This is a genomic window from Psychrobacter pasteurii (assembly GCF_900162815.1).
In the GTDB taxonomy this organism is placed as follows: domain Bacteria; phylum Pseudomonadota; class Gammaproteobacteria; order Pseudomonadales; family Moraxellaceae; genus Psychrobacter; species Psychrobacter pasteurii.
Genome location: NZ_FUGD01000116.1, coordinates 1 through 43,810 on the forward strand (window position 1 = coordinate 1; position 43,810 = coordinate 43,810).

Annotated in this window: 39 protein-coding genes and 3 tRNA genes; 24 read left to right on the plus strand and 18 right to left on the minus strand. The window is 42.4% G+C overall.

What is annotated here, in order from left to right:
* Positions 1 to 235: FAD-linked oxidase C-terminal domain-containing protein (locus A1232T_RS10395; RefSeq protein WP_279625895.1), on the plus strand; the 235-nt coding region annotated here is incomplete at its 5' end.
* A gap of 200 nt (positions 236 to 435) precedes the next feature.
* Here the strand turns inward: A1232T_RS10395 and A1232T_RS10400 are convergent.
* Entirely contained in the window at positions 436 to 1,161 is a 726-nt protein-coding gene (locus A1232T_RS10400; protein WP_077449348.1) for a GntR family transcriptional regulator, read from the minus strand.
* 124 nt (positions 1,162 to 1,285) lie between these two features.
* Between A1232T_RS10400 and A1232T_RS10405 the strand changes: the two genes are divergently transcribed.
* From A1232T_RS10405 to A1232T_RS10420, 4 genes are all read left to right on the plus strand, one after another.
* Positions 1,286 to 2,578, plus strand: a complete 1,293-nt coding sequence (locus A1232T_RS10405) for an SLC13 family permease (RefSeq protein WP_077449349.1) — start codon at positions 1,286 to 1,288, stop codon at positions 2,576 to 2,578.
* A 208-nt stretch (positions 2,579 to 2,786) separates the two neighbouring features.
* The gene (locus A1232T_RS10410; protein WP_077449350.1) at positions 2,787 to 3,806 is read left to right on the plus strand and encodes a Bug family tripartite tricarboxylate transporter substrate binding protein; all 1,020 of its coding nucleotides are present in this window, start codon (positions 2,787 to 2,789) and stop codon (positions 3,804 to 3,806) included.
* Positions 3,807 to 3,915: 109 nt separating this feature from the next.
* Positions 3,916 to 4,365: a tripartite tricarboxylate transporter TctB family protein gene (locus A1232T_RS10415; RefSeq protein WP_244152452.1), complete on the plus strand. Its 450-nt coding sequence runs from the start codon at positions 3,916 to 3,918 to the stop codon at positions 4,363 to 4,365.
* Between the two features lie 5 nt (positions 4,366 to 4,370).
* On the plus strand, positions 4,371 to 5,876 hold the full coding sequence (locus A1232T_RS10420; RefSeq protein WP_077449352.1) for a tripartite tricarboxylate transporter permease: 1,506 nt from the start codon (positions 4,371 to 4,373) through the stop codon (positions 5,874 to 5,876).
* Positions 5,877 to 6,030: 154 nt separating this feature from the next.
* On the opposite strand, the gene A1232T_RS10425 is transcribed toward A1232T_RS10420, so the two are convergent.
* The 3 genes from A1232T_RS10425 to A1232T_RS10435 are packed head-to-tail and all read right to left on the minus strand — an operon-like array spanning position 6,031 to position 8,721.
* Positions 6,031 to 6,717, minus strand: a complete 687-nt coding sequence (locus tag A1232T_RS10425) for a class I SAM-dependent methyltransferase (protein WP_244152453.1) — start codon at positions 6,715 to 6,717, stop codon at positions 6,031 to 6,033.
* Positions 6,677 to 7,750 (minus strand): HNH endonuclease family protein, encoded by a 1,074-nt coding sequence (locus tag A1232T_RS10430; RefSeq protein ID WP_077449354.1) that lies wholly within the window; start codon positions 7,748 to 7,750, stop codon positions 6,677 to 6,679. Before A1232T_RS10430 ends, A1232T_RS10425 begins: the two co-directional genes overlap by 41 nt.
* Entirely contained in the window at positions 7,750 to 8,721 is a 972-nt protein-coding gene (locus A1232T_RS10435; protein WP_077449355.1) for an arsenic resistance protein, read from the minus strand. Before A1232T_RS10435 ends, A1232T_RS10430 begins: the two co-directional genes overlap by 1 nt.
* A 162-nt stretch (positions 8,722 to 8,883) precedes the next feature.
* Here A1232T_RS10435 and A1232T_RS10440 point away from each other — a divergent pair.
* Positions 8,884 to 8,960, plus strand: a tRNA-Val gene (locus A1232T_RS10440).
* A 243-nt stretch (positions 8,961 to 9,203) separates the two neighbouring features.
* Here A1232T_RS10440 and A1232T_RS10445 read toward each other — a convergent pair.
* On the minus strand, positions 9,204 to 10,934 hold the full coding sequence (locus tag A1232T_RS10445) for a proline--tRNA ligase (RefSeq protein WP_077449356.1): 1,731 nt from the start codon (positions 10,932 to 10,934) through the stop codon (positions 9,204 to 9,206).
* 381 nt (positions 10,935 to 11,315) lie between these two features.
* Between A1232T_RS10445 and A1232T_RS10450 the strand changes: the two genes are divergently transcribed.
* A complete protein-coding gene (locus A1232T_RS10450) occupies positions 11,316 to 12,068 on the plus strand; it encodes a DUF4230 domain-containing protein (protein WP_077449357.1) in 753 nt (250 codons plus the stop codon).
* 31 nt (positions 12,069 to 12,099) lie between these two features.
* Here the strand turns inward: A1232T_RS10450 and A1232T_RS10455 are convergent, their stop codons facing one another.
* Positions 12,100 to 13,686, minus strand: a complete 1,587-nt coding sequence (locus A1232T_RS10455) for a cryptochrome/photolyase family protein (protein ID WP_077449358.1) — start codon at positions 13,684 to 13,686, stop codon at positions 12,100 to 12,102.
* A gap of 160 nt (positions 13,687 to 13,846) precedes the next feature.
* On the opposite strand from A1232T_RS10455, the gene A1232T_RS10460 reads away from it, so the two are divergent.
* The 11 genes from A1232T_RS10460 to A1232T_RS10510 all read left to right on the plus strand — a co-directional run bounded on the left by A1232T_RS10460 (position 13,847) and on the right by A1232T_RS10510 (position 27,136).
* Positions 13,847 to 14,497 carry a phosphoribosylanthranilate isomerase gene (locus tag A1232T_RS10460; protein ID WP_077449381.1) on the plus strand — a complete coding sequence of 217 codons (651 nt, stop codon included), beginning with the start codon at positions 13,847 to 13,849 and terminating at the stop codon, positions 14,495 to 14,497.
* 95 nt (positions 14,498 to 14,592) lie between these two features.
* Positions 14,593 to 15,840 carry a tryptophan synthase subunit beta gene (trpB, locus tag A1232T_RS10465; RefSeq protein WP_077449359.1) on the plus strand — a complete coding sequence of 416 codons (1,248 nt, stop codon included), beginning with the start codon at positions 14,593 to 14,595 and terminating at the stop codon, positions 15,838 to 15,840.
* 116 nt (positions 15,841 to 15,956) lie between these two features.
* Entirely contained in the window at positions 15,957 to 16,781 is an 825-nt protein-coding gene (gene trpA / locus A1232T_RS10470) for a tryptophan synthase subunit alpha (RefSeq protein WP_077449360.1), read from the plus strand.
* Between the two features lie 111 nt (positions 16,782 to 16,892).
* Complete coding sequence (accD, locus tag A1232T_RS10475) at positions 16,893 to 17,795, plus strand: acetyl-CoA carboxylase, carboxyltransferase subunit beta (RefSeq protein ID WP_077449382.1); 903 nt, start codon at positions 16,893 to 16,895, stop codon at positions 17,793 to 17,795.
* An 83-nt stretch (positions 17,796 to 17,878) separates the two neighbouring features.
* Positions 17,879 to 19,219: a bifunctional tetrahydrofolate synthase/dihydrofolate synthase gene (gene folC / locus A1232T_RS10480; protein WP_077449383.1), complete on the plus strand. Its 1,341-nt coding sequence runs from the start codon at positions 17,879 to 17,881 to the stop codon at positions 19,217 to 19,219.
* Between the two features lie 378 nt (positions 19,220 to 19,597).
* A complete protein-coding gene (locus A1232T_RS10485) occupies positions 19,598 to 21,148 on the plus strand; it encodes a TolC family protein (protein ID WP_077449361.1) in 1,551 nt (516 codons plus the stop codon).
* Positions 21,149 to 21,223: 75 nt separating this feature from the next.
* Complete coding sequence (locus A1232T_RS10490) at positions 21,224 to 23,851, plus strand: type I secretion system permease/ATPase (protein WP_077449362.1); 2,628 nt, start codon at positions 21,224 to 21,226, stop codon at positions 23,849 to 23,851.
* Positions 23,852 to 23,853: 2 nt separating this feature from the next.
* A complete protein-coding gene (locus A1232T_RS10495; RefSeq protein WP_077449363.1) occupies positions 23,854 to 25,023 on the plus strand; it encodes an HlyD family type I secretion periplasmic adaptor subunit in 1,170 nt (389 codons plus the stop codon).
* A gap of 185 nt (positions 25,024 to 25,208) precedes the next feature.
* A tRNA-Val gene (locus A1232T_RS10500) sits at positions 25,209 to 25,284 on the plus strand.
* Positions 25,285 to 25,324: 40 nt separating this feature from the next.
* Positions 25,325 to 25,401 (plus strand) — tRNA-Asp (locus tag A1232T_RS10505).
* 307 nt (positions 25,402 to 25,708) lie between these two features.
* Entirely contained in the window at positions 25,709 to 27,136 is a 1,428-nt protein-coding gene (locus A1232T_RS10510; protein WP_077449364.1) for an aldehyde dehydrogenase family protein, read from the plus strand.
* A gap of 125 nt (positions 27,137 to 27,261) precedes the next feature.
* Here A1232T_RS10510 and A1232T_RS10515 read toward each other — a convergent pair whose 3' ends face one another.
* A complete protein-coding gene (locus tag A1232T_RS10515) occupies positions 27,262 to 27,774 on the minus strand; it encodes an Rrf2 family transcriptional regulator (protein WP_077449365.1) in 513 nt (170 codons plus the stop codon).
* Positions 27,775 to 27,922: 148 nt separating this feature from the next.
* Here A1232T_RS10515 and A1232T_RS10520 point away from each other — a divergent pair, with 148 nt between their 5' ends.
* The gene (locus tag A1232T_RS10520; protein WP_077449366.1) at positions 27,923 to 28,363 is read left to right on the plus strand and encodes a CopD family protein; all 441 of its coding nucleotides are present in this window, start codon (positions 27,923 to 27,925) and stop codon (positions 28,361 to 28,363) included.
* A gap of 51 nt (positions 28,364 to 28,414) precedes the next feature.
* On the opposite strand, the gene A1232T_RS10525 is transcribed toward A1232T_RS10520, so the two are convergent.
* A complete protein-coding gene (locus A1232T_RS10525; protein ID WP_077449367.1) occupies positions 28,415 to 29,647 on the minus strand; it encodes an NnrS family protein in 1,233 nt (410 codons plus the stop codon).
* A 521-nt stretch (positions 29,648 to 30,168) separates the two neighbouring features.
* On the opposite strand from A1232T_RS10525, the gene A1232T_RS10530 reads away from it, so the two are divergent.
* A complete protein-coding gene (locus tag A1232T_RS10530; protein WP_208606947.1) occupies positions 30,169 to 30,936 on the plus strand; it encodes a HesA/MoeB/ThiF family protein in 768 nt (255 codons plus the stop codon).
* Positions 30,937 to 30,977: 41 nt separating this feature from the next.
* On the opposite strand, the gene A1232T_RS10535 is transcribed toward A1232T_RS10530, so the two are convergent.
* Both A1232T_RS10535 and aroQ read right to left on the minus strand, forming a co-directional pair.
* Positions 30,978 to 32,276 (minus strand): ABC1 kinase family protein, encoded by a 1,299-nt coding sequence (locus A1232T_RS10535; RefSeq protein WP_077449369.1) that lies wholly within the window; start codon positions 32,274 to 32,276, stop codon positions 30,978 to 30,980.
* A gap of 144 nt (positions 32,277 to 32,420) precedes the next feature.
* Positions 32,421 to 32,906, minus strand: a complete 486-nt coding sequence (aroQ, locus tag A1232T_RS10540; protein ID WP_077449370.1) for a type II 3-dehydroquinate dehydratase — start codon at positions 32,904 to 32,906, stop codon at positions 32,421 to 32,423.
* Positions 32,907 to 33,374: 468 nt separating this feature from the next.
* On the opposite strand from aroQ, the gene A1232T_RS10545 reads away from it, so the two are divergent.
* Positions 33,375 to 33,590, plus strand: a complete 216-nt coding sequence (locus A1232T_RS10545) for a cold-shock protein (protein WP_077449371.1) — start codon at positions 33,375 to 33,377, stop codon at positions 33,588 to 33,590.
* A gap of 336 nt (positions 33,591 to 33,926) precedes the next feature.
* Complete coding sequence (locus A1232T_RS10550; RefSeq protein ID WP_077449372.1) at positions 33,927 to 35,078, plus strand: DEAD/DEAH box helicase; 1,152 nt, start codon at positions 33,927 to 33,929, stop codon at positions 35,076 to 35,078.
* 89 nt (positions 35,079 to 35,167) lie between these two features.
* Here A1232T_RS10550 and A1232T_RS10555 read toward each other — a convergent pair whose 3' ends face one another.
* From A1232T_RS10555 to ilvA, 7 genes are all read right to left on the minus strand, one after another.
* Complete coding sequence (locus tag A1232T_RS10555) at positions 35,168 to 36,031, minus strand: sulfite exporter TauE/SafE family protein (RefSeq protein WP_077449373.1); 864 nt, start codon at positions 36,029 to 36,031, stop codon at positions 35,168 to 35,170.
* A 56-nt stretch (positions 36,032 to 36,087) separates the two neighbouring features.
* The gene (gene ccoS / locus A1232T_RS10560; RefSeq protein ID WP_077449374.1) at positions 36,088 to 36,363 is read right to left on the minus strand and encodes a cbb3-type cytochrome oxidase assembly protein CcoS; all 276 of its coding nucleotides are present in this window, start codon (positions 36,361 to 36,363) and stop codon (positions 36,088 to 36,090) included.
* 176 nt (positions 36,364 to 36,539) lie between these two features.
* A complete protein-coding gene (locus A1232T_RS10565) occupies positions 36,540 to 37,493 on the minus strand; it encodes a YdcF family protein (protein ID WP_244152454.1) in 954 nt (317 codons plus the stop codon).
* Positions 37,494 to 37,514: 21 nt separating this feature from the next.
* Complete coding sequence (gene murB, locus A1232T_RS10570; protein WP_077449376.1) at positions 37,515 to 38,666, minus strand: UDP-N-acetylmuramate dehydrogenase; 1,152 nt, start codon at positions 38,664 to 38,666, stop codon at positions 37,515 to 37,517.
* Between the two features lie 108 nt (positions 38,667 to 38,774).
* A complete protein-coding gene (locus tag A1232T_RS10575; RefSeq protein WP_077449377.1) occupies positions 38,775 to 39,278 on the minus strand; it encodes a low molecular weight protein-tyrosine-phosphatase in 504 nt (167 codons plus the stop codon).
* 286 nt (positions 39,279 to 39,564) lie between these two features.
* Positions 39,565 to 39,999, minus strand: coding sequence for an RNA-binding S4 domain-containing protein (locus tag A1232T_RS10580; protein WP_077449384.1), 435 nt, complete (start codon positions 39,997 to 39,999; stop codon positions 39,565 to 39,567).
* 91 nt (positions 40,000 to 40,090) lie between these two features.
* Positions 40,091 to 41,644, minus strand: coding sequence for a threonine ammonia-lyase, biosynthetic (gene ilvA / locus A1232T_RS10585; RefSeq protein ID WP_077449378.1), 1,554 nt, complete (start codon positions 41,642 to 41,644; stop codon positions 40,091 to 40,093).
* Positions 41,645 to 41,991: 347 nt separating this feature from the next.
* On the opposite strand from ilvA, the gene rpiA reads away from it, so the two are divergent.
* Both rpiA and A1232T_RS10595 read left to right on the plus strand, forming a co-directional pair.
* Positions 41,992 to 42,651, plus strand: coding sequence for a ribose-5-phosphate isomerase RpiA (rpiA, locus tag A1232T_RS10590; RefSeq protein WP_077449379.1), 660 nt, complete (start codon positions 41,992 to 41,994; stop codon positions 42,649 to 42,651).
* A gap of 105 nt (positions 42,652 to 42,756) precedes the next feature.
* A complete protein-coding gene (locus tag A1232T_RS10595; protein WP_077449380.1) occupies positions 42,757 to 43,599 on the plus strand; it encodes an alpha/beta fold hydrolase in 843 nt (280 codons plus the stop codon).
* A 145-nt stretch (positions 43,600 to 43,744) separates the two neighbouring features.
* Here the strand turns inward: A1232T_RS10595 and A1232T_RS14625 are convergent.
* Positions 43,745 to 43,810: IS3 family transposase (locus tag A1232T_RS14625; RefSeq protein WP_143513983.1), on the minus strand; the 66-nt coding region annotated here is incomplete at its 5' end.

The following is a 43,810-nucleotide window of genomic DNA, read 5'->3' on the forward strand; positions in this document are numbered from 1 at the left end:
TGAGAACTTAACGAAAGATGAGTTCTTTGAGAAATGCCAAAGTGTGAATGATTTGGTATTCCAAACGGTGCAAAAATACGGCGGCTCGGTATCAGCAGAGCACGGTGTGGGCATGACCAAAAAGCCTTATCTAAACTACAGCCGTAGTGAGACTGAGATTGAGTATCTGAAAGAACTTAAAAAGGTGTTTGATCCTAATGGGATTATGAACCGGGGTAAGATTTTTGATGTGTAATTCGCTCTTGATAGGCGTTTAAAACAAAAAAGCCAAGCAATGCTTGGCTTTTTTATCTGATAGTAGGTCTTTGATGCCTTACAGGAGTGATAGGATTGGTAGAGTATCGAGTCTCTGATAATCATTAATAGGGAGGCTATCGCAGAAAACTATCATAAAAGGGCTTAGTTTTTGAAAATTAAGCCCCTTCTTTTTGAGCTTTAGTTAATGTTAATTTCATAACTAAATTTATCTGCTAGTCCGTATGATTCCCTGTATTCAATAGGTTCGCCCTCTAAGTTTTTAGCAATGCGGCACACCTTAACTAAATTTTCATTTTTGGTATTACCTAAATAAGGATCTACATAGTCAGTTATGAAAAATAGAGTTTCTACTGCTGATGAAACAAATTGGCCACATTGTTTATAATAAAAAGGGTAAAGAAGATTTTCGAAGTCTTTGGGCTCTAATGTTGCAAATATCTCATAACGACTCTTGGGCAGCCATATTTTCTCACTAAGTAGAACCTTATCACCAACCATGCGTGTGCGTTCTATATGAATTAGTGCTTGGGCTCTTTCTAAATTCAGCTTTGAGTTGATATCATCGTTGCCGTCTACAATAGTAATACTTTTGACAATGCCTTCTGGAGTTACATAGCAGGCATCTTTATCACGGAACTTAAAAAATCTTAATAAAGAACTATCAAAGTTTGGTTGTTTTAAAAAAGTACCTCTACCTTGTTTTTTTATTAAAATACCTTCTTCCACTAGTTTTTCGACGGCTTTGCGCACAGTTCCTACGGATACTTGATATCTATCTGCAAACTCTTGTTCGGTAGGCAAGGGAGTTTTTTCATCCCAGTTGCTATTTGTCAGTAACTTTTGAATATGTAATCGTACCTGCTCATATCTAGGTATTTTAAGGTTGCTGAAGTTTTCTATCATTTTGTCACCATAATGGAAATATTTTTATAAACTTGCTTATGCATCTTGAGTATTATTATTTCTCGAAAAGTTAACATGTGTGGGTGTTCTTCTACAATTAAAGCCATTAAAGTAAGGAAGGTTTGTGACGCTTTATATCCTAGCTGCCATCGTTGTATGTATTATTTTGGGTTATGTCACTAAAATTAATATCGGCTTATTTGCTATTGCCTTTTCCTATCTCATTGGTTGTTTTGGTATGGGGATGCAGGCCAATGAGGTGATAGAGTTATGGCCGCTTAAAATTTTCTTTGTCATTTTTGCGGTAACACTTTTTTATAATTTCCCGCTAGCTAATGGCGCTCTAGAAAAGCTTACAAGTCATTTAATATACAAGTGCCGTCATTTTCCCAGCTTACTGCCTCTAGTTATCTATTTGGTATCCACTATTATTTCTGGACTAGGAGCTGGCTATTACACGGTCATAGCGACAATGGCTCCCATGGTTTTGTCATTGTGTAAAAGGACTCACCTAAGCATTGTTATAGCCACCTTATCGATTAATTACGGTGCTTTAGCAGGTGCTAATTTTGTTACCTCTCAAAGTGGTGTTATTTTTAGGGAACTCATGCGTGGATCAGGGGTGGCGAATGATAATACTTTTACTTATGCTTTAGGAGTCTTTGTAGTTACCTTTCTGATGCCTGTTGTCTTGCTAGGTATCTATAGTTTTGTTAATACTAATGAAATTAATACGCAAGATCAGGTTGTTACTAAGCCAGAGCCCTTAGATACACAGCAAAGACAGTCCATTACACTCATTTTTATCATGGTAGCTGTTATTTTAGTCTTTCCTATTTTAAATTTACTAATGCCAGAGACCCCCGCACTTCAGTTTCTAAATCATCGTATTGATATAGGTTTTATTGCTACTATCTTTGTTCTGATTAGCTTAGTCTTAAAGCTAGGTGATGAGAGAGCCGTCATTGCTTTAATACCTTGGAACACACTTATTATGATTTGTGGTATGGGTATGTTGATTAGTCTTGGTGTCGAAATAGGGGTGGTTTATCAGTTAACTGAGTGGTTAAGTACAAATGTCCCTATTTGGATAATACCCATTTTAATCTTTGTCATTAGTGCCATTATGTCGATATTTGCAAGTACACTTGGCGTTGTGGCACCTACTTTATTTCCGATAGTCCCCCCTCTAGCTATTGCTTCAGGCTGGAGTCCTTTATTGTTATTTATTTGTATTGTTCTGGGCGCCCAAAGCTCATCACTTTCTCCTTTCTCTTCCGGGGGGAGTTTAATATTGGGAGCCTCTCAAGTAGCTGTAGATACAAAAAAGCTGTTTAATACACTATTATTGCAAGCAGTTCCTATAGGAGTAGGGGCTGGGATAATAGCTGTTATTGCTATTCAGCTTATATTATAAGCATATAATATTGTATATTCATATATACATACATATGTTTCTTGTTATTTATAAAATATTCTGTTAATTTACAAATAACAGAACTGTTACTTCAATGTATATATGTAAGTCCTTAATATCTGAGCTTTACTATTCTGTAAGCCTCAGGTTTTTGAAATCGTAGTTATTCATTAATTTTTATTGTGTAAATACACACAAGGAGTGTCGTGTGACAAAACTATCTTATTTGGCTCTTGGTCTATCCGTTATTTCTTTAACTGCCTGTAATAATTCAAGTCAAACTGCTGCAAATGAGTCAGCTGAATATACATCACCTTCGCGTCCCGAGTGTATTGCACCAGCAAAACCGGGTGGTGGATTTGATTTAACCTGTAAGCTTGCACAAGCTGGCTTAAAAGAAACAGGTATTTTAGAAGAGCCTATGCGTGTGACGTATATGCCAGGTGGCGTCGGTGCAGTTGCTTATAACAAGATTGTGGCTAATGATCGTGCTAATGATGATGCCATCATCGCATTTTCAACGGGTTCTATCCTGAACTTATCACAAGGTAAATTTGGTAAGTTTACTGAAAAAGATGTGAAGTGGTTAGCGGCTGTTGGTACAGATTATGGTGCTATTGCTGTTAATGCTGACTCACCTCTTAAAAATTTAGACGACTTAGTCGCTAAGCTAAAGTCAGATCCAAAATCAGTCAGCTTTGGCGCTGGTGGTAGTGTTGGTGGTCAAGACTGGATGCAAACTGCGATGTTAGCTAAAGCAGCTGGTGTGAATCCAAATGATATGACTTATGTCGCTATGGAAGGGGGCGGTGAAGCTATTACTGGAGTATTGGGTAATCACATTACTGTCGTTAGTGCGGGTATTGCTGAGATTATGCCGCAAGCCAGTGCAGGTAAACTACGTGTTTTAGCTGTATTCTCTGATGAGAGATTAGGTGGAACAATGGCAGATATTCCAACAGCTGTAGAGCAAGGATATGATGTAATTTGGCCGGTGGTTCGTGGTTACTATATGGGACCAGATGTAAGTCCTAACGCTTATAGCTGGTGGAAGGAGTCTTTTGATAAAGTACTTGCTGATCCAAAATTTGCTGAGATTCGTGAGCAGCAAGAGCTACTTCCATTCTCTATGACAGGTGAAGAACTACAAGAGTATGTGTATAAGCGTACTGGTGAGCTACGCGAGCTTTCTGCTGAGTATGGTCTTGTTGAAACTGAAGCCCAGTAACTCTGAATTAAATATCAAATCTAAGTAGTTATACTACTTTTTAAAGGCTGAAAAACACTCTATTTTTCAGCCTTTTTATCTGATAACTCAAGGAGTGTTCCTTATGACGATGGAACGTGTGTTTTCTGGGTTAATGGCGCTGTTTAGCTTGTTTTTAGTTTATTTAGCTATGAGTTATGTGGCTCCTATTGCTTATGACCCAATAGGTCCGAGACCTTATCCTATCTTAATCTTTTCTTTGTTAGCATTTTTGACTTTGATTATTGCATTTCGCCCAGCGCGATTTACTAAAGTAATTAATTTGGGGTATGACAATACAGTAATTAGAAACTTGGTTTTATGTGTTATTGCCTTAACTGTGTATAGCTTAATATTTGAGCCTCTAGGTTTCATTGTTTCTACCACGCTAATGTGCTTTGCTGTTGGCTTGCTATTTGCTGGTAGCCCTATTAAAAGCCTTATTTTTTCAATTGTGATCAGTATTGTCTTATATGTCTTATTTGACATGTTACTAGATGTCATACTGCCACTTGGGTTGTTATCAGGGATAATGGGATAGTAATTATGGAAACCTTAAATTTTTTGATGCATGGTTTTACGGTTGCATCCACACCTGAAAACCTGATGATAGCTTTGGTCGGTGCTTTTATTGGTACTGTAGTAGGCATGTTGCCAGGGCTAGGTCCGATTAATGGTGTAGCGATATTATTGCCCTTTGCTTTTGCGCTAGGCTTACCACCAGAGAGCGCTCTAATTCTATTATCAGCCGTTTATCTTGGTTGTGAGTATGGAGGACGTATCTCAGCGATTTTGCTTAACGTCCCAGGGTCTGCAGCAGCAGTCATGACCTCACTCGATGGTAACCCTCTAGCTTTACAGGGAAAAGCAGGTATTGCACTATCAATATCGGCAGTGGCTTCATTCGTTGGCGCTACTATTGCAACTATTGGTGTCGTTCTATTTGCTCCTCTACTGGCTAATTGGGCAGTCTCTTTTGGTCCAGCTGAGTATTTCGTACTCATGGTATTTGCGATTACTTGCTTAAGTGGATTGGTTGGTGATCAACCTATTAAAACTGCTGTATCAGCCCTGATCGGATTGGGTCTTGCTACAGTAGGTGTTGATGCGGTTACTGGGGTTTATCGTTTTACCTTTGACTCGGTTAACCTGTCTGACGGTATCCAGTTTACAACGATTGTTATCGGCTTTTTTAGTGTTAGTGAGATTCTAATTCTGCTTGAAAGAACAACTACTGGTCAAAAAGTTGTCGAGCAAGGTAAGCGTAGCTTATTTAATCTTAAAGAACTTCTATTTAGCTTAGGAGCTATGATTCGTAGTGGCTTAATGGGCTTTGTGGTTGGTATTTTACCAGGAGCTGGGGCAACCATCGCTAGTGCTATGACTTATACGAGTGAGCGTAAAATTGCAGGTGACTCTGGAAAGTTTGGTGAAGGTGACCTTCGAGGTCTAGCTTCTCCAGAAGCTGCTAATAATGCTTCAGCCTGTGGTTCTTTCGTACCTATGTTGACTTTAGGTGTGCCTGGATCAGGGACAACGGCGGTTATGATGGGCGCTTTGACTTTATACAACATTACGCCAGGCCCACAATTATTTACTGAGCAGCCTGATATCGTATGGGGTCTGATTGCTTCTCTATTTATTTGTAACGTCATTCTGTTGGTAATGAACATTCCTTTGGTTCGCTTCTTTGCTAAATTACTTGATGTTCCAAACTATATATTGATTCCTTCTATCGCTGCTGTTAGCTTCATTGGTGTTTACTCAATTAATAGCACAACATTTGACTTAATATTTATGGTTGGTCTTGGGGTATTTGGCTATTTCTTGCGTAAGACTAACTTTCCATTATCAGCACTTATTCTAGGCTATGTACTTGGTGAACTGATGGAGGATAACTTAAGACGTGCTTTGTCTATTTCTCAAGGTGAGTTGAGCATTTTGTGGAGTAGTAATATCTCAATGGTATTGTGGTGCTTAGCAATAATGATGATATTCATGCCAATTATCCGTAGCATCTATCGTAAGCGCTATAAGAAACCTAGTGCATAATCTTAATTCTTAAATTCAATAACGGTGATTGGAAGAGTTTTCAGTCACCGTTATTATTTAGTTTTCAAAAAACTCTATAAAGTTTGGATAGATAAAATTATTCGTATACTATCTTATACGTTTCTACTTTTAAATTTAGTTTTACAACTGTATTTTAAGCTCGCCTCCTCATCAACACATTAAACCACTCAACATCCCGTCCACCTTGTTGATCAGCAGTAATCCAAGTTACATATTCAAGAGGGTGTGTCGTGGATATCTGCTGCAAGACCTCCAGGAAACGATCTTCATTCATATCACAGAAGAAGCGCTCTCCATCGTATCTTTCAGCGTTACCATGTTTAAAAGAGGCATACATAACACCACCTGATACCAGTGTGTCCAATAAGCTCGCGATCATATTTGGTAGCTCATTAAATGGTACATGGAGTAGGGATGCGCAGGCCCAAATTCCAGTAAACTGATTTTCCCAACCTTGATGTCTAATATCTTCGAACTTTAGATGCTGCCAGTTAATACTGCTTGCAGCATAGTATGCCTGATTTCGTTTAATCAGCTCTGAGCTTCCATCGATCGCCGTAACCTTCACTCCAAGCTCGTTAGAAAACCAGAAGCTATCCCTGCCAGAACCACATCCGAGATCCAAGATATGCTGAGAAACCCCAGAAGGACTAGGTAATTGGCTAGTAAACCTCTTGTATAAAACATGCATTTTAACGTTTCTTGTTTGCTTTATATAACTGTCAGCATGCTGGTTGTAGAAGTCTAAAGTAGGGCTGTCTGTCATGCTTATTTGCCTATTAAAAAGTACTGTCACCTTGCTTGGATGGTTGCCAGACATGGATGAGTCTTTGTTTAGAGAAGTCATAAGACTTTTGCAAAAATTGCTTACGCTGACTTTTTGTTCTACCAGTCTGAAGGATTAACGTTTCTCTAAGGGGATGATGGCTCTCAATTAAATACTCGTTACGCGTATTTAGTCTATCTAGCAACAGCGTAGAGGGGACTTGAGCAAACTTACCGTCATGGCCGCGATTACAATCTTGGCAAGCAAGAACGAGGTTCCATACACCATCCACATTTACTGGTTGGCAGCAGCCTGCTTCGGCAACTTGAGGTTTCAGGGTGTGCGGAAAGAAGTGGTCTACATCAGCCAGTTGAGTGTCTTGAGAAGCGATACTGATCTCTTTGAAACAATAAAAGCAGCGACCCTTCTGATAACCATTTAGAGCACCACGTGAGCTGGTAATCCCAACACGGCGATGACTTGGGTCATGAGAGAATAATTGCTTTGTTTCTTGGTCAAATTCAACGGCGACTAAGTTCTTGTTTAGATTTAACTCCCACGCTTTTTCAACTAAATTCCATCTTGATTCAGTTTCTTGATTCAAGTTTTCTGCTGAGTGGTCAAAGACGTAAAACAGCTTAAATAAGTTATCAGTTAAGCGAATGCCTTTATTGAACTTACGCTCATCGATAAAGAGCTCTTCATCAATCACATCATAAAACCGTTCTTGTACTGCTTTAGTATTAACGACATGAAATGCATCTAGTACGTATTTAAAGCCCTCTTTGGTGGTGATATCAATGAGCTGAGTCTCAGTAATAGTCCCTTGGTTAAAGTCCATGCAAGCCTGAATAAACTTACTGCTTCTTGCGGTACTTTGTTTAGGGCTATGCTTCAAGTGCTCGCATAGATGCATGGCATAGGGCAGAGCTAAATCATCAAGAGTAATTAAATCTGACTTGCTGTTTAAGCTCACATCGATGAGGCTTTTTGCTAAAGCAAACTTATAGGAAGCAGTATTGCGGCCGAATAGAATAATGGCTCGCCAGTAGTTTTCTAGGGTAGGCTCGACATCGACGAAATTCATTACCACTCCTTGGGTATCTTGGTTATGAGTTTAGGTATTATCTTTATATAAACCAACTGGCTAATCAACTCAATAAGCGTTTGAGTGATAATAATAACTGGTATGACAGAGTTATAGCCTGGGATAGCTAATGCTAGCGGGAGTATAACCAGTGAGTTTCGGGTACTGCTGCTAAACACTAAAGCACGATTAGCAGGGATATTAAGTTGAAATAAGCGGCCTATAATCCATCCTATCACTGGGGCAAGTATGGCAAATGCAATATAGATAGGAATAACTTGCAGGACAATCACTGTTTGGCCTTTGAGGCTTGGAATCACAGAAGCAATAATTATGAACAACACAAGAGCAGTAGCAGGTACAGGAAGTAAAGATAGGCTATTAGTTATTTGTTTGCCGCTATTTGAGCGCGCTGCCCACAACTGCAGGATAGCTGCTAATATAAAAGGGATAACAATTAGCTGCATAAAAGCGTGAATAAATGTGTTTACTTGAATCAGCTCTACAAATGAGTTTCCGAGAAATAGCTTGAGATATATTGGCAAAAGTAGAGTTTGTACTATTAGTAGAATAGGGGTGGAGGAAAGCAGTAAGCGAGAATCCGCCTGACCTAAGTGTGAAAAAGTTATCACATAGTCAATGCACGGACACAGAAGCACCAATAGCACAGCTAACAAAATAAATGGATTAGGCGGTAATAAAGGAAGCAAGGCTGCAATTAATAAGGGAATGGCAATGAAGTTTGCTATGAGTAAAGCTGTAAGGAACTTTAAGTCACTTAAGCCCTTTTTAAGTTCGGTAACAGGAACTTGTAAAAAAGTGACAAACAGCATCAAGGCTAAAGCAGGGTTTATAGCCCACTGAAAATCAGCAATCTGCGGAACCATTATCCCTCCAAGCAAGGCTAAAACAGTAGCGACGAAGTAAATGCTAATTTGTCGAGTTTCTAATAAAGTACGTAGGTTATCCATGCTTTGCTCTTAGTGCTCTAAAATATAGGGTTACAATAGAAGATAGGTGGAGGTAAATTATAGGCTACGAGCAGAACAATTGTGTTAAGTCTTAACTTTAAATATTTGTAGAAATAAAGGCTTGCAAAAGCTAGAAAACTTGCTAAAATACATCACCTCAATAGGCGTATAGCTCAGTTGGTTAGAGCGCTACCTTGACATGGTAGAGGTCGCTAGTTCGAATCTAGTTACGCCTACCAAATTCGAAAGCCCCAATCTTTATGATTGGGGCTTTTTTTGTGCAGCCAATTTTAAATACTAAGAGAAGCTATTAACCTATAAGACAGTTACTCTCCTTAAAACTAGCAATAAGAATAAGAAAAGCCCAACAACTAAAAGGTACTAAAAAATCACAAAAAAAGAGAGCCTCAAATGAGGCTCTCTTTTTAACAGTCATGGCTTTAGTGGCTTAATTCTAATAGCTTTAAAATTAGCCAGCTAAATTACTGACTAACTTTTGCCAGAACCTCTTCACGGCTAAGCAATTGTTTTTCCCCTTCACGGCGATCAACATACTCGTATTTATCTTCAGCTAAGTTGCGGTCTGATACCACGATACGGTGCGGGATACCAATAAGCTCAAGGTCAGCAAACTTCACGCCAGGACGCTCGTTACGGTCATCTAAGATAACGTTTAAGCCTTTGGCTTTTAGCTCTTCATATAAAGCTTCAGCGGTTTGCATAACCGTATCTTCTTTTGATTTCATTGGCACAATGGCGATGTCAAAAGGAGCGATTGAGTCTTTGATATCTGGTGTTTTGGCCCAGATGATACCGTTGTCATCGTGGTTTTGTTCAATGGCAGCAGCGATGATACGGCTAACCCCGATACCATAACAGCCCATCATTAGAGTCACTGGCTTACCATCTTCACCCATAACCGTACAGTTTAGCGCTTTTGAATATTTATCGCCCAACTGGAAGATATGGCCCACTTCGATACCACGTTTGATGCTTAGCGTGCCTTTACCGTCTGGTGAGGCGTCGCCTTCGACCACGTCACGAATATCGACCACTTCAGTGATCTGAGCATCACGCTCCCAGTTCATGCCTGTGGTGTGCATGTCATACTCATTGGCACCTGACACAAAGTCGCTCATGGCAGCTGCCGCACGGTCAACATAAACAGGGATGTCTAAGTCTACACCGATGAAGCCTTTTTTCAGACCAGCGGCTTTCATCTCTTCTTCAGTAGCGAAAGTAAGCGGTGTGGCTACTTCAGCGATTTTCTCAGCTTTGACCTCATTTAAGGTATGGTCGCCACGAACTACTAAGGCTACCAATTGTTCTTCGCCTTCAGAGCCATCTTCATTGATGTGATGACCTTTAACCACTAAAGTTTTTACTGTGGTTTCTAAAGGAATGCCTAGGAACTTAGCCAAATCTTCATTGGTTTGAATCTTTGGTGTTGCTACATCTTGTCTTTCTTGAGTAGGAGCGGCGCGCTCATCGGTGCAGACTGCTTCTGCAAGCTCAACGTTAGCTGCGTAGTCTGAACCGTCAGAGAAAGCGATGGCATCTTCACCACTGCCAGCCAATACATGGAACTCATGAGAAGCTGAGCCACCGATTGAGCCAGTATCGGCCAATACAGCACGGAAGTTTAAGCCAAGACGTTGAAAAATGCGGGTGTAGGCATCATACATCTGTTGATAGGTTACTTCCAATGACTCTTGATCTACGTGGAAAGAGTACGCATCTTTCATAGTGAATTCGCGGGCACGCATGATACCAAAGCGAGGGCGAATCTCATCGCGGAACTTACCTTGAATTTGGAAGAAAGTAACAGGCAGCTGTTTGTAGCTACGTAATTCACCACGGGCCAAATCAGTGATGACCTCTTCGTGAGTGGGGCCTAGTACGAAGTCACGATTGTGACGGTCGGTGAAACGTAGAAGTTCAGGACCATAATCTTCAAAGCGTCCTGACTCTTGCCATAACTCAGCAGGCTGAGTCATTGGCATGAGGACTTCTTGTGCGCCGATATTTTCCATCTCTTCACGCACAATTCTTTCAACTTTTTGCAGGACCTTAAGACCCATCGGTAACCAGACATATAGGCCTGACGCTAGCTTACGAATAAGACCGGCTCTTACCATAAGTTGGCTTGAGACGATATCGGCATCGCTTGGGGTTTCTTTTAAGGTAGCAAATAAAAACTGGCTGGCTCTCATAACTGACTCGACTTTACTCAATGTAGTTAAAGGGTGGTTAACGATAAAATTAACTTTAAAAAACTCACTGAAACAATAAAAGCACCGTCAATAAGGCCCGTCTTAAATGTGCTGCTAATCAGTATTCAGACGGTTATTACGGTGTTAAATGATAATAGTAAGAAAAAATAATAGTGGTAACCTGACTATGTTAGGTAAAGTCGGCCTTTGACGCAATCCTTTTTTGACTTCTTACTGGATTTAGGCCCAATTTAATACCAATTTTAAGCCATATAGAATCAGATTGACTAAATTTTGATTTATTACCCCTTGAATCCAACAGACAACTTCTAGTTTATTGGCTATATTAAACCCAAAATAATAATCACATGAGGGTGAACCATGAATAATATGAAGCAAGCTGGGCCAACCCCCGGCAACAACTCGAATTCCACCGCCAAAAGCAGTGGTGTGTTACTCAAGCTGGTGTTTTTACTGGTTTTGATTCTGCTTAGTGTTTTGCTGTGGCAGCAGTTTAATCAAGACAATTCACCGCAAATTCAAACCGTTAGCCGAGAAGGCGTGGTCAGTAAAATTCAGCAACTGAATCGCTTAGAAACCGTGGCTTATAATGTCGATACGGTGATTACCAGTGAGCAGCCAGGCAGTTGGCAGCGTTTATGGCAAGATGAACAAAAAGGCTTGTTTATTGCTCGTGGTCGAGTAGTCGCTGGGGTAGACTTAAGTGAGCTAAGTCCAGAGATGGTTCAGGTCACAGACCCCACCGAGGAACAAATCGCGACAGCAAAGGCCAATGCTGAAGCACAAGGCAATGAAGATATGCCGATAACTTTAATGCCAAATATTATGGTTACTTTGCCACCTGCGCAGATTTTCACTGTGTATTTGCAGGATATTGATGTTTATGACTGGCAGTCTGGCGGCTTGTTTGGCATGAAAAAAGTCGAGCCTGAGATTTTAGCGCAAGCTCAAGCCAGTGCTAAAGAGGAAGTGCTTAAGCGTGCCTGTGCTGACGGGGTGATGCAGCAAGCAGAAGACAATGCCAAAAAAGAAATGCAGCAGTTATTTGCCATGACTGGGGCGGAAGTTAGCGTAACCACTCAAGGGGCAGGGGCATGTCAGCCTGTTGACTAGCACATTATTAGGTGTCTTAGCCAATATATAGCTATCCCTTAAACTGCTCAATGGCATAAAGGCGGGCTTGCTTATGTTCTACCATAGATTGTGGGTAGTCAACATCAGCAAACCTGCCTTTTTTGCTTAGGGCCTGTCTTAGTTTGGCCTCGTCGTGTAAGACACTAGTGGGAATATCTTTTAGCTCAGGTAGCCAAGTTTTAATAAAAACAGTCTCTTTATCATGGGTCTTGGCTTGACTAAAGGGATTCATAATACGAAAGTAGGGCGCGGCATCGGTGCCGGTAGAAGCACTCCATTGCCAGCCGCCGTTATTAGACGCAAAATCCCCATCAATTAGATTTTGCATAAAGTAGCGCTCTCCCAAGCGCCAATCAATAAACAAGTCTTTGGTCAAAAACATCGCCGTTACCATACGCAGTCGATTGTGCATAAAGCCGGTTTGATTCAGGCAGCGCATCGCAGCATCTACCAAAGGTACACCGGTTAGTCCTTTGCACCATTTCTCAAAGTCTGATAAATCATAGGACCAAGTTACCTTTTGGTCAGCCACTTCATTAAAAGCGGCTCCTTTGACGATATCGGGGCGATCCACCATAACGTGGCGATAAAAGTCTCGCCAGGCCAGCTCACTAATCCAGCGCTGGATGTCTTGCTCAGCTCCTAAATCTGCATCAATTTTACTTAAGTTATGCTCATTTGCCTCATAAATAGCTTGAGCCGTTTGTTTGGCTTGCAGATAACATAAGCGCGGGCTGATAGCGCCTATGGACAGATAGGCTGAAAGCTGACTGGTGGCCTCTAACGCCGGTTGATCACGGGCAATATCGTACTGCTGCACATCCTCTGCTAAGAACTGCTGTAACTGCTTATAAGCTTCATTTTCGCCGGCAGGGTAGGTTTGATGGGCTGTTTGTAACAGTAGTTCCGTATTTTTATCTTGATTAGCCGGACTTTCTAAAAATAGCCTAAGCGTCTGCTGATACAAGTTATCAATAGTGGCTAATATTTGAGTCAAAATATCTGGATTTAGCTTGTTGTTATTTACCGGCTCAAGTGGATGAATATTGACCAAGCCTGTGTCTAAAATACTTTGCCATTTTCTATAAAAAGGGGTAAACACTTTATACATAGTGTCTTCATTGGTTGTGACGGACTTTGGCGGTAAGATGCATTGGTCGTGATAACGATTAAAGACGATGCCTTTTTGGCCTAACTGTTTTTCAAGTGCCGCATCGCGCGCCAGCTCATTAACCTCATACTCATAGTTACTGGCGATATGGCTAATATTCTGCTGCTGACAAAAGCTATCAATGGCGTCGATACACTGGTGATAATCAGACGTTTGCAGTACGTGTAACTCGATGTTTAGCTGATTAAATAAAGATTCTGCTAGTGTTTTTAAGCTGCGAAATATAAAGTCCATTTGCACCAAAGACATGGCCTGCTCAAGCCACTGCTCAGGGGTCACCACAAATAAGGCTTTTATATCAGGCTTGGATGAGGCCTGTTTTGCTATTTCTGTTAACTCAGAGAATGCCGTATTATCTTTAAGGCGCAGGTCTCGTCGAAACCACATAAGATAGGAGGCTTGGGGAGTGGGTGAAGTGGCGGTCATGGTGCTTCCTTTATGAGCTTATATTTTTATAGCTATTAATATTGAAGGATATCGACTTTAAATGGGGTAAGTTAGTGTAAGCACTGCTAAATTTGATAAAAAGTATGCTAGGATAAGTTTGATTTGGCAGTTTGAGTTTGGTAAAGGGGTTGCAAGGGCAATGCAGGTTAAATTTTGTGGGTTCACCCAAGCCAGTGATGTACAGCAAGCGATTGAGCTAGGTGCTGATGCACTCGGCTTTGTGTTTTATCCTCCTAGCCCTCGTGCAGTTACTGCTGAGCAAGCTCAAAGTCTGGTGCGGCAAGTGCCGGCCTTTATTAGTGTCGTAGCCTTGGTGGTTAATATGCCGCAATCAGAGCTTGTGGCACTGGCCAATACTGTGGACTTTGATGTGATTCAATTTCATGGCGATGAGTCGGCCGAGCAGTGTCAGCAGCTGGCTAAAAGTGTAAATAAACGCTGGGTGAAAGCGCTTCGGATCAATAAAGACACCCATGACTTACAAAGCATTCAATCACAAATTAAAGATTATGCGCAGGCGGGGGCAAGCAGTATATTACTAGACGCTTATCATAAAGACGCTTATGGCGGTACTGGAGAGCGCTTCGACTGGTCATTAATCCCCAAAGACAGTGCATTGCCTATTATCTTGGCAGGGGGACTAACGCCTGACAATATTAGCGATACCTTAATGCTGCCTATTCAAGCAGTCGATGTCAGCGGCGGTATTGAGTCTGCCAAAGGAATAAAAGATGCTGGTAAGATGGCCGCCTTTATCCGCTCCGTAAAAAGCACACGATGGCCAAGCTAAATCTACTCCCGATTCTATAAATACTGCAAAATAAGCAGTGAAAAATAAGTCATTAAAAAGACAGCTCATTACTATTAAGTAGGGTAAAACCAAATATGAAAACCTTTGATAACGTACCACACAATGATGAAGTAGAAAATATTGCTGACTTCAATCAGTATCCTGACCCCAGTGGTCACTTCGGTATTCACGGCGGACGCTTCGTCTCTGAAACCCTGATGGCCGCTTTAGAAGAGTTAGAGACTTTATATTATAAAGTTAAGCAAGACCCTAAGTTTTGGGAAGAGTATCACAATGATTTGGTGAACTATGTGGGTCGTCCAACCCCGCTTTATCATGCCAAGCGTTTGAGTGATGAGATTGGCGGCGCACAGATTTACTTTAAGCGTGAAGATCTAAACCACACTGGGGCGCACAAAGTAAACAACACCATTGGTCAGGCGCTATTGGCGAAGATGAGTGGTAAAAAACGTATTATTGCGGAAACAGGCGCTGGTCAACATGGTGTAGCGACCGCCACCATTGCTGCGCGTTTGGGCCTTGAATGTATTATTTACATGGGTGCAGACGATGTAGAGCGTCAAAAGATGAACGTCTATCGTATGCGTTTGCTGGGTGCCAAAGTGGTGGCCGTTGAGTCTGGCTCACGTACTTTAAAAGATGCGATGAACGAAGCGATGCGTGACTGGGTTACTAACGTAGATACCACCTACTATATTATTGGTACTGTTGCGGGCCCACACCCTTATCCCTTATTGGTTCGTGATTTCCAGGCCATTATTGGTAAAGAGGCCCGTATTCAGCACCTAGAAAAAACCGGCAAGCTACCAGATGCGCTAGTGGCGTGTGTGGGTGGTGGTTCTAATGCCATCGGCCTGTTCTATGAATTCTTAAATGACAAAGACGTAAAAATCTATGGTGTGGAAGCCACAGGTGATGGCTTAGAAACAGGGCGTCACTCAGCACCTTTGGCCAAAGGTCGCGTTGGAGTGCTACACGGCAACCGTACTTATTTGATGGCTGATGATGAGGGTCAAATCTTAGAGACACACTCAATTTCTGCTGGTCTAGACTATCCCGGCGTGGGTCCTGAGCACAGCTTCTTGAAAGATGTGAAACGCGTAGAATACGTAGGTTGTACAGACAAAGAAGCCCTACATGGCTTCCACGAAGTGACTCGTAAAGAAGGCATTATCCCAGCTTTAGAGTCTTCGCATGCCGTGGCGTATGCCTTAAAGCTTGCCAAGACCATGACACCTGACCAAACCATTATTGTTAATATGTCAGGACGTGGGGATAAGGACTTGCATTCTGTAATGAAAGCTGAAGGTATTGAGCTTTAAGCTTTATTTATTATAAGTCATCAGTAGCAGTTTTTAGGACGCTAAAGGTTTTAAAAACTGTTAACCCACCTTCAGTTTTACTGAGTATCGACCAGATTATTTATTAAGGGAATATCATGACTCGAATTGAAACCGCATTTGAAAGTCTAAAACAACAAAATAAAAAAGCCCTTATTCCATATGTTATGGCAGGAGATCCTTCGCCAGATAGCTTTGTGGGCCTAATGCACGACCTAGTGAATCACGGCGCCAACATGATTGAAGTGGGTCTGCCATTTTCAGATCCAATGGCTGATGGTCCTACAGTGGCTTTGGCCGGCGAGCGTGCTCTAGCAGGGGGCACAAGTACCCATCAAGCGCTACAAATGGTTAAGAAGTTCCGCGAAACGGACAGTACTACACCGGTAATTTTAATGGGTTATTTAAACCCGATTGAAATCATTGGCTATGATGAGTTCATTAGATTGTGTGATGACTCTGGTGTAGATGGGGTGTTGGTGGTTGACTTACCGCCTGCCGAATCTGGCGATTTTGTACAGCGTCTGGCAGAGCATAATATGAATAAGATTTTCTTATTATCACCCACAACTTTGCCTGAGCGTCGTAAGCAGGTTATGACTCATTGTGGTGGCTATATTTATTATGTTTCGCTAAAAGGGGTGACGGGCTCTGCCAGTCTAGATACGGCGGCTGTAGGAGAGCAGGTTCAGGCCATTAAAAAAGAAACCGATCTGCCTATTTGTGTGGGTTTTGGTATTCGTGATGGGCAATCAGCGGCTGCTATTGGACAGTATGCCGATGGGGTTATCGTGGGTAGTGAGCTGGTGAAGAACTTTACCGGTCTAGACAGCAACTCTAGTCAAGAAGAGATTGCTGCTGCTCAAGCTAAAATCATGGAAAAAATGGATGAGCTGCGCCAGGCTTTAGATCAATTGGCCTAGTTTAAGAGCTTGCTCTAAATACTTTTTTATTAATATTAATTTGATGTACTTATGACTAATAATAGTAATCTGCCCAAAACCCAGCCTAACAAAAATAGGGGCGAAGCTGCCATGGATTCTGGACTTCAAAGCGACCAAAAGACAGCGACCACAGAGCGCAAGTGTGAGACTTGGCTATCGCGTCCTGTGCCTCGAGTGAAGCGTCACAGTTTGCCGCAATTGACAGCGGTAGAGACCGAGCCGTCAACTCAGTGCCCACAGTGTCATTCTATGACCACCAATACGGCTTTGATTTTTAACAGCTATGTGTGTCCTCACTGTGACCACCATTTGGCTATGACGGCTCGAGAACGTTTGGCTGACTTTTTGGATCAGGTCGAGCAAGAGCTGGGTCAGCAGTTTCATGCCGGCGACCCGTTAACCTTCGTAGACAGTAAGCCTTATCCGCAGCGTATGCAGCAGATGCAAGAAAAAACGGGTGAGAGTGAGGCCCTGATTGTATTCAAAGGGAAGCTGGGTAAGATGGATGTGGTGGCCTGCGCCTTTGACTTCCGTTTTATGGGAGGTTCAATGGGCTCAGTAGTAGGAGATCGTTTTGTTCAGGCAGCTGAAGTCGCCCTTGAGCAAAAGATACCGTTAATCTGCTTTGCTGCTTCTGGCGGGGCCCGTATGCAAGAAGGGGTATTATCCTTGATGCAAATGGCACGAACGGCAGCCGCTATTGAGCGACTACGTTTGGCCGGCGTTCCTTATATTGTGGTACTGACCAATCCTGTTTATGGTGGAGTGACGGCCTCACTGGCTATGCTTGGTGATATCCATATCGCAGAGCCTAAGGCTATGATTGGCTTTGCTGGCAAGCGAGTCATTGAGCAGACGGTTAGACAGACCTTAGAGGAGCCGTTCCAGCGAGCAGAGTATTTATTAGAGCATGGAATGATTGACCAAGTGGTTCACCGTCATCAGCTAAATGATACCGTACATCGCTTATTGGCCAAACTTATGCCTAGCTAACCTAAACAGCTAACCTAAATGGGCTTGGCTGTTTTTATAAACAGATTAATTGGTTTTTATTTTATTTGCTGAGAGGTATCGTGATTAATACTCCTTCAACTTCCCAAACACTGGCCAATACTACGCCAAACCAATCCAGTCCTTTATCAGACTGGATTTATTACATGCAGCAAATACACGTATCTGCGATAGACATGGGTTTGTCTCGAGTACTGCCTGTGGCCAACCATTTAGGCTTAATACAGTCGGCCAAAGATGACGCTTATGTGTTCACCGTTGCTGGTACCAATGGCAAAGGCTCTACCACAGCAGTTATTAGTGAAATATGCCAACAAGCCGGCTATAAGACCGCTCTTTATCAGTCGCCACACTTGATAGACTTCAATGAAAGAGTGCGCATCAATGGTCAGCCTGTGGGTGACCAAGTGCTGATTGATGCCTTCTACCAAGTGGAGCAGGCAAGGTTAGCTTGTGACTTAACGCTATCCTTCTTTGAAATGACCACGTTAGCGGCCATGCTTATTTTTGCCCAAGCAGACTGTGATGTTTGGGTGTTAGAAGTAGGGCTAGGGGGCCGACTGGATGTGGTTAATATTATCAATCCAGATTTGGCGGTGATCACCAATATTGGCATCGATCATGTTGACTGGCTTGGGGATACTCGAGAAAAGATTGGCTATGAAAAAGCAGGCATTTTACGAGAAGGCATACCGCTAGTATACGGTGAGACAGATATGCCGCAGTCTGTGTTAGATAAGATACAACAGCTAGACTGTCCTTACTATCAAGTGGGTAAGGATTATGACTTTACCGAGCAAGCAGAGACTTGGCAATTTAGCAGTGCCAGTATTAGCTTACAGTTACCGAAGCCTAAGCTGTCTTTAATTAATAGTAATAATGCCGTAGCGGCCGTGCTGGCAAGTAAGTTAACCATTACTCCTGAGCACATTAAATCCGGGTTAACTGCAGTCAAATTAGCAGGGCGCTTTGATGCTAGAGAGATTGCACAGCGTCATTGGTTATTTGATGTGGCACATAATGAGCGGGGAATGACTTTCTTATTGAGTCAGTTTCAGCCCATGTGGCAGCAGCACAAAGCCGACCATCCAGCAGCTGAACTGCATATCTTGTTCTCTATGCTAGCGGATAAAGACATCAATCATGTGGTTGAGCTATTGGTAAGCTCAAAGCTGCCTATTAAGACTTGGCATGTGGCAACGATTGACCATCCTAGAGCCGCAGAGGCGGAGCAGTTGATTGAAATACTACAAAAAAACAATCAACAAGATATTGTTAGCTACGAGAATTTAGCCAGCGTTGGTGAGAGCTTGATAGCGGCTACTGATACTGAAGATTTAATTTTGGTTTGTGGTTCATTTCATACCATTGGTGAAGTACTAGAGCCTCTTACTAAACTTTATTAATTAATTTAGGGGGTTAAGACTGAGGTATTTTTTAATGCTGAAGTTTTTTTAATTTAACTACTCAATGGTTATAAAGGCAAGGACTTATCGGTCTCTTGCCTTTTTTATTTTTTTTATCCTAATTAGTGCGTCACTGTGCGCTTAGCAAGAAAGTTAGTTGTGTTATTTATTAAAAATATTATATTTAATGTTAGATTTAATTGTTACTCAAGATTGAATATTAATCGATATATGTGGTAAGAATGTAGTATTATTGCAATATAATCCCTTATAATAATAGTGATTTTAATGCCAATGGATTGGTGTTAAGCCTATATAACATATGATACCTGGGTGCCTTTGCAGCGCTTTATCCTTCATAGAATAAGTAATCAAATTATGATGTTTAGCCCTAATAAAAATAAGATGCTACTGGTTTTGTCCTTAATGGTAGGTTTTAGCTTACCAAGTCAGGCCAATACCGTGGTCACTGACGTCCAGATTAATTCTTTAATCTCGCAGGCGATCGAAACTCATCCCATGGTTGGCTCAGCAAGAGCCGAACAGCAAGCCACGACAGAAGGAATCAATGCGGCTAAGCTGAATTTATTGCCAACTCCTAGCATTTCAACAAGATATGGCAATAATGATGACCTCGTATCTGAGGTGGGCATTCGTCAGCCTTTATGGACAGGCGGTAGGCTTACTGCGAACGTCAACCAAGCCATATTTGATGACAAAGCTGCCACTGAAAATATCTATGCACAACAAAACCAGGTGGCCAAAACTACCATCGAAGCGTGGCAGACCTATATCAATGCGGTGGCTCAGCAGCGTGTTTATTTAGAGACCATCTCGCAGTTACGTGAATTTGAAGCCATGATGCAGCGCCGAGTCAATCAAGGGGTTTCAGCCCGTATTGAACTGGACTTGGTCACCAACCGTATTTTGCAAGAAACCAATGCTTATGAAGCCGCCAAAGAGCAGCAACACATTGCAGAGGCTCGACTTCAACAAATTACGGGGCGAGCATTACCTCGAGGCAGTGAGCACAATATTCCGCAGCTGCATACCTTGGTCGAGCAGGTAAAAAGAGCTTCTATGGGCTTTGAAAAAATGGCCTTTAATGAGGCCAGCTTCTACAACCCAACTGTAGTAAAAGAAGCCTTCCAAATTGAATCGGCTAAACAAGAAGTTAAAGCCCAAAGTGCTAGTAAATATCCTGTGGTTTTTGCTGAATACAGGCACGAATATGATCACGACACCAAGGAAGATGATGGTCAGTTTTTTGTGGGCTTAGACTATCAACCAGGAGCTGGATTCTCAAATATGGCGTTAACCCGAGCCTCTGAAGCTCGCGTAAACAGCTTAATTCAAAATAAAGAAGCGGCTCAGCGTCAGGTTATGGAAAATATCCAAATTCAGTATCAGCAGTTTGCTAGTGCCAAGAGTCGAGAGCTGTCTTTAGTGTCTGCGGTAGCTGGGGCACAAATTGTACTGGACTCTTATCAGCGTCAGTTCATCGCTGGCCGTAAGTCCTGGTTAGAAGTGCTAAACGCGGTGCGTGAGTTAAGTGACTATCAAGTGAACCTGGTACAGACTCGCTCAGATATTTTAGGGTCTTTTTATAAGCTGCAAGTCGACTTTAGCTTAATGCCTTGGCAAGTTTATGCCCATAACCGTCAGCCTGTAAAAATGTTTAGTGTGCAAGACCCTGTAAAAGAGTGGGTTAATAATCAGCAGAGTAGAGCACAGAGCAAACAGTTTGGCTATGGACAACAGTCGAAGGCGCAGGATGAATACATCCAAGTGAATTTGCCAGCCCATATCGAGCAGCAACTCGATCAAGGGGCTTATATTATGCTTGATGAGCAAGGCAATCCTACTAACGTTACGGTAGAAAAACCTGAGCTTAATAATATGAATGACAGCCAAGCTGATACTGAGTAAATAAAAAAATAAATCAGCGTAAAAGTTATCCAGTCTGCTGTCTGCGAATATAAAAACATTTAATAAGTGATAATTATGAGTACTAACCAACATCAATCAGATAATTTAGAGACAGGCAACACAGGGTCACACCATGAGTTGGTGACCAGTTCTCCTGAATTATCAACCGCTCAAACTCTAGCTGATGCCTTGCGTCACCTGCTAAGTCAGCAAGGGTATCCGGTAGATAATATTCGCTTGCAGGATGTGATTAGAAAGCATGACAATCCAAAAGCTGAAGAGCAAGGCCGAGGCATCAATACCTTAGGTGGATTTATCGGGGTATTAAGAGGATTAGGGATTGAAGAGTCGCCAGAGATTCTTCAACAGCCAGATGCTGCATTTTTACCGTTACTTGGCTATCACGCCCGTTATGGTTGGGGGGTAATCGATGGTAAGAACCCACAAGGGGCTTGGAATTTACGTCAAGAAACACAGACACGCCCAGTTACTTTAGATGAATTAAAGCTGGTCATGCGACTGCGCTTAAAAGAAGACCATATCAAAAAGAAAAACGCCTCATTTACAGAGCTATTAAAAAAAGATCTGTTCAACTATAAAGGGGTGGTGGTAGAAGCGGTAATTGCCTCCTTCTTAATTAACTTCTTAGCCTTAGCGGTCTCTTTATTCTCGATGCAGGTATATGACCGAGTCATTCCCACTCGCAGTGAATATACGCTAATTATTCTAGCCAGTGGTGTGGCCTTAATCATCATCTTCGAAGCTTTTATGAAGTTTGCTCGCTCCAAGATTATGGATAAGGTGGTAGTAGGGCTAGATCAGTATTTATCTCGTGAAGTATTTCAGCGTCTATTAAAGGTTCGTATTGACCAAATGCCAGGGTCGGTAGGCTCTATGGCTGCTCAGTTAAGAGGTTATGAGCAGGTACGTAGTTTCTTTACCGCCAGTACGCTTTTTGGTCTGGTCGACTTACCGATGACCATTATCTTTATTACGCTGATTGCTTATATTGCCTCGCCTTTGGTAGCGTTGGTGCCGATTATCGCAGCGATTATTGCCATCACTATGGGTTTAAGCGCTCGTAAAAAGATTGATGCTATTGCTGCAGAAGGCGCTTCGGCTTCTTATTATAAGACAGGGTTATTGGTAGAAACCGTAGAAGGGGTTGAGACCATTAAAGCCGGCGCAGGCAGCTGGAAGTTTTTATCACGCTGGCTAGATGTGATGAATGTCACCATCAAAAATGACTTAGATATGAAGCATGCTAATGATAACTTAAGTTATTTTTCGCAAATGCTACAGCAGGCCAGTTATGTGGGTATTGTGATTACCGGCTCATTCGTGGTGATGAGAGGTGATATGACCATGGGTGGCCTGATTGCCTCTTCTATTTTGGGCGGACGAGTGCTGGCACCGGTGATGTCTATTCCAAACTTATTGGTACAGTACTCTCATGCCAAAGCAGCTAAGAGTATGATTGAGGCTATCTTTGCTCTTGAGCAAGATAACCATGGCGTAAACTATCCTTTATCACCAACCAAAATTAAAGGTCATTATCAAGTTGATGATATGGTGTTTAACTATGCAGGCAATGACCGTCCTGCCGTCACCATCAAGAAGCTGGTCATTCAGCCGGGTGAGCGAATTGCCATTTTAGGCCCTATTGGTTCTGGTAAATCGACCTTATTAAAACTACTTTCTGGACTATATGCTCCGACCTCTGGCCGTATCTTAGTAGATGGGCTAGACATTCAGCAGATTAGTCGTGAGTCGTTAAGTGAGCAAATAGGGTACTTACAGCAAGATCACCGCTTGTTCCAAGGGACCTTGCGTGAAAACTTACTTATCGGTATGCCAGCGCCCAATGATGATGTGCTACATGATGCGCTACAAAAAACAGGACTTATTAATCTGGTATCCAATCACTCAAGTGGTCTAGATTTACCGATTAGTGAAGGCGGACGCGGATTATCAGGAGGCCAAAAACAATTGGTGGCCTTTACTCGATTGCTGTTAACCAAGCCTTCAGTCTTCTTGATAGATGAGCCTACCGCTTCCATGGATAACCGTCAGGAGCAGCGCTGTATTCAAGTTCTGCGTAATGAGCTACAACAAGGTCAGACCTTAGTGGTGTCAACGCACAAGACGGCTTTATTAGACTTGGTGGACCGCATTATCATTATGGATAACCATCAAATTGTCATGGATGGTGCCAAAGAAGCGGTTCTAAAACAGCTGATGCAAAACGAGCAAGCCAAACGACAAGGCAATGCAGGTAGAGTGACTCAGCAGGACGCTCCAAGAGCAGCCATTAATGCCAAGCCACAATCGCCTAATCCTCAAGACCCTCAAAGTCCGCAAGCACCTAGTGGTAAACCTGGTACAGGAGCTGGAGAGGGGCAAAATAAGTTGAACCCTAAGGGGCAGCCGCAGTCGTCTGGTAAGAACCAAAATGATAAGCCGCATAGCCCAGCCCAAGACCGTGACCCAAACGAGTCTACAAGTAGTGCAAAATCTAAGATAGTCATTAAGCCTGCTTCGGAAAGTAGCAGCACTGCCTCTCAGGCAACTGACTCTATCGATAATAAGGGCGCAACAGTGTCTAAGACCACTGCAGAGGATACTGGAGCTTCTAAACCTAAGCCTTCAGTTGAGGCTAAGCACAATACCATTATTATTAACCCCACATCTGAAGAGAAATAGGCATGTCTGAATATCAATATACCCCCACAAAGCCAAAAATTGGCCGTGCTCGTCTCACTATCTGGATTGCCCTTGTGGGTATTACGATACTACTGGTATGGGCCTACTTTGCTGAGATTGACCAAGTTACCCGTGCTAAAGCAACGGTAATTGCTAGTGCCCGAACTCAGCAGATTCAAGCTTCAGAGGGTGGCATCCTAACAGAAATCTTAGTTTCAGAAGGGGACGAGGTAACCAAAGGTCAGCTGTTAGTGGTGCTGGAAGAAGAGCGTGCAAAAGCAGCTTATGACAGCTCAGCGACTAAATCAGCGGCATTGCAGGCTCAGTTAGCTCGATTGAATGCTGAAATCTTTGATCGTCCTTTAACCTTCCCAGAGAGTGTGCGTCAGTATCCTGAATATGTAGAAAACCAAACTCAGCTTTATAACCGTCGTAGACAGGCCATTAATGAAGAGGTCTCCTCGCTAGAACAAATGCTAGTTCTGGCAAAAAGAGAGCTGGATATGAATGAGCCATTATTGCAGTACGGTGATGTGAGTCAGGCAGATGTGATTAAACTACGTCGCCAAGTGGCTGAGATTGAGGCGCAGATTAATAACAAGCGTAATAAGTACTTCGAAGAAGCTCAGGCTGAAATGACCAAAGCTCAAGAAGAGTTAGACAGCGAGCTTGAGCAGCTGCGCGATCGAACTCAGGTACTTGAAGAAAAACGCTTATTGTCTCCTCAAGATGGTAAAGTGAATAATATCAATATCACAACAATCGGCGGTGTGGTGAAGCCTGGTGAAGTGATTATGGAATTACTACCTACCAGTAGTGATCTTATCGTAGAGGCCAAGGTAAGTCCTGGTGATATTGCTTATGTAAAAGAAGGTCAAACGGCCTCTGTTAAGTTAGATGCTTATGATTTCTCTATCTTTGGGGCGATGAATGGCACAGTGACCTATATCAGTCCAGACACGTTGATGGAGCAAACGCCAAAAGGGGAAGAGCCTTATTACCGCGTTCTTATTAAAATTGGTGAGGCAGAATTTGCAGGCCGAGCGGATGAGATTGTTATCAAGCCTGGTATGACGGCTAGTGTTGATATTAAAGCTATGGAGCGTACTGTCTTGTCTTACTTAACCAAACCGATTACTAAGACCTTATCTGAAGGCCTAGGTGAGCGTTAATTGAGGGTTGATAACAGACCGTCAACTTAGCCCTATAAATAAGGTTTAACTGGGAGTTATTTAAGATAAAAGGGTGTCAGACCTAATATTGCGGAAGTTTTTGAAATAAATTCAATTTTTTGCAAAAAAAGGTTTGACACACAGTATTAAATCTATATAATACACACCCACAGAGCGAGAGCTCAGGGTGATTAGCTCAGTTGGTAGAGCGTCTGCCTTACACGCAGAATGTCGGCAGTTCGAGCCTGTCATCACCCACCACTATTTTTAGAAAGTGGTTAAATATTCTAAAGCGACCTAAGCAGCGGTAGTTCAGTTGGTTAGAATACCGGCCTGTCACGCCGGGGGTCGCGGGTTCGAGTCCCGTCCGCTGCGCCATATTTTAAAACTTCAATAAGCTTATATTAGCTTAACAGTTTCAACCTCAGGTATTTATATCTGAGGTTTTTTTGTGTCTATTGATCCTGCCAATGCGAATACAAATCCTAGTTATTCTACCCAGCTCACCCTAAACATCTCTTATAAAATCAACAACAAAAAACAATAGTATCCAAGCAGCCCATTATCTATCCTATGGACTCTACTTTAGTAAAAAAACCAATTAAGACATCTAATCAACCAATCAATAAACAAATAAAGCATCTAAGAAACTATCTAATAAAACAAACAAAACAATAGGTGAACTATGCAGCATTTTTATCCTTTATATTTAGCCAATAAAGCCCATGAAGGCACGGATGAGGCTCTTGAAGTAGTCAATAAATACAATCAGGAAACTGTCGCAGAAGTGGCGCGAGCAGATGCCGAGCTTTTAGAGCAAGCCATTGAAGCGGGAGTGAAAGCCATTCCAGCGATGCAAGCATTAAAGCCTTATCAAAAGCAGCGTATTTTGCTCGACTGTGTGGCCAAGTTTAATGAAAGATTTGATGAGTTTACTGAAGCGTTAATCGCAGAAGGGGGCAAACCCGAAGGTGCTGCTAAGGCTGAAGTAAAACGCTTAATTGCTACTTTTCAGTTTGCAGCTGACGCGGTAACTACTATGCCTGAAGGGGAAGTCATTCCTTTGGATGTCACCGAAGCCAGTGCAGGCTATCGCGGATTTAGTAAAAGAGTGCCTATTGGGCTGTGTAGCTTTATCTCTCCATTTAACTTTCCGCTAAACTTAGTCGCCCATAAAATAGCCCCAGCCATTGCTGCAGGCTGTCCCTTTATCCTAAAGCCAGCCAGTTATACGCCTATTGGCGCGCTATTAATTGCTGACGTATTAGCAGAAACAGATCTGCCTGAGGGTGCCTTTTCTATCCTGCCTATGTCTTCAAAGGTTGCTGATAAACTGGTAACTGATGAGCGTATTAAGCTATTGTCTTTCACCGGCTCGGATAAAGTGGGCTGGGATATGAAAGCCCGTGCGGGTAAGAAAAAAGTGGTTCTGGAGCTAGGCGGTAATGCAGCGGTGATGATTGAGCCCGATGCCGACTTAGAAACAGCGCTTCCTAGAGTAATTACTGGCGGCTATAGCCAAGCCGGTCAGGTGTGTATTAGTGTGCAGCGTGTACTCATCCATAAAGATATTTATTCTAAGGTCAAAGATAAGCTTGTGGCCTTAGCCCAGGAGGTCAAAGCAGGCAATCCTAGCAATGCTGATGTGGTTATTGGTCCTATGATTGATAAAGGCGAGTTAGAGCGCATTGAGCAGTGGATTCAAGAAGCGGTACAAGAAGGGGCTGAGCTATTGTGTGGGGGCAAAGCTGACGGCCTAGTTATGAATGCTACCATTCTTGAAAATGTGAGCCATGAGTCTAAATTATATAAAGATGAAGCCTTCGGTCCGGTCATGATTTTAGAGGCTTATGATGACTTTGATAAAGGCATAGAGCTTGCCAATGACAGCCGCTTTGGCCTGCAAGTAGGGGTTTATAGCTCTAGTATTAACAAGGCCATGCAGGCTTGGGATAGCATTGAAGCAGGCGGCGTAATTATTAACGATGTGCCGACCTTCCGTGTTGATAACATGCCGTATGGCGGCATAAAAGACTCAGGCTTTGGCCGTGAAGGGGTCAAATATGCCATTGAAGATATGACTGAAGTACGCTTGATGGTTGTAAAGGATTAAATCTAGCTCATTTATCCAATACTCAAAAAGTAAACGCTGTGAGTAGATAAAAAGCAGCCCTATCCATTGATGGGGCTGCTTTTTTATTAAAGGATTTTGTTTTACTCTTAATTTACTAAAGGGCTTTAATCTGAAGCCTTATGAAATTTCAGAATCTGCCATAATTCTTCTTCATTGGCGACAATATCGGCAAGGGTATAGCTATCCATGACCTGCAAAAAGGCTTGAGTTGCCTGATAAAATACCGACTTTAACTTACACACGGGTGTAATTTCACATATCTCAGCAGGCTTCTTAGGTGGCTTAGTGGTGGCGGTCTCACTGTTTTTATCGTGTGCTGCTACATTAACTCGAGCAAAGCAGGGGACCAGCTGAAAGTCTGGCTCAGTCTGACGAATCACTTCTCCTAAAATGATATCTTTGGCAGGCTTTGCCAAACGAATGCCGCCATTTTTGCCCCGAATACTGTCAATATAGCCAATCTGTGCCAGTTGATGAATAATTTTAGTGAGGTGGCTACGAGAGATTTGATAGCTATTGGCAATATCAGTGATGGTGGCTAATGTTTCACTCTCTGGCATGACAGCCAGATACATTAATGTGCGGAGTGCATAGTCGCTATAGTTGGTAAGGCGCATATATTTTACCCCTTAGATAAAATGATGAAATAGAATAAAAATTAAAATTAGTAACTGCTTTATTTATCTTAGCTTTGGCCGATACTGGTATAATTACAGTCAGTAAGCTTTATGCGCTATACATATACAATGGTAGGTAGTGATCGTTATGATAAATTATATATTGATAGCTCATTTACTGGGAGCAACAATTTGGACAGGTGGTCATTTAATATTGTCTTTGGTTGTGCTGCCAAAAGCTTTAAAAACTGAACAGTTAGCGGGCCTAATGGCTTTTGAAGAGCAGTTTGAAAAAATAGGGATGCCTGCCTTAATTTTGCAGATAATCACAGGATTATGGATGGTGTATAGGCTGTTTCCTGAAGTTAGTCTGTGGTTTGGCTTTGACAACGATTTAAGCACGCTCATTACGTTGAAAATAACCCTACTGGCCCTTACCGTGTTAGTTGCTTTACATGCTCGCTTTAGAGTGATTCCTACGTTATCTGCCGCCAGATTGGGCTTCTTTGCACTACATATCGTGGCAGTCACGCTATTGTCCGTAAGCTTCGTTATTGTCGGCTCCTTATTTAGAACTGGGCTAAGTTAATTATAACAAATTGACTTAAGTGTTTATAATTAACTTGCCCTCTAAATCAAGTTAACCAAATAAACCATCGCCTCTGGGTTTGGCAAGAATAGACAAATAACTAAAGCAAAATAAGACAAAACTGCCTATCCAAGCACTTTGAGCCAACATAATCCACATCAAGTAAGCGTTAGGGGCGACCAGAGGTAGTATCACTCTAAACACAAAAGCTAGCACCATTAAAGCAAATATAAAGTTGACTGTTTTTGGGGGAGAGTGAATGCTGCGACCTGTGTGGCCTAAAGACACTCTAGCCATCATAGCCACAGTCATCATGCCTATTCCTGACAATGCTAAAGCGTGCACAGCAATGCTATGACTAAAGGCAAGCCAAGGCTGAAGGGCGAACAATAAGAAGCTGATACACATGCCTAAGAAAGCAACAAACAGCGACCACAGCAAAGGCTTTTGCCACAATCTAGGGTGATACCAACCTATTAGGCGTATGCTATTCATAAGCGCCACTATAAAGGCACTGGCACTGACCAAATAAGGGTTGGGATAAAAGACATCGGCAATCATAAATACCAAAAATGAGCCGAGACTAAGGGCATCTAAAGTTTTATTGTTTTTAACGCTAATTTCTTCCTCACTATCGAAGCTAAGTCCCCGTTCAAGAAAGAAGGGCACCACTCGGCGACCTATGGTGAGCACGATTCCCATGACCAGATATAAGCCCAAATAGACCCCAATGCGTAGATAATCTTGATCTGCGGTAAAAATTCCCCAGTAGCACAAGCCATTACCTATCGTGAGCAGCACAAGCTTAGAGATAATCCCCATCTGCTTATATTGCTTAACGGCCATCACAGCTTTAATAATGAACCAAGCCGTAAGCCCCATAAACAATAAATCAAATATCATAGCCATGGCTAACCAGATAGGCATGGCACTCAAGCCTAACCCTAATGCTGCCCAAGCAAGACGAGCCAGCAGCCAACACCCAAAGATAGCTCCTAAGCGATAACCATAAGGCATCATGATGCCAGTCCATGTTTTGACTGCGGTTAATAAAAACCCGGCAATAATGGCCATGGCGTAACCATAAAGCATTTCGTGAGCATGCCAATAAAAAGGATTAACCTGAGTGGCATTAATCTGGGTGTGGCCTAAGAAGACAAACATCCACAGCGCCATGATAAAGATGGCAAAAATAGCACCCCCACTAAAAAATATGCGAAAGCCTAGATTTAAAATAGGGTGAGGAGAATAAGGAGGTTTGTTTGGGGGCTGAATTTGTAACATATAGCGCCTCTAATAGGGGAAGGTGGGAACACGCTAAAATCAAATAGGAAATTATAGGTATGTATAGTGAGTATAATATAAACATGTATATAAAATGAATGTTTATATTATACTCATTTAAGAGACAGATTAATAGAGGGAGTGCATGGCTTGTTATGACAATAAAAAACCCCTAATTGACCTTAGCCAAATAGGGGGTGGAGAAAGCGATAGTACTGTTTTGCTTATTATTGTTATTAGACAGAGTCAAAGCTTATAGTTTACAAGTTAATCTTTATAAATCAAAAGCTTATAGCAATGATTGATAATAACTAACTGACAGCCATTATAGGATAAAATGCCCATAAAGTAAATGATAGTAATTATCATTATTGGCTGTATTAAGCTGATTTTACTCATCTATTTCTTGTGAGCAATTTGTTATTATGACTAAGGTATAATTGATATAAAAAAGCGTTTTATAAAAGGATAAGTCTGTGTCAAACCAAGGGTACGATGTCACTTTAAGCGATGATGAATTGATGCGTTATTCGCGTCAAATACTGCTACCTAGCTGGGATATCCCAGCTCAAGAGAGATTAAAAGCCAGTACAGTAGTTATATTGGGGGCAGGAGGACTGGGCTGTCCGGTTTCAGAAACTTTGGCTCGCGCAGGAATTGGAGCCATTCATCTTATTGATGATGATGTCATTGAGCCCAGTAACTTACAGCGTCAAACCTTATTTAATATAGAGGATGTGGGTCAAGGCAAAGCAGAAACAGCGTGTAAGGTGCTATCAAATATTAATTCATTTGTACAGGTAAGCTATTGCGCTCAGCGTTTAACGGTCAAAAACGCTTCTTCATTATTATTGGTAGATAAAGCCAAAGCGAGCAAGAATCCTTTTTTACTGTTAGATTGTACCGATAACTTTGCTGCCCGAGAGATACTGAATCAAGTCAGTGTGGCGAACAATATTCCCTTACTGTCGGCCTCAGCAATTGGTATGTCAGGTCAGTTAGCTTTATATGAGCCAAGTAAACAAAGTGGCTGCTATCACTGTGTCTTTGGTGAGGCGCTAGATTCGGAGGCGACAGAAGAAAGCCAGGCTCAGACTTGTGCTAACTCGGGGGTGTTGGCAAGTACCACCACAATCATGGGTAACCTTCAGGCCAATGCGGCTTTACAGTACTTGGGCCGAGGACACAATCCGCTGCCAGGTCAGTTACTGATTTGGGATGGCAATGCCATGACCCAGCACAAGCTGCGCTATAGACAAGATAAAAAATGCCGAGTCTGTGCAAGCTAGTTTATTGTACAGGCTAGTTTACTGTGCTAAATGCTTTCGGCTTAAAACTCAATATAGTGTTTGACCAGTGGGCTAAGGTCAATCTCGACTCCTAAATTAACTAGGTTCCAGTATTGTCCTGATACGGTGCGATCTACCATCATAGTTGAGGCGGAGGGCTGAAATTGCTTAAAGTATTTTAGCCCTTGCTTGGCTTGGCCTATCGCATCATGGTGAATATTACTGTTGCCAAAATCAAAAGCTCCGGTATGGTACGGAGGAATGGATAAAGGCTTTAGTCCTATCTGTAACCAATTTTCATAAAAACTACCAGGGATCAACACCTCATCTTCTCGGCGGATGCCTAAGGTCACTAGATCCTGCTCTAATGCGGTAACATCTCCTTTTAAAGCATGCTTGGCAAAGCGTCTAAACAGCTGGATTTCTGAGTTACTGTACGTTCGGATACCCCCGAAGTCATAGGCGATGACGCTGCCATCTGGGCGAAAAGCAAAGTTACCTGGATGTGGGTCACAATGCATGCGATATAACTCAAACAGCTGGCCGGCGCTAAAGTGAAAGAGGCGGGTAGCAATTTTTTGTTTGATGTCATTATCCCAAGTGGCTGCTACGCTTAGTGGCTCACCCAACTCCTCAGTAAGGGTTAGAATACGCTTGGTGGAGTGGCTTTTGATAACTTTAGGAATGATTAATCCTGGGTCATCAGCATGAAAGGCACCAAATATAGCTAAGTTTTGAGCCTCTTTAATGTAGTCCAGCTCATCTTTTAAGCTGTCGCGTATCTCATTAAAAATCTGATCTTGCAGCTCTTTGCCCATGCTCAATACGCCGGTCATCTTTAGCGCCATTCGCACTTGTTTTAAGTCGCTATCACAGTTTTTATCGACATCTGGGTACTGAACTTTCACCACTACCGCTTGACCGCTAGGCAGTACCGCTTTGTGCACTTGTCCAATAGAAGCTGCTGCAAAAGGCTGTTCCTCAAATTCAAGATAGGCCTCCTCGATAGGCAAACCTAGCTCACGCTCTACTTGAGATTTAATTTGAGAGTAGGGCATAGGGGGAGCATTGTTTTGTAGCTTTTCTAAAGCAGCAGCAACCTCGGGTGGGAATACCTCTTTATATTGAGAAGCAATTTGACCCACTTTCATGACGGCCCCTTTCATCTCGCCTAAAGTTTCAGCGATTTGAACGCCCACATCTTGTAGCATTTGTGAGCGAGCTTCTGCCCGTTTGTTTTCATCAACTGAGAAGCTTTTTAAAGAGTTTTTTGCCGCTTTACCTGCGATACTTGCCGTCATGCCGGCGAGTTTCATAAAACGTTTGCTTGAGGATGCCATAGTAAGTTGCCTTAACCCTTAATCGGGGTCTTAAAAGGGGGACAAGTGTTCAAAAAGTGTCAAAACAAGAGTCATTAGTATAGGTCATTTGCTGGCCTATATCGTTAGTATAGCGTTGGCGAGTTATTACCTTTATAGCAGTAGCTATGCGCTGTATAAGCTTTGAATACAATATGTTAAAGCCATATCGTAGCCTAAATGACCTAAGCCGCATATCACACCGACCGCTTTGTCACTAAAATAAGAGTGCTCTCTAAAAGGTTCACGGCTGTGAATGTTGGATAAGTGCACCTCTATAAAAGGCTTATTAATGGCCAATAAAGCATCTCGTAACGCCACTGAAGTGTGGGTGAAGGCTGCAGGATTAATAATAACAGCGTCAATTTTATTTTCGCTATCAGCTAGCAGGCCATGATGTTGCACCGCATCCACCAGCTCACCCTCATGGTTAGACTGGATGCTGATGAGTTCAATATTATGCTTTTTGGCAGTTTTACTTAGGCGCTGCTCGATATCTTGTAGGGTGGTGTGCCCATAAATTTCAGGCTCGCGTAATCCCAATAGATTTAAATTAGGGCCATTAATCAATAAAATTCTACGATGAACTTGCTGTGAAGAAGGCTGGGTCATAATAAACTCGATAAAAGTAACAGGGATAAAATCAAATTTTATATCTTATTTTAAGTTTTGGGCTGTAAAATAATTATAATACTATACCGAGTTTTATAGCATTAATATTGACTAAGTGCAGATATTTAAAGGTGTTAATCAATAAGATTTTAAAAAAAAGGTTAAAAAAGTAGCAAGATAGTGTGAAAGTTATGTTAAAACACTTTGTGTTGATAAAATGGCGTGCTATGATTAGTTTTAGATAACAAACATGTCTGTAATGTTACAGAAGTAGAAATATGCTGTTTTAATAGTTTTTAAGATAGCAACTGACTCTTAAGTTGTGAGCATTATAAGGTCTATGTTGGTTACTAGTGGCCAATAGCCACTTCTTATACCCAGTATAGGCATTTTAGGTTTTTAAGCCTACATGCTTTATTAATTGGGGTTTAATTGAAGTTTTGTTAATTAAGTTTTAGGAAGTAGATTATGTCAGCTCGTGAGCAAGGTACTGTTAAGTGGTTTAATGATGCAAAAGGATTTGGCTTTATTCAACGTGAAAGCGGTGAGGATATCTTCGTTCATTTCCGCGCTATTCAAGGTGACGGCTATCGTTCACTTCAGGACGGCCAAAAAGTAGAGTTTGTGGTTACTGAAGGTGACAAAGGCTTACAAGCTGAAGAAGTTACTAAAGTAGACGCTTAATTTAAATTCAATACGCTAAAGGTTAATGCTCTATATTAACCTAAGTGTTTATTGATCAAAGAAGTCAATGTGTCAAATCCTAATAGCATTCGTGCTAAATTGGATTTGATATGTTGGCTTTTTTTATTGGCCTGTCATAATTAACCTTATCTAACTTGGGCATTGGTGACGGCAATGACCTATAATAGCCTAAAAATAGACAATAGCTAAAAATAGAGAGTATCTAAAACAGATTCCCTTATCTAAAGGCGGTAAAGCGTTTTACCTATAGGGTCTGAGCACTCACCAACGTAGCGTACTAATAATCATAAATGACGTAAAAGCTAAGGAAGTTTAATGGATGACTTTATTAAATTTAACGATTTGGACTTAACTGACAGTGTCCTGAAGTCTGTAGAAGATTTGGGTTTTACTCACTTGACTCCGATTCAAGCCCAGATTTTACCGCACACGTTAGCGGGGCAAGATGCCATTGGTCAAGCCCAAACCGGTACCGGAAAAACAGCCACTTTTCTTATTACCATAATAGAAGCTTTATTAAAGCGTCCGTTTCAAGCCGATGAAAAGCGATATCTGGGTGAGCCTAGGGCCTTAATTTTGGCACCAACTCGTGAACTGGCCAATCAAATCTTTGAAGACGCCATTGCTTTGACCAAGCATACACAGCTGCATAGCGTCTGTGTGATGGGTGGGGTAGATTATGAGCAGCAGACAGCAGCGTTAGATCAAGGATTCACTGATATCTTGATTGCAACGCCAGGTCGTTTGATTGATTTGATACATAGAGGTCATGTTTTCTTAGACCGTATCGAAGCTTTTGTGTTAGATGAAGCAGACCGTATGTTAGATATGGGCTTTATCCCTGATATTAAGCGACTGATGCGCTACATGCCGGCCAATACCGATAGACAAAGCTTATTGTTCTCAGCGACTTTTAACCAAGATGTGATGAACTTGGCTTATAAATGGCTACTTAATCCCGTCTTTGTTGAGATTGAGCCTGAGCATAAGACCAGTGATTTGGTCGAGCAGCACTTCTACTTATTAACAGAAGCTGATAAGTATGAGGCATTGACCCGTATTTTGGCCTCAGACAAAGCAGATAAAGTCATCGTTTTTGCTAACAGAAAAGATCAAGTTAAGCGCTTGTATAACCGACTAGGAGCAGAGCATAACGTGGTCATGCTCTCCGGTGACGTGGATCAAAGTAAGCGTGAGCGTTATCTAGATAAGTTCAAAAATGGCAATGCCAAGGTGCTGGTAGCGACCGATGTGGCAGGCCGTGGTATTCACGTCGATGATGTCAGCCATGTGGTGAACTATACGTTGCCAGATCAGCCTGATGATTACGTGCACCGTATAGGACGTACAGGTCGTGCCGGTCAAAAAGGAGTGAGCATCAGCTTCGTGAGTGAAGATGATGCCTTTAACTTACCGGCTATCGAAGCTCACTTAGACACCAAACTTAAGCTTGAGCAGTTCGACTAGTTTACTAGGCTAATTTTCTAGTGAGCTAAAAGGGCTACTGAATTTCAGTAGCCCTTTTTATTGGCGTAGGGATAATATTTTCGCGAGTTTTAGTTATTAGAGTGATGCTGCATCGGCATCTCATCTGCTGAGTGCATGTGATCATTCATAGGTTGGTGCTGCAGTGCATGACCGCCCATATTCTCATCAGCCATATGCTGCATATTATGAGTACCGTGCTCGGCAGGAGCAGAAATTGAGCTGTCGTGCATTTGATGCCCGCCGTGCGACCCATGACCGCCCATGTGTTTCATGGCCATAGGTAGGGCAATTACTGCCAGTCCTGACAAGATCATTACGACGCCATTTAATTGACGTAATTTATAGCGGCCAATTTGTTTGTGTAGCCAGCCCACAGTCTCTTGGGTGGCGACCAACATGGGAACCGTGCCTAAGCCGAAGACAAACATTAATAAAGCGCCAGTTGCGATGTCATTGCCGACTACTGCCATCAGTAGAGCGCCATAGACCAAGCCACAAGGCAAAAAGCCCCATAATAAACCCGCTGCTAAAGCCCTTGGGAAGGTAGTTATTGGGAAAACTTTTTGACGCAAAGGGGAGAGCTTTTTCCAAACGCTCATGCCCACTTTTTCAAGCTTATTTAAAAAAGGCATGCCCAGCATAGATAGGCCAATGAATACCAATACCAGACCCAGTAAAATACGCGGGGTTGAGTTGCCCATTAATAGTGGGGCTAAGACCGTGGTGCCCACAATACCTGCAATAACCCCTAGAATTGAGTAACTAACCAGGCGACCAAAGTGATAAGTAGCAATAAGCCCTCTTTTCTTTAGTGGGCTTACTTCCTGCATAGATAGGCCAAAAGCGGTAACTAAGCCACCACACATACCCAAACAATGTGGTGAACCAAAAAAGCCCATAGCAAATGCTGCTAATAATAAAGGAGTTGTCATAACAAATTATCCATAAGGTTTGTTTTTGGGGCAAATATAAGGTTCACAGTTGACAACTATTCGCCATCACCTGAATCATCTTTATTGTTAGCGTGAGAAGTGTTGCTGGTCTTCGGATGGTTGTCAGGTTTTTTGGATGGAGTATCAGCCTTAGGCATAGCAGGAGTGCCGCCAAGGGCTTGTCTGCGCTCTTGACGGTCATCTAAGATAACGCGCTGCGACTCATTATCTAAATCTTCAAATTGATTGGATCTCACCGCATAACGAACCGCCCAAATGCCAATCACAAATAGCATAAGGCTTAACGGAATAAGTAAATACATACTGACCATATCAGGCATCCATTTTTAAAGCGTAAGGTGAATTGAATAAAAATATCAGCGAAGAATAAGAGGCCACAATCATCAATAGTCATCAACTTTAAGAATATAATATACCTTAAAATATATTATAATACTTTATATTGAAAAACACTAAAAAAAATGTGGATTTAATTCTAAAAAGGGCTTTAGAACGTCTTCACATCTTCCGGTTTTCGACTGCGTAATAAGGTCTCAAAACTGACCTCACTGGCTTGACGACAATTGTCTTGAGGCACAAACACATCACGAGCATAAGCGGCTAACTCATATAAAGTACGACGAGAATGCTGAGCATTGTTTTTGGGTTCAAGCCAACCTTTTTCCATAGGTAGAGGGGCAGGAATGGGTAAGGCATGAATACCATTTAAGGCAAATTGTCGGCGGGCACGTGTCATGTGATAGGCGTCAGTAACTAAATACACATCTTGCAAATGCAGGCGCTTGGCAGTGAATCTGGCATTTTCACAAGTGTTCATACTGGCGTTTTCAGTGATGACATTCTTAATATTGTAATTATACAACCAATCTTGCATCCAGGGGGCATCCACTCCGGTTAATATTATGGGTAAGGGGTTATTGCGTTGATACTGCATGACCGTCTGCATACGTTTTAGCGTATAGTCGTTAAGCACAATATCTGGTTTATGCAAAGAAGAGGCTGGAGTCTGTTGGGCAGGCTTATTAGTTTTTTGCTTGACCTGATAGCCTGCTGAAATGCTCGACTTTATTTGCCGAGCGTTCTCAGTTTGCTTACTTTTAGCACTGTCCTGTTTGTCATGATAGGTATCAGCCTCAGTAAGACCCCCTCCCAACACAACATAAGCTGTGGGCTCATGATTAAAGGGTAAGCTGAAAGACAAAGGCGGGTTAGGCTGATTAACGTCGAGCGTTTTGTTGGCCTCAGAAGAGGGCGCTAGCACCTGATTGGGTTGCTGAGCTACCTGAGGAATCGGTAAATGATTAAGTACCCACAATCCCACAGTAGAAAACACTGGGGTATAAAACCCAACCAAGGTCATTAATCCCAGTAATAAAAATACCAAAGAGGCTTTTATTACGATATTGACCATGGGGGCCATTGGTGTGAGTGACTTAGTCATCAAAGGGAGCACCCAGGAATATTAATGACGGGCTTCATTATTTACCCACACAGGCTCACGCTCCAAAGCAACACCAAACTGATCTTGAATGGTCTGCTGGATAAGCTGCTGTGTGGCTAAAATATCGTGCTGTGAGGCCGGTGTACTGCTATCAGCGGTACTGTGATTGACCAGCACCAAAGCTTGTTTTTTATGGGTCAAAATGGGAGCAATGCCTTTACCTTTTAGCCCAGCGTTGTCAATTAACCAACCTGCGGCCACTTTGGTATGCTCATTGCCCACAGGATAGCCCACGATGTTGGGGTATTTAGCAGATAAAGTCGTAAACTGGCCGTTATCTATAATGGGGTTTTTAAAGAAGCTGCCACAGTTAGGTAGCTGCTTGGGATCAGGTAGCTTAGATTGACGAATTTCGATAATCGCCTGCATCACATCTTTGGCTGAAATCGCGGAGCGTTTTTCTGCTTGCGCTTTAGCCAAGGCTAAGCTAGAGACGTCCCCATAGTTGGCATTTACTTTAAGCGCGTCTTTGTGCAGCTTAAAGCCTACTCGGGTGATGAGCCATTGTCCAGCTTGTTGTTTAAAGATACTGTCCCGATAGCTAAACTGGCAGTCAGCTTTATCAAAGTTATGCCAAGTCTGGGTCGGTAAATGAAAGGCCTTTACATGAGTCATGTAATCTTCTAGTTGAACTCCGTAGGCTCCGATATTCTGTACCGGAGAGGCCCCAACCAGACCTGGGATTAGTGCTAGGTTTTCTAAACCGTACCAGCCTTGGTTGACCGTATAAACCACCAGTTCATGCCAGTTTTCACCGCCCATCACCTCTAAGGTAATGCTATTGGCATCTTCAGCTAAAACCTCAATGCCTTTATAAGCCGGATGCAGCACGCTGGCGTGTAGGGCTTCTGGCAGAATGACGTTACTGCCCCCTGAAAGCACAAAAACTGGAGCCCCAAGCTTATCAAGCTCGGCCACAGCAGGCTCAATGTCAGACTCTTGGGTAAGCGTAATGAGCCTATCTGCCTGACAAGCCAGATGCATGGTGTTGTACTCAATTAAATCAGCAGCCACCGTGGTTAGTGTACTTAGAATAAAGCTTTCAGCACGAGTCGTTGCTGCCGCAGTCGAATCGTTAGCTTGGGTGCTGTGGGTCTGAGGTAAGGGGCTCATAGGCAGTTGGGGCTCAATTAAATAGGCTTAATATTATATCAACCACCCTGCCAAATAAATATGACAGGGTTATAAATTTAGGAAAAATAAGGGTAGGCTAATTTCAGCTTATTGTGGCTGCCAAGTTTCAATCCAGGCATCCACTGAAGACTCAAGTCTTTTAATAACCTCTTCAAAGCCATCTTCACCGCCATAGTAAGGATCAGGCACATCCTGGTTTAGATAACTAATATCAACCTCACTCATCAAGGCTAAGCGAGCAAGCTTATCAGCCGCGGCACTTTGTGCAGCCACTTCTCGAATCTGCTGCAGATCCTTTAGGTTTTGAGAGTCCATGGCCAAAACAAGGTCAAAGTCCAAGAAGTCTTGTGGGCTGACTTGACGAGCGACCAGTTTGCTTATGTTGTAACCGTGCTGTTTAGCATGGCTTTGGGCACGAGGGTCAGGGTTTTTACCGATGTGCCAGTCACCTGTACCTGCTGAGTCAATTTTCAGAGTTAACCCGGCAATGGCGGTACGCTGTCTCATGATGCCCTCTGCTGTGGGAGAACGGCAAATATTGCCAAGACAAACCAGTAGAACCGACTTAGGTGTCGTATCTGACATAGGCATAAGATAACCTTTAATAATTATTTTAATGAAAAAGTAAGAGGGGGATTGTAACTACTTGATTTAAAAAAGTTGCCGGCAAACTAAAGCCCGCCACTTCAATAAAAAATAGCCCTCTAAAAGTGAAGGCTATTCTAACAAGGTTAGGGGGCAAACGATAGTATAAGACTGCTACGTGGGGGTCAGCGTTTGTCCTGAAATCATGTCTATAAACTGTCAATAACTAAGATTATAAGACGGTTATTAATCTTGGACGGTTATTAGTCTTAAATGAAAGAGTCGCCCCGCTTTAATCGGTTTGGTATTTAAAACGCTGCAAATCTCTACGCTGCTTTTTATTAGGCTTGGTGTCTGGGCGAGCCAGGTTAGCAAGCTTTCTTTGTTCAGCAAAGTACTCGCGTCTTTTGATGCTCTCTTCTGTTTCTTCATACAAGGTCTGAGCCACAGTGGCATTGCCGCGTTGAACCGATAAGTCTTTAACCACGACCGTTTTTTCGGTCATGGCAGTGGCAGATCCTTGACGAATAGTCAGCTCATCGCCCACGCTAATCTCTTTACTGGTCTTCACTCGACTTCCAGCAAAGTGCACCTTACCGCCTTCAATAGCTTGCTTAGCTAGGCTACGGGTACGATAGAATCGGGCTGCCCATAGCCATTTATCCAAGCGAACTTTTTGTAGCGAGTTGCCATTTTTATTGTTATCAGTGTGTTTTGATTTTGCCATAATTGCCTTATAAATATTAACCATCTAAGTGGCTGTTTTTTTATGAGTCCCTTCTATATTTATGGGGCATAAATTAGCAAATTCAATTGATCTACTTTAAGAACAACTGATAGCCCACATTGTCAGTGACCGGAGTACAGTCATAGCCAATCTCTTGTAGCATGTCTTGTACGGCCAGTGAACTGGTGGTTGTGGCCTGAATACCCACCAATACTCGGCCATCGGCAGCCCCATGGTTTCGATAGTGGAATAAGGTAATGTTGTAATCTGTGCCCAGTCTTTCTAAGAAATTAAGTAAAGCGCCCGGACGCTCAGGGAAGCTAACTTTAAAGAGCTGCTCATCTGTCAGTCCTGCATGACCACCGATTAAGTAGCGGATATGAGATTTTGCAATATCATCATCAGTTAAATCATGAGCATCGTATCCCGCTCCTTGTAAGGAGTTTGCGATAGTATGGCGCTCTTTATCTCCTTCTTTTAAAGCAATACCCACAAAAATACTGGCAGGCTCTAAAGAATCAGGAGAGGTACGACTGCGCGCACGGTAGTTAAACTCAGTGATGTTACGGCCTTTTAGGTCACGGCAGAACTCTAAGAAAGCACCGGTACGCTCAGGAATAGTGACTGCAAATACCGCCTCTTTTTTCTCACCAATCTCAGTACGCTCTGCGATATAACGCAAGCGGTCAAAGTTCATGTTAGCACCAGAGATGATGGCCACACAGTTTTTGCCAGTAATATTGTTGTTGCTTAAGTATTTTTTCATACCTGCTAGGGCTAAAGCGCCTGAAGGCTCTACGATGCTTCGTCTTTCTTCAAACACATCTTTTACTGCGGCACAGACCTCATCGTTAGTACAGGTGATGACACCTTGTTCAATAAGTTTGCCTGAGTGATCACTTTTTTGTAAGTTGAAGACTTCATAGGGTAGCTCGCCAATTTGTGCCACTGCCGTACCATCAGCAAATAAGCTAACTTGAGGCAGTTTGACTCGAGAGCCTGCTTCAATGGCTGCTTTTAAGCTAGCGGCTCCTTCAGGCTCAACGGCAATGACTTTAACATGAGGCGCTACGTCACCTAAGAAGGCTGCCACACCGGCTAATAGACCGCCGCCACCTACGGGAACGAACACATAGTCCACATCTCGCCACTGCTGATTAATCTCCAAAGCCACGGTGCCTTGGCCAGCAATAACCAGCTCATCATCATAAGGAGGAATATAAGTTAACCCTTCTTTGATAGAGCGTTCAATGGCGTACTGATTTGAGACATCAAAGCTATCTCCATACAGATCCACATTACCGCCCAAAGCTTTTACAGCTTTGACTTTAATATCTGGGGTAGTGGTGGGCATGACAATAATATTCTTTAGGCCTAATTTATCAGCAGAGAACGCCACGCCTTGAGCATGGTTACCAGCAGAGGCACAAATCACGCCTCGAGCTTTTTGTTCTTCTGTTAGCTGACTAATTCGGTTATAGGCACCTCGTAACTTAAATGAAAAGACAGGCTGTAGGTCTTCGCGCTTTAAACGAATGTCATTGTTAAAACGAGCAGACAGTTTTGGTGCAAAATCTAAAGGCGTCTGAATGGCGACGTCATATACGGTAGCCTGGAGAATGTTACGAACCCATTTTGATAGCATAGATAGTCCTAAGAATTTATTTTTAACCGATGACTTGGTTAATGATTTTTGCCTATAAACAGTAACTCACAATTGGTCAAGGAGTCGATATAGTTGTTTTTGTAACTGTTAAGCCTATGCTGTTTTTTTTAATCGTGCAAGTTTTAGCGGCGAAATTATTGATGATATTAGGTTATTTGATAAATAACTTTTTTTAAGTGATTAAAAATGGGTCTTTTAAGTGTAAAAGTGGCGAAAAATAAGGGCAGATTTGATATTATGGCCCCTGCATAATTAACGACTAATGTTGGTTATTTTAATTACTCCTATATTTCACCTTCTTAATTGCATACATGAAAAGGGCAGCTATGAGCCAACAACTAAAGCTTAAACAAGAAGTCGCAAAAGCCGCATTGGCCTCAATTGACGACGGAATGATCCTGGGTGTGGGCACAGGCAGTACTGTGAACTGCTTGATTGATTTATTGCCACAAGTGAACCTAAAAGGGGCAGTGGCTAGCTCCAAAGTAACCCAAGATAAGTTAGAAGCTTTGGGAATTGAGGTTATGGACTTAAACTATGTGGGTGAATTAGACCTATATATTGATGGGGCAGATGAAGTAAACCCTAACTTACAGCTGATTAAGGGCGGCGGTGGTGCTTTAACGCGTGAGAAGATTGTGGCTGCTGCCTCTAAGCAGTTTTTGTGTCTAGTCGATGAAAGCAAGTGGGTAACCCAGTTGGGTCGTGAGTTCCCAGTACCGATCGAAGTATTGCCGCAAGCCCGCTCTTATGTGGCTCGTCAGTTGGTGAAACTAGGCGGTGAGCCTGTGTACCGTGAAGGCTTCGTAACAGATTATGGCAATCTAATTTTAGATACCTATAATCTTGAAATCACCAGTGCTAGCGAAATGGAGCAAACTTTAAATAACATCGTTGGGGTGGTGTGTAACGGTATTTTTGCTGCCAACCAAGCAGACAAGCTATTAATTGCTAAGTCTACCGGCGTTGAGCTGTTACAGCGTTAATATAAAATAGTTCTCTACTCCTATCGGGTTTATGGTTAAATAAACCAAAGGCTTTGTGCTTTTGGTAAACTGTTTATTTAATTGAATGACAAGGACGTCAAACCCATGCCCACTCTCTCTATTAATGGCGCGCAGATTTATTACGAAGACAGCGCTCCCAATCAAGATAACTTACCCCAAGACCAACAAAAACCTGTGCTGCTTTTTGCTCATGGGCTGCTATGGGGCACCCATCTGTATGACAAGCAGGTAGAGCATTTCAAACCAAACTATCGCTGTATTGCCTTTGACTTTCGAGGACAAGGTAAATCTGAAGTCACTAAGTCTGGTTATGACATGGACAGCTTAGCAGAAGATGCCATAGCTTTATTAGAGGCCTTAGAGATTAGTAAATGCCATTTGGTAGGTTTATCTATGGGTGGCTATGTTGCCCAGCGCGTGGCTTTAAAGCGCCCTGATTTATTGCACTCTTTGATTTTGTTAGATACCGGAGCCGAAGCGGAGAACCCAGAGAAAAAAGCAGATTATAAAAAAATGCTAAGGGCGATTCATTGGTTAGGGATTAAGCGAATCAGTAAAAAGGTTATGCCAATCATGTTTGGTGAGACTTTTTTAAATGATAAGTCCCGTAAACAAGAGTATAAAACGTGGCTTGAGCACTTAAGGCAAAACAATAAGAAAGGGGCCATGAGGGCCACTGCCGGAGTGATAGAGCGAGATGGGGTGTTAAGCCGACTGCCTGAAATTAACTTGCCGATCCTGATTGTGGTAGGGGATGAGGATAAGCCCACCCCTTATGAAGAAGCCCAAAAAATGCACTTTGCTATTAAAGGGTCGAAGCTGGCAGTTATTAAGCAAGCAGGGCACAGTACTCCGGTAGAGCAGCCGGAGCAGTTAAATCAAGTGATGAGTACTTTCTTAAAGCTGGTTAATACTCAATCTAATTAACACTTAGCTAATTAATACTTAACTAATTAAAGCTGAATCTGGCTGATTATAAAAGCTAGGCACTGCTTTCAATTAGCTACTATTAGATGCAATAAAAAAGGCTAAGCCATTTATGAACTGACCCCCAAATGTTGGACGGTTTAGTTTAGATCAAGGACTGAGTTCTGTATTGCACAGGACTCAGTCCTTTTAGTTTAAGTTGAATACGTTC

Bases quoted from the DNA above. Each gene is read 5' to 3' on its own strand.
- A1232T_RS10400 (WP_077449348.1), bottom strand. From the start codon at position 1,161: ATGATAGAAAACTTCAGCAACCTTAAAATACCTAGATATGAGCAGGTA.
- A1232T_RS10415 (WP_244152452.1), top strand. From the start codon at position 3,916: ATGGAACGTGTGTTTTCTGGGTTAATGGCGCTGTTTAGCTTGTTTTTA.
- A1232T_RS10420 (WP_077449352.1), top strand. From the start codon at position 4,371: ATGGAAACCTTAAATTTTTTGATGCATGGTTTTACGGTTGCATCCACA.
- A1232T_RS10425 (WP_244152453.1), bottom strand. From the start codon at position 6,717: ATGTCTGGCAACCATCCAAGCAAGGTGACAGTACTTTTTAATAGGCAA.
- A1232T_RS10430 (WP_077449354.1), bottom strand. From the start codon at position 7,750: ATGAATTTCGTCGATGTCGAGCCTACCCTAGAAAACTACTGGCGAGCC.
- A1232T_RS10435 (WP_077449355.1), bottom strand. From the start codon at position 8,721: ATGGATAACCTACGTACTTTATTAGAAACTCGACAAATTAGCATTTAC.
- A1232T_RS10445 (WP_077449356.1), bottom strand. From the start codon at position 10,934: ATGAGAGCCAGCCAGTTTTTATTTGCTACCTTAAAAGAAACCCCAAGC.
- A1232T_RS10450 (WP_077449357.1), top strand. From the start codon at position 11,316: ATGAATAATATGAAGCAAGCTGGGCCAACCCCCGGCAACAACTCGAAT.
- A1232T_RS10455 (WP_077449358.1), bottom strand. From the start codon at position 13,686: ATGACCGCCACTTCACCCACTCCCCAAGCCTCCTATCTTATGTGGTTT.
- A1232T_RS10460 (WP_077449381.1), top strand. From the start codon at position 13,847: ATGCAGGTTAAATTTTGTGGGTTCACCCAAGCCAGTGATGTACAGCAA.
- trpB (WP_077449359.1), top strand. From the start codon at position 14,593: ATGAAAACCTTTGATAACGTACCACACAATGATGAAGTAGAAAATATT.
- trpA (WP_077449360.1), top strand. From the start codon at position 15,957: ATGACTCGAATTGAAACCGCATTTGAAAGTCTAAAACAACAAAATAAA.
- accD (WP_077449382.1), top strand. From the start codon at position 16,893: ATGGATTCTGGACTTCAAAGCGACCAAAAGACAGCGACCACAGAGCGC.
- A1232T_RS10485 (WP_077449361.1), top strand. From the start codon at position 19,598: ATGATGTTTAGCCCTAATAAAAATAAGATGCTACTGGTTTTGTCCTTA.
- A1232T_RS10490 (WP_077449362.1), top strand. From the start codon at position 21,224: ATGAGTACTAACCAACATCAATCAGATAATTTAGAGACAGGCAACACA.
- A1232T_RS10495 (WP_077449363.1), top strand. From the start codon at position 23,854: ATGTCTGAATATCAATATACCCCCACAAAGCCAAAAATTGGCCGTGCT.
- A1232T_RS10510 (WP_077449364.1), top strand. From the start codon at position 25,709: ATGCAGCATTTTTATCCTTTATATTTAGCCAATAAAGCCCATGAAGGC.
- A1232T_RS10515 (WP_077449365.1), bottom strand. From the start codon at position 27,774: ATGCGCCTTACCAACTATAGCGACTATGCACTCCGCACATTAATGTAT.
- A1232T_RS10520 (WP_077449366.1), top strand. From the start codon at position 27,923: ATGATAAATTATATATTGATAGCTCATTTACTGGGAGCAACAATTTGG.
- A1232T_RS10525 (WP_077449367.1), bottom strand. From the start codon at position 29,647: ATGTTACAAATTCAGCCCCCAAACAAACCTCCTTATTCTCCTCACCCT.
- A1232T_RS10530 (WP_208606947.1), top strand. From the start codon at position 30,169: ATGCGTTATTCGCGTCAAATACTGCTACCTAGCTGGGATATCCCAGCT.
- A1232T_RS10535 (WP_077449369.1), bottom strand. From the start codon at position 32,276: ATGGCATCCTCAAGCAAACGTTTTATGAAACTCGCCGGCATGACGGCA.
- aroQ (WP_077449370.1), bottom strand. From the start codon at position 32,906: ATGACCCAGCCTTCTTCACAGCAAGTTCATCGTAGAATTTTATTGATT.
- A1232T_RS10545 (WP_077449371.1), top strand. From the start codon at position 33,375: ATGTCAGCTCGTGAGCAAGGTACTGTTAAGTGGTTTAATGATGCAAAA.
- A1232T_RS10550 (WP_077449372.1), top strand. From the start codon at position 33,927: ATGGATGACTTTATTAAATTTAACGATTTGGACTTAACTGACAGTGTC.
- A1232T_RS10555 (WP_077449373.1), bottom strand. From the start codon at position 36,031: ATGACAACTCCTTTATTATTAGCAGCATTTGCTATGGGCTTTTTTGGT.
- ccoS (WP_077449374.1), bottom strand. From the start codon at position 36,363: ATGGTCAGTATGTATTTACTTATTCCGTTAAGCCTTATGCTATTTGTG.
- A1232T_RS10565 (WP_244152454.1), bottom strand. From the start codon at position 37,493: ATGACTAAGTCACTCACACCAATGGCCCCCATGGTCAATATCGTAATA.
- murB (WP_077449376.1), bottom strand. From the start codon at position 38,666: ATGAGCCCCTTACCTCAGACCCACAGCACCCAAGCTAACGATTCGACT.
- A1232T_RS10575 (WP_077449377.1), bottom strand. From the start codon at position 39,278: ATGCCTATGTCAGATACGACACCTAAGTCGGTTCTACTGGTTTGTCTT.
- A1232T_RS10580 (WP_077449384.1), bottom strand. From the start codon at position 39,999: ATGGCAAAATCAAAACACACTGATAACAATAAAAATGGCAACTCGCTA.
- ilvA (WP_077449378.1), bottom strand. From the start codon at position 41,644: ATGCTATCAAAATGGGTTCGTAACATTCTCCAGGCTACCGTATATGAC.
- rpiA (WP_077449379.1), top strand. From the start codon at position 41,992: ATGAGCCAACAACTAAAGCTTAAACAAGAAGTCGCAAAAGCCGCATTG.
- A1232T_RS10595 (WP_077449380.1), top strand. From the start codon at position 42,757: ATGCCCACTCTCTCTATTAATGGCGCGCAGATTTATTACGAAGACAGC.